The following is a 57,671-nucleotide window of genomic DNA, read 5'->3' as shown; positions in this document are numbered from 1 at the left end:
TGGGCCAGCATGTCAGGCTCAGCAACGCCGCCCTGGTGGACTCGCGCCCCGACGCCTTCTACCAGGGCAAGACGCGCGCGCCGGCCGCCAAGCTCTCGGGCACCCTGCCCGGCGCGCAGCAGCTGGACTTCAACCAGTGGTTCGTGCCCGGCACCTCCACCTTTGTCGATACCGCAACGGCCAAGCAGATCGCGGCCAAGGTCAAGCGCGAGCAGGGCCAGGACATGGTGGCCTTCTGCAACACCGGCCACTGGGCGGCCACCGACTGGTTCGGCCTGTCCGAAGTCGCGGGCCTGCCGGGCGTCAAGCTGTATGCGGGCTCCATGGTGGACTGGACGCAGCAGGCCGATGCGCCGCCCATGGCCAACCAGCCCGGCCGCGCCGAATCCCTGGCCTACGACGCCAAGCAGTGGTGGGAAAAAAAGTTCAAATAAACACTCCCTGAGGCGCTTGCGCGCCTTTCCCCCGTGGCACGGCGACTCTCTACCCGCTTCGCGGGGGAGGGCGACTGCATGGAGAAAAATGATATGAAACGACTTCCTCTTGCGGCCATCCTGGCCGTTTTCTTTGGCTGGCTGCTGTGGAGCGTCTCGGTGCGCCAGGCCGCGCTGTTCGCCGTGGGCCTGGGCCTGGGCGCGGTGCTGGCCGGCAAGCGCTTCGGCTTCACCACGGGCTGGCGCATGCTGATCGAGGACAAGGACGCCAGCGGCGTCTTCGGCCAGTTGCTGCTGCTGGCGCTGGCCGCCGCGCTGGCCATGCCGCTGCTGGGCCACTATCCCGAACTCACGGCTGCCCTGGGCCCGCCCAGCATCAGCCTGCTGGTGGGTGCCTTCGTCTTCGGCCTGTGCATGCAGATCGCGGACGGCTGCGGCAGCGGCACGCTGTACAAGGCCGGCATGGGCATTCCCATGAATGCGGCCATCCTGCCCGTGTTTGCCATCGGCAGCTTCCTGGGCAGCCTGCACCTGGGCTGGTGGCTGGACCTGGGCAACACCCAGCCCGTGGGCCTGGTCACGGCCTGGGGCTGGGCCCCTGCCCTGCTGGCCACGCTGGCTGCGCTGGCCGTGGTCGCGCTGGGCGTGGCCTGGTATGTGCGTGGCGCCAACGTGGCACTCAAGCGCCCCGCCAAGCCGCTGTTCGTGCGCAAGTGGGTGGTGGGCGCCGTGCTGCTGGCCGTGCTGGCCACGCTCAACCTCATCATTGCGGGCCAGCCCTGGGGCGTGGTCTACGGCTTCGGCCTGTGGGCCGCCAAGATCGCCAACGCCACAGGCGCCGTGGACCTGGCCGGCAACTGGTTCTGGAGCCAGCCCGGCAACGCCGCGCGCCTGCACGAGACCGTGCTGCTGGACGTGACCAGCATCACCAACATCGGCATCCTGGGCGGCGCCCTGTGGGTGGCTGCCGCCAAGCCCGTCAATGCCAAGCCGCTCACTGGCACGCAATGGATGGTGGCCCTGGTGGCAGGCCTGGTGCTGGGCTACAGCTCGCGCCTGGCTTTCGGCTGCAATGTGGGCGCCATGCTCTCGGGCATCTCCACGGGCAGCATCCACGGCTGGATCTGGGTGCCGCTGGCCTTTGCCGGCACCATCTTCGGCCTGCGCATCCGCCGCCACTTCAACTTCTGAAAGGACCCGCCATGACACAACAGAACAGCCTGCGCGCGGTCTTCTGGGCCGTGCTCGTCCTCTTCCTGGCCTGGGACCACCTGCACTCGCCCCCCGTGGACCTGCGCTTCGAGGCACCGCTGATCGCGGCCGGATCGGGCAAGGCCACGCAAGGCGGGCATTGCTCGATGCCGGCGGGCAAATAGACCAAGACCAAGGCCAAGGTCAGGGGACGCTGGGCGCCGGCCCCTCATCCGCGCCAGCCGTCACGGGCAGCGGCGCGGTTTCCACATCGAAGCCGGCCGCCTGCCAGGCCTTGAGGCCGCCCACCAGCGGGCGCACGTTGGCGAAGCCCGCGCGCTGCAGCTGGCGCGCCAGCCGCGCGGCCGAGATTTCATTGGGACAGTCGCAATAGACCACCACCCCGTGGGGATGGTCGTGCTGGGGCAGCAGGTGCGCATGCGACTCGCCGCCATCGCGCGGGCGCAGCTCCCAGGACTGTGCACCCGGGATATGGCCCTGGCGGTACTGCGGCAGGGCGCGCACATCGATCACCGTGGGCTGCATGCCCTGGGCATGCAGGCCCGCCAGCTCGCGCACCGACATGCGCGGCATGCGCAGGGACCGCACCATGCGATGGCGCTGCCACCACTTGCGCACGATGAACAGCCCCAGCGCCACGGCCAGCAGCAACAGGCCCCAGTGGCCCAGCGCGGTGAGCACGCCCAGCAGGTCTTCCACCGTGGAGCTGAACAGCGAGCCCAGGTACACGGCCGACCCTACCCAGATCAGCGCACCCAGCCCGTCATACAGCACGAAGCTGCGCAGCGGCGTGCCCATCACGCCGGCCAGCGCGCTGGCGATGGAGGCGAAGCCCGGCACGAACTTGGCCACCAGCAGCGACCTTGCGCCCCAGCGGCCGTAGACGGTCTCGGTCTGGCGGATGCAGGCATCGGGTGACAGCGAGATGCGGCAGATGCGTCCCAGCACACGGTGGCCGTAGGCCTTGCCGGCCTGGTACCAGAACAGGTCGGCAATCAGCGCCGCGCTCACGGCCACGGCCACCAGCCACAGCAGGCGCACCCAGTCGGCGCCTTCCAGCGCACCGGTCACGACCAGCACCGGGTAGGCCGGAATCGGCGCGCCCAATTGCTCGACGAACACATTGAGAAAGACGATGCCGAAGCCGTACTCGCGGATCAGCTCCACCAGAAAACCCATGTCAGGCCTCTCTTGCCCAGACGGTGCCCGCACCCGAAAAAGAAGGCGAGGCTGCACCCGTCGCAAATGCTAGCGCGGCTGCAACATCCGCGCCCGGCCCGGGTTGATGCTCAGCCGCGCTGCAGATGCTCCAGCACCCATTGCCAGTGCGCGGGCACGTTCAGCGCCGGCGCATGGCCGCAGCCGGGCACCTCCTGCCAGTGCAGCAGGCCGCGCGCGCCGGGGCCGCGCGTGGTCATTTCCCTGGCCACCTCGGGCAGCACCAGGTCCGAGTCCACGCCCCGCAGCAGCAGCACGGGGATCTCCAGCGCGTCGTAGTGCGGCCAGATGCCGTAGTCGTCGTCATGGGCCGTGAACTGCTCGATCATGGCCGGGTCGTAGTGCGGCGTGACGCGCCCATCGGGCAGGCGGCGCACGCTGGTTTCGGTGAGCTTGCGCCACTCGGCCTCGCCGAGCCAGCCATAGGGCCGGTAGGCCTGGCGAAAAAAGGCCTCCAGCTCGCCCACGGTGTCGAAGGCCGGCGGCTCACCCGCATAGGCCTTGATGCGCGCCAGCGCTGACTCGGCCAGTTGCGGCGCATTGTCGTTGAGCACCAGCGTCGCAATGCGGGCGCGCAGCGAAGGCTCGAACAGGCCCGAGGCGCAGACCGTGCCGATGGCCCCGCCCATGGACGTGCCCACCCAATGCGCGCGCTCCAGCCCCAGCGCATCGAACAGCCCGCGCGCAATGCGGGCGTAGAAGCCCAGCCGGTATTCCTCGCGCGGCGCGCGGCTCCACTGGCTCAGGCCCCGGCCCAGCGTGTCGGGGCAGACCACGCGCCAGCCCTGCCCCGCCAGGAACTGCGCCAGCGCATCCATGTCGCGCCCCGTGCGTGCCAGCCCGTGCCAGGCGATGACCGTACCCGCAGGCTCCGCGCCGGGCGCAGGCTGCCAGTCCATGTAGTGGATCTCATAGCCCGAGCAGTGCGCGTAGCGGGAATCCGGCACGGCAACAAAAGGGGATGCGGACGAGGGTGATGCTGTGGAAGCCATGGAAGAAATCTCTGTGCAGGAGCGGCCGGCCGCCGTGGCAGCCGGCCGCCCCGGGGCCTGGCTCACTCAGGGATGCGGATCAGCCCGTCGCTGACCTCGATGGTGTTGGCCGTTGCGGGCCGCGTCACGAAGGGCGGCACCTGGGCCGCCGTGATGGCAGGCGCCGCGCCCGGCTGGCCGCCGCGCGGCGTGGTGCGCACCACCTGGCTGGCCGGCAGTGCCGTGCTGCTGCGCAGGTTGGCCCACACGGCATCCATGGCCTGGTTGAAGTACGGGTGCAGCGGCACGAAGCGCGTGTCGAAGCCCGAGAACGGCAGGAAGGCATCGAAGTGCTGGGCATTCACCACCTCGATATAGCGCAGCCGCGTGCTGGAGCCATCCAGGCCACGGTTGAGCACCGTGTAGGCGCGCGCATTGTGGTTGACCGGCACCAGCGCATCGCTGCGGCCCGCCACGATGATGGTGGGCTTGCCGCGCAGCCTGCCGGTATGCAGCACCTCGTTGATGCCGGCGCGCACGGCGTCGCTCTGGGCGCGCGTGGGCACGCTGCTCTCGGACAGGTTGAAGCCGGTCACCGGATCGAAGCCCGTCACCAGCGCGTGCTGGCACAGCGCGTTGTCCAGCCCGAAGTCGGCCACGCGCGTGGAGGGCGACACGGCAAACTGCCAGGCCTTGGCCCCGCCCACCGAGTCGTTGTAGACCACCGTGGCGGGCGTGCCGTTGGCCGTGCCATTGGCCGTGGCAAAGCTCTGGGCCAGCGCGGCCCCCGTGGCGGGCACCACGTCGCCCGTGGCATTGACGGCCGCAAAGCTGGTGCGGCACAGGTTGGCATCCACGCCAAACCGGCCATAGGCCATGGTGTACATGGCCGACAGGATGGGGCCGTTGCCCAGCGCGTAGTGGGCGTTGTGCATGCGGTCGTGGTCGCGCGTCCAGCCGTACAGGCGCAGCTTGCTCAGCGCATTGGCGGCGCGGTCGGCCGTGGTGGCGCCGATGACCAGGCCCTTGGCGGCCAGGCTGGTGCAGCGTGCCTCGGCACGCGCCGTCATGGCGGTGAGGCCTATGTAGTTGAAGATCGAGGTCTCGGTCAGCGCCGCATCGGGAGCCAGCGCCGCGCAGGGCTGGTAGATGTTGCCGTAGGTGGTGTACTCGGCCAGCGTGCGGCCCGGGTTGGGCATGGTCGCATTGCCCACGGCAATGGTGTAGCCCTGGCGCGTGGGCATCTCGGTCACGGGTTCGGAGGCCACCACGCCGTCGATCAGGCCGTCCGTATCCAGCTCGGCCGCACGCAGCACGGCCGCGCCGCCGTTGGAGGCCGAGCCCGCCAGCACCAGCGTGTTGTCCTTGCCGAAGGGCACGGGGTCCTGCGTGGTGCCATAGCGGGCATTGAGCACGTACAGCGCATAGCGGGCCGCGGCCAGCGTGTCGTTGCCCCAGTCCTTTTCAGGGTTCTGCTGGGAATGCGCGTGCTTGATGGCAATGCGGTTGGGAAACGCCGCGTTGTAGGCGGCGCGCGCCGCATCGGTCAGCCGTGCGGCAAAGAAGGACAGGCTGCCCGCATCCGTGCGCGTGGCGCGCGTGCCGTCCAGCTTGTTGACGGTGTCGTCGCTCAGGTTGTGCAGGCCCACGCCCTTGCCCGCATCGGTCAGCGCCACGGCGCAGCCCTTTTTCAGGCCCCACTCGCCCGCCGTGCCGATGGCGCCATACACGCCGCGCGAGCCAGAGGACGGGCCCAGCACGATGCACGGCCGGTTGCGGTCAAAACTGTCCGGCACCTGCACGGCCACCATGGTCTGCTTGCGGCCCGTGCCGTCGTCCAGCACGGCCAGGTACTCGCGCCCGGGGATCAGCCCTTCGCCCGCAGTCACCTGCCCGTCTGCCGTGATGTTGGGGCCGTACAGCGTGCCGTAGCCGCCGCCCGCCGTGGGGTCCAGGATGCCCCGGTAGTTGGAGTACAGCGCATTGCGCCGAAGCTCCGCCGCCGTGGGATTGGCCGGGTCCGCGTACAGGGGCGCGGCTGCGGCGCCCAGGCCCGTCTTGCCCAGGCCGCCCGTCAGCAAGTCCTGCGTGGCTGCCGTGGCGCCCGTGCCGGTGGCCGTGGCCGGATACACCGTGGCGCCCAGCTCGGTAAAGCCCTTGGGCAGGTCGTTGCTGGGCTCACGCTCGCCGCTGCCGCAGGCCGCCAGCGCGGCCGCCGCCAGCGCCGTGACGGCCCAGCGCCACGGGGTTGCAGGAATCGACGACACCATCTCTTCACGCTTCAACATGCCCATCTCCTTGTGGTAGTTCTCTGATGCACGAATGCGCCAGGGGCCCTGGTCAGGCTCCGGCGCGGGAAGAACGCAGACGCCCCACGACGCCCGTGGGGAAATAGTAGACCGACAACACGAACAGCACGCCCAGCCACAGCAGCCAGCGGTCGGGCGACAGCAGCGCGGCCAGCCAGGGCAGGCTGTGCGCGGCCTCGCTGGCCACGCGCAGCAGGTCCTGCAGATAGCTCTGGGCGATGAGGAACAGCACCGAGCCGATCGCCGCGCCATAGATGGTGCCCATGCCGCCGATCACCACGATCAGCAGGCAGTCCATCATGATCTCGAACGACAGCGAGGTATCGGGCCCGTTATAGCGCAGCCACAGCGCCAGCATGGCCCCGGCCACACAGGCGAACAGGGCCGACAGCACGCTGGACAGGGTGCGGTACACCACCACCCGGTAGCCGATGGCCTCGGCACGGAACTCGTTCTCGCGGATGGCCTGCAGCACGCGGCCGAACGGGGAATTGACGATGCGCAGCAGCGCCAGCACCAGCGCCATGGCCAGCACGAACAGCAGGTAGTAAGTGATGATGCGCCCGTCGATCAGCACGCCCAGCACCTCGTTCTCGAAGGGCTCGAAGCTGGGCGACAGCCACTCGGGCAGCTTGAAGCTCAGCCCGTCCTCCCCGCCCGTCCATTCCGACAGTTGGGAGGCCAGCGTCTGGAACGCCGCCGCCACGGCCAGCGTGATCATGGCAAAGAAGATGGCCCGCACGCGCAGCGAGAACAGGCCGATGGCCAGCGACAGCAGCAGCGACACCAGCAGCGCCGCGCCCACTCCCAGCGCCAGCGCGCCCCAGCCCGCGCCCAGGCGCGACGATGCAATCGCCACGCCATAGGCGCCAATGCCGAAGAACATGGTGTGCGCAAAGCTCACGATGCCGGTATAGCCCAGCAGCAGATCGAAGCTGGCCACCAGCACCACGAAGATCAGCACCTTGGCCGCCACGTTCAGCGCCTTCACGCCAGGGAACAAGAAGGGCGCCGCCGCCAGCCCCAGGAAGATCAACAGCAGCAGCACCGCCAGCACGCGGCTGCGCGGCAGGTCGCCGGAAAGCAATCGGTTGAGCATGTCGATCACTCCTTCAGCGGTTCGCCACGGGATAGACGCCCTGCGGGCGCCATAGCAGGATGGCCACCATCAGCGCGATGTTGGAGAACAGCGCCACCTTGGGCACCAGGAACCCCGTGTAGTTGGCCATCAGCCCCACCAGCAGCGCGCCGATCAGCGCCCCGCCCGTGCTGCCCAGCCCGCCGATGATGATCACGATGAAGATCAGCACATTGACCTGCGCCCCCATCTGCGGCACCACGCTCTGCTGGTACATGCCCCACATCACCCCGCCCAGCCCCGCAAGCGCCGAGCCCGCCACGAACACGCCCACGAACAGGCGGCGCACGCGGTAGCCCAGGGCCTCCACCATCTCGCGGTCCTGCACGCCCGCGCGGATCAGCAGGCCGATCTTGGTGCGCGACAGCGTCCAGGCCAGCAGGGCAAACACCGCCAGCCCCACCAGCACGGCCACCACGCGGTACTTTTCCACGGCGGCATCGCCCAGCAGCCAGGCGCCCTTCATGCCCTGGGGCAGCGGCAGCGGAATCTGCTGCGGGCCCCAGATGAGCTTGATCAGCTCCTCGCCGATGATCATGCCGCCCATGGTGATCAGGATCTGCTTGAGATGCTGGCCGTACACGGGCCGCACGATGAAGCGCTCGAACGCCAGCCCGATGGCGCCCGCCACCAGCATGGCCACCACCATGGCCGGCAGCACGGCCAGCAGGTTGCGCCACAGCTGGTCCGACCCCGTCCAGTCGCCCATGGCACCCAGCACGCTGGTGGCCACGAAGGCACCCAGCGCGATGAACACGCCGTGGCCGAAGTTCAGCACGTCCATCAGCCCGAACACCAGCGTCAGCCCCGAGGCGATGATGAACACGATCATCCCCATGGCCAGCCCCGCCACCGTCAGCGTCAGCCAGGTCGAGCCCGAGCCCACCAGCGGCAGCGCCGCCAGGGCCAGCACGGGCACCAGCAGCAGCGGCTTGAAATCCACATCCAGCCTGTTCAGCTTGTTCATAGCGAAAGCCCCAGCAGCGACTGCTGCAACGCCGCGTCTGCCGAGAACTCGGCCATGCCGCCCGCGTGCACCACGCGGCCGTTGTCCATCACCGCCACGCGGTCGCCCAGGCGGCGCGCAAAGCCCAGGTTCTGCTCCACCAGCACAATCGTCGTGCCGCCCGCCTTGAGCTGGGCGAAGGCCGCGATCATGTTCTCGATGATGGCCGGTGCCAGGCCCTTGCTGGGCTCGTCCACGATCAGCAGGTCGCGCGGCTCCACGATGGCGCGCGCCACCGCCACCATCTGCTTTTGCCCGCCCGACAGCTTGCCGGCCGGGTGGTTCCAGAACTTCTCCACCGCCGGGAACATGCCGAAGATCCACTGCAGCCGCTGCGCGTCCATGCGGTCAGCGCGCGAGGCGCCGCGCGCGGCCAGCAGCAGGTTTTCCTGCACCGTCAGGTCCGCGAAGATGCCCATGTTCTCGGGCACATAGGCAATGTTCAGCCGAGCGATCGCGGGCGTGGGCAGGGCCGTGATGTCGGCCCCGCCAAAGGCGATGCGCCCCTGGCTGGCCCGCCACAGGCCCATGATGGTGCGCAGCGTGGTCGTCTTGCCCGCGCCGTTGCGCCCCAGCAGCATGGTCAGCTGCCCGCGCGGCACGGCCAGGTCCACGCCATGCAGGATGTGATAGGCCCCGATATGCGTGTGCACGCCCGACAGTTCGAGCAGGTTGGGGTTTGGGTTGAGGTTGGCGGCAGCGCTCATGCGGCCTCCTTCACGGCGCCCTGCTCCGGCACCACACCCAGGTAGGCCTGCTGCACCACAGGCGAGGCAATGACCTCGGCCGGCGGCCCATCGGCCACCAGCGTGCCATTGGTCAGCACGATGATGCGGTCGGCCAGCTCGCGCACCACATCCATCTTGTGCTCCACCAACAGGATGATCTTGCTGCGGTCCTGCTTGAGCCTGCGTATCAGGTCCAGGATCACCGGCGCCTCGTCATGGCTCATGCCCGCCGTGGGCTCGTCGAACATATAGACCTGGGGTTCCAGCGCCATCAGCAAGGCCACCTCCAGCTTGCGCTGGTCGCCATGCGGCAGCGCGGCCACGGCCTCGTCGCGCCGGGCGGACAGGGCCACCTGGTCGAGGATGTGCAGCGCCCGCTGCGTGAGCGCGCGGTGGTCGCTCCAGATGCTCCACAGGTTCAGGCCGCGCCGGTGCGGCCCCTCGTCGCGCGCCTGCACGGCCAGGCGCACGTTCTCCAGCACGCTCAGGTGCGGGAACAGATTGGTGAGCTGGAACGCCCGCCCCAGCCCGGCCCGCGTGCGCGCCGAAGGGGCCAGCCCCGTCAGCTCGCGCCCGCCCAGCAGCACGCGCCCGGCCGTGGCCTTGAGCTGCCCCGAGATCAGGTTGAAATACGTGGTCTTGCCCGCCCCGTTGGGCCCCACGATGGCCGTCAGCGTGCCCGGCTCGAAAGCGCAGCTCACGCCGTTGACGGCCACATGGCCCCCGAAGCGGATGGTCAGATCCTCTGTGCGCAACATTGCTCAGCGGCCGTTGCGGATAGGAACCTGCATCTCCTCGGGCTTGATCTCGCGCACCAGCTCGGGCACGCCCCAGGCCAGCACCGGGTCCACGCGGATCTTGAAGTGGTACATGCTCTGCAGGGCCTGGTGGTCTTCCTTGCGGAAGGTCATCTGGCCCTTGGGCGTGTCGAAGCTCATGCCCTCCATGGCCTTGATCAGACCGTTGGTCTTGGTGTCTCCACCTGTCTTCTTGAGCGCCGTCACGATGGCCATGGCCGCAGAGAAGCCGCCGGCCGTGAAGAAATCCGGCGGCGTCTTGTACTGCTTGTAGTGCATGGACACCAGCGCCTCGTTCACCGGATTCTTGGGAATGCCGTAGTAGTAGTACGTGGCGCCCTCCATGCCCGGCAGATTCTTGTAGGCCGCCATGGCGGGCAGGATGTTGCCGCCCGTGGCGATCTCGATCCCGTAGCGCTTGAGATCCATGTCCGCGATCTTGAACGGATTGCCCGCCCCGGCCCACACGATCCAGATGATCTTCCTGCCCGGCTGGTCCTTGAGCTTGTCGATCAGCCGCTGCGCCCCTGCCGTGAAATCCGTGGTGGCGGCAGGCAGGTACTCCTCATGCGCCAGCTTGCCCTTCTTGATGGCGTCCTTGAAGGCCTTCACCCCGTCGCGGCCGAAGGCGTTGTCCTGGGCCAGCGTGGCAATCGTCACGCCCGCCCTGTCGATGGCCACCGCATTGCTGATGGCGTCCTGGCTGGAGTTGCGGCCCGTGCGGAAGATGTACTTGTTCCACTTGTCGCCCGTGATCGAATCGGCCACGGCCGGCTCCACCAGCAAAATCTTCTTGTACTCCTCGGCCACCGGCAGCATGGCCAGCGCCACGCCGGACGACGTGGGCCCCACGGCCAGATCGGCCTTGTCATCGGAATACGCCGTGGCCAGCAGGCTCTTGCCCAGGTCGGGCTTGCCCTGGTCGTCCTTCTCGATCACCACCAGCTTTTTGCCATTCACCGCCATGCTGCCGCCCGTGGCGTACTCCAGCCCCATCAGCAGCCCGGCCTGGGTCTGCTTGCCATAGGCCTCCAGCGCGCCGGTCTTGCTGTAGACGTGGGCAATGCGGATCTCGCCCTGCTGGGCCAGTGCAGCAGGAGCTGCAGCGGCCATGGCGGCGAGTGCGATGGCGCAATGGAGGAAGGGGCGGCGGTGCATGGTTTGTCTCCTTTGGGGTTTGCGGCTTGATGGCCTGGCTGGGCCTGCCGTTTTGCAAGGGGACCATGCATGCTTTGTGCCAGGCACGCCCAGACGGCACCCAGGCGGCACCAAGACAGGGACGGCCTTGCGCCCCCCGGGGCCAGGCAGCCCGTGCCAGGGCCGAAAGTGTCTGGCCATTGGACAGATTCAGTGTCTTTTTCCAAGACAGCTGCCTGAATCCGATACAGGGCAAACCATGAATTCCTGGGATGTTCCCCTGCGCCTGGCCCACCATCACGTCCTGGCCGGCCAGCAGCTTCATAAGTTCAGGAGGCCCATGGGCGTGGGGAGAAAACCGTTGTTTTCTTCAGGCAACAGCCGCTGATTCGGCCAGATGGGGCATGGTGCGCTGCCTCAGCTCGACCAGCGGCAATGCCCGCTGAACCGCCAGCGCGGCCCGCTGTAGCAGTGCCTCGTCGTGCAGGCGGTAGTCCACGAAATCCTTGTCGGTCGCGTAGACACCCAGTGGCAGGGTGCGCGCCTGGAAGAAGCTGAACAGCGGCCGCAACTGGTGGTCTATCACCAGGGCATGGCGCTCGCTTCCACCGGTGGCCGCCAGCAGCACGGGTTTGTCGATCAAGGCGTCCTGGTGGACGAAGTCGAAGAAGTGCTTGAACAGTCCGGTGTAGGCGCCGCGAAAGACCGGTGTGGCCACCACCAGCACATCCGCCTGCTCCACCGCCGCAAGCTCCCGCTCCACCGTCTCGGGCAACTGCGAGCGCCACACCGCGCCGGCAAGCTGCGGCGCGAGCTGGCCCAGTTCCACCAGGCGTTGTTCGCACGGAACTTCGTCGGCGATCAGATCAGACAGATGCTCTGCCAGGGCGGCAGACTTGGAGGGGCGCTGCAGTCCGCCGGATACGGCGACCAGACGAAGTGGACCTGTCATTGCTGCTCTCACGCAAGATGGCCGGGGTTCAACGCGGGAGCCGGTTGTGGCGACCATGCGGTCCGAGGTGAAGTGATGGCCATGACTGCTTCCCAAAATGCAAACGAACAATGGGAGCGGATGATATGGAGCCAAATCAATGAAGTAAAATGGTTTTATCTCACAATTACATGACTAAAACTCATATAAAGCCTTAAACCTGCCCCGTCGGTGCTGTTCGGGGGAGCATCCGGGTCACAAGCGAGGCGGGCATCTGCATCGCGCACAAGCGGGCCGTTGCCGAACCGGCATTCCCGCTCAGCGGCCCGCTTCCTGGGCCTGCACCAGACACTCCCGCAACGCCTGCGCCACAGGCCCGAGCATGCGATCGCGCCGCTGCAGCAGGCCCAGCGTGCGCCACACATCGGGTGCGGTCAGGGGTACGCCGCAGACCTGGGCGTGGTCCTGGCGCAGGGCCAGCTGGGGCACGGCGGCCAGGCCCAGGCCCGCTTCCACCAGGGCCAGGGCGCCTGTGACGTGGTTGCACTCGTGCCAGGCCACGGGCTGCTCGGGCAGGCCAGCCATCACCTGGTCCAGCAGCAGCCGATTGCCGCTCTTGTGGGAGACGGAGACCAGGCGCTTGCCCGCCAGCTCGGCCCATTCCACCTGGCTGCGCCCGGCCCAGGCGTGGCTGCGCGGCATGGCCAGCACATAGCGCTCGCGCGTGAGCGCCTCAAAGCGCAGCGACGGCTCCTGGCTGCCCGTGAAGCTCAGGCCAAAGTCCGCATCCCCGCGCAGCACGGCCTCCACCACCTGCTGCGCGCTCTCGTCGATGACGTGCACCTGCACATCGGGCTGCTCCACGGCAAAGGACTTCAGCACGGGAGGCAGCAGATTGGTGGCCACCGAAGGCACGCAGGCAACCGTCACCCGGCCACGGCGCAGCTTCAGCTGGTCATCCACGCGCTGCACGGCCTCGTCCAAGCCGGCCAGGGCCCTGCGCGCCTCCTGCAGGAATTCATGGCCCACCTCGGTCAGTTCCACACGCCGCGTGGTGCGCTCCAGCAGCCGCGCGCCCAGCACGGACTCCAGCCGCTCCACCCGCCGGCTCAAGGCAGGCGGCGACAGGAAAAGCGCTTCTGCGGCCAGGCGAAAGCTGGCTTTCTCGGCCGTGGTCACGAAGGCGATCAGTTCCCCCATGTCGAATTTGATGCGCTGCACGCAACAGTCCTTCCAAAAGTTGCAATTCACAGAATAACACCCGCTGCATAGGATGGCGCCCTTGATAACGCTGCCCCCTGCGGGCAGGCAAGACCAACAAACGGAGACGACATGCACCAACGCAGACTGATCGCAGGCGGCGCCCTGGCCGCCCTTCTTTCCCTGGCCGTGGGCACTGCCCAGGCCCAGGACTTCCCCCCCAAGAAACCCGTGGTCATGGTGGTCGGCTTCGCCGCAGGCGGCTCGGCCGACATTGCCGCGCGCATCATCGCCAAGAAGCTGGGCGAGAACATCGGCCAGAGCGTGGTCGTGGAAAACAAGCCAGGCGCGGGCGGCAACCTGGCCCACACGCAGGTGGCCAATGGCCCGTCCGATGGCTCGGTGCTGCTCTTCGGCTCCATCGGCCCGCTGGCCATTGCGCCGCACTTCATGAAGATCGGCTACGACCCGCTCAAGGACCTGGCCCCCATCACCATGGGCGTGAACTTTCCCAACGTGCTCGTCGTGCCCGCCGCCACCGGCATCAAGACCCTGGGCGAATACGTGGCCAAGGCCAAGCGCGAACCCGGCAAGCTGGACTTCGCCTCCACCGGCCCCGGCTCCGCATCGCACCTGGCCGGTGAACTGCTCAACGATGTCGCCAAGATCGACACCCTGCACGTGCCCTACAAGGGCGGCGCGCCCGCCCTGCAGGACGTGCTGGGCAACCGCGTGACCTCTTTCTACGCAGCCCCGCCCACGGCCCTGCCCCACATCGAATCGGGCAAGCTGATCCCGCTGGCCACCACGGGCCTCACGCGCCCGGCCTACCTGCCCAACGTGCCCACCGTGGCCGAAAGCTTCCCCGGCTTCAACGCCACCAATTGGTACGCCTTCGTGGCATCCGCCAAGACGCCCAAGCCCTTGCTGGACCGCTGGAACACAGAGCTGGTCAAGGTGCTGAACACCCCCGAAGTGCGCGACAACCTGCTCAAGCACGGCCAGACCGCCGCCCCGGGCACCCGCGAGGAACTGGGCCAGTTCATCGCCGCCGAGCACGCCAAGTGGGGCCGCATCATCCGCGAGCGAAAAATCACCGCCGATTGATTCCCTCGGCAGCCGTTAGCCGTTCCCCAACCATAAAAAACCAGGAGACAAACCATGACCGCCATCCGTTCCACCCCCCTGCCTCCCTCTGTGCAGTCCTCCGTGCCATCCACCCTGCGCCGCCGCACCCTGGGCGCGCTGCTGGGCGGCGCACTCAGCCTGGGCATGGCCCTGGGCGCTGCCACGCCTTCCACCGCCGCCGCAGATGAAATCCGCGTGGTCACCTCGGGCGGCTTCTCTGCCGCCTACGACCAGCTGATACCCCTGTACGAGCAGGCCACGGGCCACAAGGTCGTCACCTCGCGCGGTGCCTCCATGGGCAATGCGCAGGACTCCATTCCCAGCCGCCTGGCGCGGGGCGAGCAGTTCGATATCGTCATCCTCGCGGATGGAGCCTTGGACAATCTGGCCGCCCAAGGCAAGGTGGAAGCGGGCAGCCGCGTGGACCTGGCGCGCTCCATGATCGGCATGAGTGTGCGCAAGGGCACACCCAAGCCCGACATCAGCACCGTGGACGCGCTCAAGCAGACCCTGCTGGATGCCAAGACCATTGCCTACTCGGCCAGCGCCAGCGGCACCTATCTGGCCAACGAACTGTTCCCCCGCCTGGGCGTGGCCGAGCAGATGAAGGGCAAGGCCACCCGCATCCTCAGCGAGCGCGTGGGCGCCGTGGTGCTGCGTGGCGATGCGGACATCGGCTTCCAGCAGGTCAGCGAACTGCTGCCGTTCAAGGAACTGGAATTCGTCGGCCCCCTGCCCGATGAAGTGCAGCAGCGCGTGTTCTTCTCCGCAGGCGTGGCCACCGGCGCCAAGAGCCCTGACACGGCGCGCCACCTGATCCGCTTCCTGGCAGCCCCCGCCGCCGCGCCCATCGTGCGCAGCACGGGCATGGAGCCGGCGGCCAAGCCCTGACGGCAGGCGCCCGAGCCCTCAAGGCTCTCTAGGCTCTCTAGGCTCTCTAGGCACTCAAGGCCCTCTAGGCCCTCTAGGCCCTCGACACACAGGGGGCCTTCACCCCTCCCCGGTTCGACCTCCATTCAGCGGCGCTGCAACGGCACTGCTGCGGCATGCCGCTGCCCAGCCCTATCACCCTCGCCACACCCATGAACACCAAAACCCTGGTGCTGATCACCCTCGCCGCTGCACCGCTGTCGGCCCTTGCGCAATCCAGCATCACGCTCTACGGCATTGCCGATACCGGCGTGCGCTACACCAGCGGCCTTACCGCCGCCAACGCGGCCAGCAACACCTCGGGCGCCGCGCTGTCCAGCGGCGTCAACACCACCAGCCGCTTCGGGTTTCGCGGGCGCGAAGACCTGGGCGGCGGCATGTACGCCCTGTTCAACCTGGAAACCGGCCTGAACCTGGACACCGGCACCACCGCCAACTCCAGCAAATTCTTCGACCGCGCAGCCATCGTGGGCCTGGGCGGCGGCTGGGGCCAGGTCACGGCCGGCCGCCAGACCAACCTGCTGGCAGATGCAATCAGCCCCGTGGACCCCGTGGGCATGCGCTTCGCCGCCTTCAACCCCAACATCGCCACAGCGGCCCTGAGCAGCCACGGCCTGGGCGTGGAATACGGCAGCGCGGGCGCCACCACCGGCTCCTACCGGCTGGACAACTCGGTCAAGTACACCGGCCGCTTTGGCGGCCTCACCGCCCGTGCCATGTACAGCTTTGGCGAGACGGCGCAAGGCGGCTCCGCCCGCTCATCGGCCGGCGCGGGCCTGGCCTATGGCACGCAGACATGGACCGTCTCCGGCGCCTACCAGCGCTTCAAGACCGCAGACCAGTGGGAGCTGAAAGCCGCCACCCTGGGCGCCAGCTACAAATGGGACAACCTGCGCCTTGCGCTGAACACCGCGCGCAGCGACGGCCAGACCAACGCCACCACCAGCCGCACCGTGCAGCGCGTGCACTCGCTGGGCGCCACCTGGTCCGCCCGCAGCACGCTGGACCTGACCGCCGCCCTGTACCGCGTGGAACGCGAACGCAGCGGCCGCGCCGCAGACGGCTACACCCGCGCCCTGCTGTTTGCGGAATACAAGCTCTCGCGCCGCAGCAAGCTGTATGCGGAACTGGACCGCACGCATTGGAGCGGAGGGTTTCAGGGCGGGCAGAACAAGGATGTGGCTACGGGGGTGACTGCGGGGTTGATGCATAGCTTCTGAGGGGCACTGCGAGCACTCGCCCCATTGCCAACTCAGCCGCTCAGCTTTTTGAATGGCGTGTCGGAAGTGATCCAGCCCTTGCCTTGGGGGCAGATCACTTCCTTGTAACGCAGCTCTTTTTCAAAGCTCCACTGCTGGCCGAATGCGCAAACGTCCCCTGCGTTGAGGACAAATGCCACTGTCTGCGGGTGGCCATTTTTCAGCAGAACATCGACGCTTTGCGTCGCTTCCCACCGGCCATTTGGCGGCTGGCTGCAACCCAGAGTTGCCAGCAACGCCGTGATCGCCGTCCTTCGCAGTAGGTTTTTCATCGACTGGCAGCAAATACACATCAATCCCTCAATTCAACGTAGTCCCGCTTGGACCTATTGATGCTCGATGCAACGCTGTTTTCCGGGTAGCTTTCAATATATCTGTCAATGTAGTACAGATATCTTTCACGGGAAGCATCATCAATATTGACAAGGAATTTATCATCCTTGAAAGTGGATTGAAGTGCAATCATCTCCCTCGGATCCAGCATGCGCCTTTGAATAAGATCCTCCAGATTTCGATAGAAATATGATTCATTGGGTGCGTAGGCCTTCAGTGTGTTTATCCAGTTCTCATATCTAAAGACATCTGTGAATCCAAGCTGATGAATACCTCCTCCGATTTTCTGTTTACTTTCGCTTATTATTTCAAAAATTTCCTTCTTTTCAGATATAGAAATGGTATTCGGTAGTGTTATGTTGCTACAAAGATTTGCCAGCATTACATCGCGGCCATATTCGTTTCCAGACTCCAGTATTTCCTTGACAATACTGACAGGTTTATCGACCGTAATGGATAGCATGTGTCCAAGTTCACCATAGTACTCATCGGCATTCAATATACCTTCATCATGCGCCTGCTTCAAACGCGGCTTGGTGTCTTGAAAATTCCCTGCCCTGGAATAAGAAAACAATTCCAGCTTCTTCTTTTCGAAGTCCTCCTCCGCGCTGATTGACGGCGCACCATGATTCAGGATGGGGAAAACCTGATTTATGAAGATGTCACTATTTTTTGAGGATACACCTAAATTTCCAGATATTTCCCCAGGGATGGCGATGCCTTCACGCCCAGATGCTTGCTCTCCCCCTATTGCGCTATTCTGCGAAGTGTGATGTTCTGGAGATGCAACAGCACGATAGACCAGCACCACACATCCGGAGACAATCGTTATACCCATGAATACTATTATCATCACATTCTTCTTCATGGCCATCGCTCACCACCGCCTCTCTTGAAGGTTGCTATACACACTCACAGGAGTAATAACTCTCGCCCAAGAAGTTTGATAAGAAATTTGTCGCCCCCAGATCTCAGCTGCCGCTTCCGAATTTCTCCCACCCACTACTTTTTGGCTCCTAAGCGGATTGCCATATATTGAAGTGGCCGCCCAAACATCCAGAACAAAAGTCTCGCAACGGTACACACCTCGGGCAGGCTTGGTTTCAACCAACTTTTCAGTACATTTGTTTGAAAATGGGCTGCAGACATTCTTTGTCCAGTAAGTCATTCCTTGCATGCTTGGCGTATATTGAGCAGCTTTTGCATAGGAAGCTCCAATCGTATACTTTATAAATGCAGCTCTTGCAGCCATTTGTCTAATATAGTGATTGAATGTATGCGGGCCGGTCAGCACAAGTCGCCCACTTTCCAATTGAAAGTAATGACAAGAGATTACTCCGCAATACTCCTGCCTAAAATCTTGCGGTATCACAGGAGAAATTGTCTTCCATAGGTCGGTGGCGCTAGAAAAAACATCCCATGTCGCCGGTCTTATCGTGTTTTTTGGATCTATTGTGCCCACTGCTTCAAGCACGTTGTAGCCATCCCAAAGTCCAATATGCCCGAAGTAATTCAGTGGACCTCCCCAGGAATATGCCAAATCTCTTCCCACTACATCTCCAAAATTGGCGGGCTTTTCCCTACCAGGTATGGCATCGAATTTTATTCTCATGGGTGTATTCTGAAGCTTCTCAGAAGTATTGTCCTCGTAAATGGCGTACACATCCACATTGCGTACCGCACCGTTCAGCAGCCCGATGGGAACGTCCACTTGAATATCAAACCCATGATTGGATGTCGTACTGTTGCATGCAGCTTGCACAGCAAATTCCCTGACAATGGCGGCGTTTCCGCCGCCGATGTACTGGCCATCCGCATAAATATGAATTCCTGAGGGAACAGACGATCCAGCTTTACATGCCCATCCCATATAGCGCTTATAGGTGGTTCCTGCATCCAGCCATCCTTTGGCCTGCGCCATGCAAGGAAGCAGCGTCATCAAGGCAATCGCAAAAATATTAGTGAATATTTTCATACCCGCGTCACTTCGTAGTTTTTCCTCATCAATATTAACAATCAATTGAAAATAGCTATCGAATCACCATGCCACCCCCAGGGGAATCAGACTATTCCTAAGAGTTAGGCTGACGCAATTGGAAATGAGAGCTACGGTTGTTCACCAGAACTACAAAATCTCAAAAAAGTGAGCAAGGTTTCTTGGAAATTCAGGGCAGATGCGGCCACATGGCAGGTGTGGTCTGTCGAAATGAGTGCAGGACTTGGCCGCAAAATCAAGCCGAAAAACTTTTTCAATCGCCAACGAGGGGATTCCATCAATAAAACGACTTCCGCCTCCTTTCACCTCATGAGGTCTGCCGATCAAAGGCAACAGACAGACGCTCCAGGCCGCGCATGGCCTCCCCGGCGTCGTATCGCACCATGGAGCTCTTATCGGGGCTGTGATCTTCAAAGACAGGCGGGCCTGCCTACACTGGCACGGCAGGTGCTCATCAGAGGCCGCCTTCCGGGAAGTGCAGGAACAGCAACACCCTGTGGTTGGCTCAACCGGCCGACCGGCTCTTATGTATTTTTTTGTGATCAAAACCCGGAGGCTCGGATGCCAGGCGCAAAGGTAGTTGTTCAGTTCGTGGATGCGAAGGTTGGCGGGCGGCAGAGACCTGCGCTCCTCGACAAGGCCTATCGGCCGCACTTTCTCGTTGAAGATGGAGACTATTTGGGTGTGGCTTTCTGCGGGGATGATTCCAGCAGACAGATGCAGCCCAGCACCTGTGTGAGCGCCCAAGTGGCCTTCGTCTATGCCCCCGAAATCGACTACTCGGCGTTGAGTGCTGGTGTCCAGTTTCGAATTCTTGAAGGAGCAATGACTGCAGGAATCGGTGTGATCATCGAGTTGATCCCGTGATGTGCATGCGACTGCCAGGAACGAGCGGGCACTACACCCGTCAGGCTGCCCCGGAAGCCGACATCCCGCTGCAGAACATGGGCTGATGCCGCCCAATCTACGGAACTTGGCGCGAGTGAATCGCAAGAGCCCACTTGAACTGGCTGCACTCAACGAAGTCGCCACACAGAGGGTTTCGGAGTTTTGCGGCATCGAAACCAGCACATGCCGGCTGCTGCATATGCAGGCCCGCCCCGAACCACAGACTCAGAGCTTGGCCCACACCCATATTTCAAGACCGGACAGCAGTCTCGACCAAGACACTCGGCGCCATGCGTCCCCGCCAGGTTAAAGCCGCCCCTCCAGATGCTCAGGCGCCGAGATGGTGCGCATCCACTTCACCGACTCCACCTTCCAGCCTGGCTCACGCTGCATGATTTCCATCACGCCTGGCAGATGCGCAGCGCCATACGTGACGTAGATTTTCGGGCGCTTGTCATCCAGCAATTGCCTTGCAAGGTGGCGATTGCGGAAGTCGAGCACCACCGGGTCCAGGTCACCGCCGCCGCCCTGGCCGGAACGGCGCATCACATAGGTCATGAACCCGCGGCACAGTGTGCCGGCGAGCGTGACCTGCCGCTCATCGCCAGACTTCTGCCATTCGATCACACGCGCCACGACGTCCGATGAATCGTCTTCAGCGTCGGTGGCTTGCTGCTTTTCACGTTGGCGCATCGCTGCCGCGAAGGCTGGGTCGCTCTGCACCAATCTGTCGTATTCCTGCTTCATCGCTCGCGTGTCCACGTCCATGGTCACGTGCCGTTCGGGGTGGGCCTTGGCATCAGCCACCACCGGCCCGAAGTAGTCGATCTGGTAGGCGAGACCGCAGTTCTGGCCAAGCTCTCGGTAGCTGTCGCCAAGGTCTTTACCCTGGGTCAGGACCTTCTTGAACCAGGCGTCGGCTTCCGGATCGCTGTTGGCCACGCCTTCGTAGGCCAACACATAACCGTCGGCTAATGCCTTCTCAAGGTCGTAGACGATGGTCTTGAAGAAACGCTCGGCACCCACGTGCTGCATGCCTTGCAGCACGACGGTGCGGGGTCCGTTGGACATGGTGACGGTGGGCACGATGGCTGGACGTGTCTCGGTCATGACGGCAAGGACATACACCGGTGCTGCCGCCAATCCACACAACAAAAACCACAATCCGACGCTGCCATGCAGCCAACTTGCAGCCCAGGACCGTGCCCTGGACGAACGCGAGATCCGCCGCCAAGTCCAGACCAGCGGAACCGCGATCAGCGCGGCCGCCAGTAGCAAGGCAGGCAGCGAGAGCCAACTCGCACCGAGAAGGATCGGCAGGCCCGCCACGAAACAAAGCACAAGCACTGCCCACAGCAATGTGGTCAAGCGGATTGACAGCGTGCTGCGCACAGGGCCGCTGTCGGTTGTAGGGGTGGAGGCCTCCATCTTCAGAACTTGCGGCCCGCACCCCAGTCTCCCTGGTCGCATTTGCCGACAAAGCGGGGCTTGTCCTTGATCTCGACCATGCCGGTACGCCGGTCGATGTTCACGCTGAGCCTGTTGAGGCCGTTGACCTGATAGCGCGCCGTGATGCGGTCGGGCGACATCTGCACATCCTCCAGCTGCCACCAACCGTCGACGCCGCCGGAATTCAGGGGCGGAATCATCTTGTCGCTCAGGTGGATGCGTCCCCGGCCATCGCGGAACTCGAACTGCACGCCGGTCTGGAACTGCTCGTTCGCAGACTCCACGCGCTGCGTGGGCTCGTAGTGCTTGCGCCTGTCGTTCCACTCGTAGCCCGAGTGGCTGGAGAACACTGCATGCTCGCCCTGACCGTAACAGATGAGTGTGAGCGCGTCCGGCTGGTGCGGGCGCGGCGGTATGTCGCCTGCCACGCCTCCAGGACGACAGTTCTGCTCAGGGATGCGGTTGATCGACGCGTAGCGGCCATCGTCGGTGGAAATCGCCACGCAGGCACGCTGCGCGTCGCTCCACCAGAAGGTCCAGGATTGTTCCCGCACGCGGGTGGCGCGCACCTGCTGGTAGCCACGCGCCTGCATCTGGGTTTCCCCGCCGGCGCCGCGCGCGCCGACAAGATCGGCAAGGTCCGGCGGGGTCTGTGCCTGTGCTGTCGCAACGCACAGCGTCGCAAGAAGTCCAACCGTCAATATCCGGCTTGTCATATGTCACTCCGTTCTGTCGGCATGATGGCATGCTGACGCGCCATCGGCTGGCGAAGTGCCGCGCACATGTGATGTTGCCCCCGTATCGCCGACCCCCGCCCTTTTCGCAATAAAGCATCTGGTCAGCCGCTGCAGCCTGTTGCTGCCTGAACCCCCGAGGCGACCGCATTTTCAGCGAAGAATGCGGATGCACCTCGTTGAAGTGCTCGAAGGCAGCTGGCTGTTGTGCCACTACCGTCACCAAGCCACAGGCACGTCGGTAGCCATAGCTGGGCAAGTCGGCAATTTCCTGGCGCAGTTCGGCGAGCAGCCCTGCATCGTCGCTGGGTGTGCGATGGCTGCGGCCATCGGCCCAGTCTTCACCGCGCCCAATCAGGTCGGGCACATGCGAGTGCGCCAGCCCCGTCATCCGCAGACCAGTTTTCACTGGTCGTCCCCGGGCAACAAGGGCGAGCGCGCAATCCACTTTTTTCTGCGACGTACTCCACGGCTTCCTTGAGGATTTCGTTTTCCAAGGTCTTCTTGCCGAGCACGCGCTGCAGCTTGGCGATTTCTGCGCGTGCAGCCGCCAGCTCGGATGCGGGCACGACTGCCTCGCCAGCGGAGACGGCGGTCAAAGCACCCTGGCGTTCGAGCTTGCGCCACTGGAACAGCAGTCCAGCCGAAACGCCTTCCTGCCGAGCGACCAATGACACGCTCATGCCTGGTTCGTAGGTTCGGCGCACCAGCGCCGCCTTCTCTGCGAGAGACCAGCGCCTGCGGCGCTGGTCCTTCACGACTACTTCTACTGACTCCGTATGCCTAGTCATATGCACAGTCCTGCTCCTATCTTCAAAGATACGCGATAGAACGGGGCCGGGGAATCAGGTGGCTATCTCACTGAGGTGTTCAGTGAAGGGCGCACGGGCGCAAGCTTGGTTCGGCCGCGCTGAACGGCGGCTAGCTGGTACCGGGCGACCTGGAGATCGCGACCAGGAGCAGTCGGCCGCTGCCGACTTCCAAACGACAGCCTCAGACTGAGTGCTACCGTTGACGGCAGGCCTGTTGGCAGGCTGCTTTTTGGCCCGTAGTAGTCCGTCGACCATCCCAAGTGGCCAGCCGCAAAGCGACCGATCGACGCAATCCGGACCGAACCACTAGCAGAAGTCACTTGCGAGGTAGGTTTGTCGGTACTCATGATCAGGGAGAGAGCCGACTCCGAGTACGTGATATCGGAAGTCGATATACCACGCGCCGTATCTGTCCGACCCACCTCATCTTGACCGCAGCGCCCGCGGGGACAGCGGACTGCACCCAACTTAACTAAGAGCGGCCAACAGTTGGAGAAATCGAGAGCTGCGCATGCTGGGTGACCATCCGCAGGGTTGAGGGCGCGAGCGGCTTGGAGCTCCTGACCAAGTCGTCAAAGGCTGCCTTGGCATCGAGGCCGTGCATGCCCTTCAGATGCGAACTCATCATGGGGACTGCACGCGTCAGCATGTCGTCCAGTGCACGGTTGCTAGCAGCCTTAGCAGCCATCTCCTCAGCATCAAGCACTCGCGCTGCGCGGAGTTTGCCCACCCGTCTGGCGAAGTCCCAGACACGCTGATGCGAGTTGGTCGGGATGGCGTCCCAAAGCTTGAAGAGGAAAGTCTCGACGCGACCGATGTTTGACCGGTCCGTTGTCCTGAACCGTTTGAGAAGGAAATCCTCCAACATGTGCCGGCCATCCCAGTGGGCGGCGCTGGGTTTGACCAGCGTATCAGCCGCCGGCTTGACCGGCTGAACCGGAATCCCAAGAGACTGCAGGAAGGCGCACGACAAATACTCTGAGACCTCTCGGCCGGTCGAGCCTGGGTAGGTACCGGCGACGTCGCCATGCGAGAGTCCTGCGAGCATGACCTCAGTGAGTCGACTGAAGGAGCCATCGGCAGCGCCGACGTGGAACACTTTGCTTGCCCGGGCCGCCTCAAGCACCTCCTTCTCAGCCAAGCTATGGAACTTGAAGTGGCCACGGGTCTCCCCGCCGGCGCCGAGGTGAAGGAAGGGCCAAGGCTGCGGCGGCAGAATCAATTTCGCCCGCTTAACGGGGCATTCAAAGTTGCACAGGACATTGACGACGTTGCCAGCCATGGTTCCCACGTTTGTGATAACCGCATCAAGGAGCAAGCCAGAGCCAGTGATGGGCTCGGTATGACTCAGCTTGGACAGCCGGTTGGCAAGGATGAGAGCGGACGCACAGCCTCTGGAGAACGCGTTGATATGGACATGAAACCGAGCGTCCGTGTCGATGCGGCGGCACTTGTCCATGAATTCTTTGAACGTGCGAAATGCTACGGCGCTCCGTTTGAAGACCCCCGAACCCATCCATCCCTCGACAACAAACTTGCGGATGCCCTTCTGGGTATTGACGCCAAGTTCGTAATGCGAATGCAGCCGACTGTCCGGGTACTTGCGCAGATGCTCATGCAGGCGGAAGACGAGCGTGTCGTGTTCGTTGTCCGGAGCCTTCTCTCCCTCATTGGAGGTTCCGTCGAAATTCGCGACGAAAACGAACAGGTGCGGATCGGCACCGAGCAATGCCATGGCGGGCGCTGTGACGGGGTTGTCCACGGCATGCCTAAGGCTGGCAGCCGCTGGCTCGGGAATGGGGAAGTAGACAGGAGTACGAGATATGTGGGCTGGAGGTGAGCGCATAGTGGCAAACGTGGCAGAACAATCAACCTATTGGGGTTGAGACCGCACAAGAAGCGAATGGATTAGGGGGCGGCAGTCGTTCCAAAGAGGTCGAATTCCGATTCTGGCGGGCTGTTAAAGGCTGGAAGCAGGCATCAACGCATGGGAGCTTTCGGGCTGTCTGTTGATGCTCCATGATGCCGCTGGACTTCTACCGTCCTGTACGAACACAAAGCCCAACTAATAATTAGGACGGTTATTTGGCACTGCCGAATTCGCCGAAAACCTCGTCGCTGACGATGACTATGTTCTCCGGCCGTCCAAATTGTCCAAACAGCATTGTTTCAACAAATTGATACCGCGCTGCCCAGATCTTGCGGACATCTCCTAGTGCCATTCCCGTAGAATCAACGACCCCTTGCTGCAAATTTTCCAGCCAATTAGAGGCATTCGCGTTGATTGCCATGTTCGCTTCCTCATGCAATTTGCGATACTGGGCCTCGTTGATTGCCTTGCGTACCTCGAGGAGGTCTCTCAGCACGTCGGTGACGTATGACATTCGAAAGAATGTTCCAACGATTTCGCGCCAAGTCACCGGCCTATGCTTCGTAATCGCGGGCAAGAAAGCCGCAATCCGAAAAAGCAAGCGCCCGACGAAGATTGCCGCGTGTGGCGAGTTTACAGGAGCGTAGGTCCCCAATACCGTCTGAACGCCGTTCGCGAGGAATCCATTGGCCACAGAAGCGTGCGAGCCATCAACAGGGTGGGTGCTGCAGGCCGCAAGCACTACGATGGGAGTCATGCGCGCTGCATGCTTGAGATCCCACACGTTTATCTTCTCTTTGCCGATCTCCAGCCATGCATGTTCCATCTTGCCGCCATGGCTGCCATGGCAGTCGAAGATCAGCATACCCCCTTGGTAGGCGTTCATCGCGTTGACCAGTTCGTCTCGCGTGGACACATCGACAATTTCGACCTTCATTCCACCCAAGTCGTAGCGACCGATGGCCAACTCTAAGTGGCCACGAATGGGATCGTCGGCAGCGAATGACCGGATCACCAGGATGTGATCTAGTGCCATCCTCGGCACAGGAATCCTAGGGTGAGCCAGGGCCACGTTGGCTGTTACATTTCCTGGTGTGGAGGGGATGCGCGACATTTCGTAGCGGAACATTGCCGGTAAACCGTCAATGGACAACCACTCGATAGGAAAGTCACAGATGGCCAGCAGGCGTTGGCGTCCGTCGAAGGCAGACTTCCACAGCTTCTCGCCTACTTCGCCTCGGACTGTGGCGCTGTACTCCGCCAAGAGGCGGTTTAAGTCCGCTTCCCTGGTCGGCTTGCTTGAGCTCACTAGCGAGCAAATCTCACTGAGAGTGTTGTGATGGAGCATTACGGCGTTGGGCAGCCGGAAGGCAGGTACGAACTGATTGGCAGCCAGGACAGCGATGATGGTTGCAAAAAATCTATGCTCGAATTGCCTATCCATCAAGAGTCTGCCGACCACTGGATCATCATATGGGTTGAATTGCTCTTCAATTTTTCCTTTGAACTCAATCGGACCGTTGCCGTACGCTCTATTGCGTATCAGTATGGCCTTAACGAAGTTCCGCTTGTCGCGGTCAAGATCGCGAAGAATTGGATTCCAAATCTTGTTGTCGACCTTATAAAGCATTGCGAAGACTGACGGGCAGAAGATGATGGCGTCGTTCTTGCGCAATGGATAAACTTCATTCCCCTGCCGCAACCGGTCGATCATCTCGGCAAATTCGACCATAGCATTGGCGTGTGCTTCTATGCCAAGCGCTGGCTTGAGATCCTCGCTGTTTTCGAGGCTGAAGCCATACAGTCGTAGTACTTCAGCCGACGGTATCGTGCAGTTGTGCATCTGTGGGACGAATGGCAGCAGCCCTTGTTCTCTCTTGGCAGGAGGGTGCGCCTTCATGAACTCAACGAGGACACTGAAGGTGTCGTCGTGGGCCGCAGTTCGTTCCGCAAGCGCCAACAGATGGGTATAAATCGCCTCGGTGCTGAGATCAGCCATAGACACCGCGCCGAAAAAGCTGTTGAGGGTTACATGTAATGGCCGCACCACAAAGCCGTGAAGCCGTGCTTCCACGTCAGCGGCGGACTCGTCCGTGCTCCAGATGACCGTTGGCATTCCACTGACCTCGACATAGTCCGCTGTGAGTAAATCCGCCCTGATCATGCCAATGCATAGGGCCGAGCCTGCCATCTTGGAAGCTACGAATTGGCTCCCCGCAAGCCCTATCTCCACCATGTCGTGAGGGAACCTCACAAGCATTTCCATGATTTTCAAGTAGTTGGGAATCAGCGCCGACGAAAACCCTTGAAAGAAGGTTTGGCCCGAAGCCGCGATGTCCGTTGGCATCGCGATGATGTGTTGGATGGTGCTAGTACTCATAAGCAGATTCTCCCCACAATACTAGGAACAAGGACTGAAAGTTGAACGACTGCCCTCGGGCGTTGAGATCAGTGAGTCGATGGTCGGCACCTACTGCATAGCCGGTATCGAAGAAGTCGGCTCGAACGACTGCTTCGGGTCGCCAGCAGGCCGCTGTGAGGAGCTGTTGTAGGCTGGTTGCGGCCGCCTATCAGGGACAGCTTTGCGGGAACTGAGAGCCAAGCGCACCCAATAATGGGTGAACCTTGCCACCCTACCTGGAGCAGATGCGCGTCCAGACGGAATAAACGGCCCTCAGATATCTGCGAGAGCAAGGTCAGAGCCAAGCCGTGCGGCGTTGCGCTGGATTCCGTCAGTCCAGTTGCATGCACAACTTGTCTTTGTAGACGCGCAGCCGGGCTTCGGCCCTGCCAATGAAATGCTGGTAAAGCAGCACCTCGGTGTACAGCTCTCCGTAAACCATGCTGTTCGCAAAGTTCCTCAACTGCTGGCTCTTGAAGAATCCCCTGCCGTCAGGGAATTGCGTGTAATCGCCATCCATTCGGGTTTCATCAATCGTGCAGCCGATCAGGTAGCCATAGAACTTCTTGATTCGCCCGTTAGATTTGGCTGCCAAAAGCCGCGCGTACTGCACCAAGTCTGGAATGTGCTCCTGTAGGCCAACGTCCGGCGCTTTGAACTCAATAATTATCGCGGCGCCTTCTTTTGTAAAAAGCGCAATATCCGGGCGCTTTGCCTCGTGATTTTTATTATTTCGAGCAAACAACTCTTCGAGACTATCATCAATATCGGGGTCGAAAACATTTTCGGTGGCAGACCACTTAATTGATTTCAGAGGCTTATCTGAGGCAATGTACTCGAAGTATTGATATTCCTCATTGAGTAGCCAGATGTCGTGTTCCGTGGTCTCCGTAGAATCCTTCCCCATGGGGAAGAAAATATTGTGAATTATCCGTTCGTTCTCGTTCCTCTTCCCATTTTCCGGAGTTTGGCATTTTAGTAGTCCATCGACGGCCATACCCAGCACCTCAATCATTGCGCTGCGACGGACCACCAGTTGCGACAGGTTGGTCATGTCCATCTTCTTGATGGAACTCGTGTACTTCCATGCTAGTTCTGAGATCTTTTTCCTAAAGTCATCGGAACGCGGATCTATTTTTAGTAACTCATCTTTTATTCGAAATAGAGTCGAAGTGTCGCCGACAATTTCCTCCTGAAGCTTCTTCAGGACTCGGCGCGCGATGTTCTCCTCGCTATCCCCATAGTGAATTTTTATATTCGTCCCCTCCATCATCTGACGGGTAATACCGAAGCGTTTTTCGGTGGAACGAACCAAAACGTCCTTATCAAAATCTGGTGGGGTGATGATTTGAAAGACGTAGTCTTCGAGCGAATTGACCACATCTTCCAGCGAAAACTCATATTTTAGCGTATCGCTCTCGGTACAAGTTGTCGGAATGTTGAAACCATCCCGCTGCTGGTTCACCGTCTCTTCGAAAAGTTCGCTTTCGACAATTAGCAACTCGAAATGGCCTGCCGTTGGGTGCTTACGGTCGATCGCGTTCCGCAGGTAGCGCTTGGTAATTTGTTGGACAACCGCTGAATTGGCACAGAGAGCCACTTCGTGCTGAAAATTCGGAAAAATATCCTGTGCGAACGAGTACCTGGTAACCCGCAGTGTGGGACCATTTCGCAACTCCTTGCCGTGGCTGCACAACAGCGGAATGTGCGCGACTTCTCCAACGGGGTTCGGTAACTCTTTGTCGTCGATGAATTCCTTATCGAAAACATCCCCGTGACAGGATTCCACTTCGATCCTGAAGTCGCCGATGAGCTTCTTAAGAATGATAAGGCGCTGAAGAAAGGTGGTGTAAAGATGACCCGCAATCGCCTTTGCCGAGAAAATCTGAGGTATTGAGGCTTCGTCTGCCTTCTGTTCCTGAGTCAATGCACTCGGCCGGCGGCCCTTCAAGGTGAACGTGGTCTCGATCTGGCTTCCATCAGCTGGCGTAGCAACAAAGGACTGCTCTGAAACTAAGCGCGTGGACTCATCGACTTGGAGTTGCCTGCGTTGAATTTTCCCATCACGTTCGAACACGCTGTCGATGGCCATTCGCTCATAGTGGTGGAAAAACTGAATGCGTCCGGCCCCCTTGCACTTGCCGATGCCCGGAATTTGCAGCAAGTCCTTATAGGTGGAATCTTTCGTAACGAAAGCTTTAACCTCGTCTTCGCCAAAGCCTGCACCGTTGTCAGTGCAGGAAATCTCGACATCGAACTTCGGGTCGAAAAAGTCAGTTTGTAAAATTTTTACACCTACGCTCATCCAGAATGGGGATGCAGTCGCCAGACGACTCCGACGAATTAGGTAAGAGTCGATGGCATTTGAGAGCATTTCCTCAAACACTACGTAGTGGCTGTGATTAACGGCCGTGTTTTTTCGACCACCTAAAACGTCGAGTGCCATAGATAAAGTCCGTTTAAAAAGTACGGCTCACGTTTTAGCGCGGCCCCCATCCCTCTCGGTAGCGCATCCAGCGTTTACTATCAGGCGCCACCTCGATCATCGCTGATTTTTGGTTCGCGAACATCAGCAAGTAACGGCATTGTTGGAACCAGGGGAGTGGCTCGAGGGGTGGAGAATACTTGACTACGTGCCTCGAACCTTGGGGCCCGCCTTACAGGCGGAGAGGCCTGAGTAGCCTCGTTGTGGGTGTGACACAGCCACCGATAAGCTGGCACAAACCTTCCTGGTTCTGGTCGTGGTTCGATGATGTGCTCGCTGGTCAACCGCAGGAAGCGGCAGTGAATCGCGCCGAATTTCGTAGAGATCAGTTGGTGTGAGGGAGGCCTTGTCTAAGTCGTTGAGCGACCGTTTCCGGACGCCAACCGCGGAGATACCAAGGGCAGTAACCGCTGCAAAGCCGACACCCACAACCCACAGATCAGCATCACCAAATGGGTCGATATCAGACCAGAAGCTAGACGACCGGCCAAGCCGGTTCATCAGTTCCGAGGGAGAGCCCAATTGCTTGGCTCTGCGACTGCCCCATCCCAAGCGTATGCACAAAGCATTCAAGTTCCCACGACGGATGAAAGAGTCAGCCACCAAGCAACGCCAGACTCAGAGCTTGGCCCCCACCCATATGGCTCGCCCTTGCACTAGACCCTCCGCCTTCCCAGCAATGACGACATCCGGGTGCTCGCTTTTATCAGCGTTGTCGGCTACGGCATGCCAAACATCGCCCACCCGCTGAAAGCGCCGCACAAGCATCTGCCCTTCCCACGCGAATGCATAGACGCTGCCACGGCGCGGCGTTCGATCCGCACGATTGAGCAAGAGCACGGCCCCGTCCCGAATCGTGGGCTCCATGCTGGTTCCGGTGACATGGACGATGCCCGCGTTCACCGGGCTGACGCCGATAGCACGCAGAAAATCGCGTCGGAACTGGAGGGCTCCGAGTTCCTCGACAAGATTGGTTTTTCGAGAGCGTTCGGGCGCGGCTTCAACATCCAGGCGGACGAGCTGGATGAAGTCCTCACCTTCCGCGACACGGCCTCGCAGCAAGGTATCGACGTCCACACTGAAGTAGTCAGCAAACTTTTGCAGTGACTCCATTCGCACGCCGGTTTCCCCGGCAACGATGCGCTGCAAAGTGCCCTGCCCGATGTCGAATCCAGCATTCTTCATGTCACTACGCAGACGCCCGATCGCCTTGCCCTTGATCATCAGGGCAACGTTTTCGGCCAATGTTGCGTTCACGAAGCTGCGCATGGGCAGCATTCTTTGATCTTGCTATACCGATTTCGGTACGGTAGAGTTAGTGCAAATTCACTTGAATTCGCCAGTTTTGAAGAGCCAGCCTATGGCTCAACTTAAAACTTCTCATACCGCTTTCGGTGAAGCTGTCCAAACTCTGGATCAACTTGGCCGCACAAGCTTCAACTAGACGCAGACGCCTACATCCATGCACATCACCCACCACTTCACCCCTGGCCTGCGCTTCGCTGCGCGCTGGAAGTACGCCGCCCGCGCGCCATCGGGGCGGGCCTGTTGGTCGCGGCTGCCGCTGGGGCAGCCGGATGCGGGCAGGGCTGATCCGCATGGCGCCTGGTGGTGCGTTCGGCGCTGCGCTGCCGTGCTGCGGCGGGAGATGTGGCAGTCGGTGGATCTGCCTTCAGACATACCCTTGCGGCCGGGGCCGGAAGATGTGGCGCTGGCTCTGCACGCGCTGATGCCGCGTTGGCAGGTGCAGCTCAGCGCCGGGGCCGGGCACAGTCCGCTGCAGTCCTGCACCCGGGCGCTGTTGGCGGGCGGCGGGGCCGTGCTGCAACTGCAGTCAGAGGCGCTGAACCGGCGCCCGCAGAGCACATTCTGGGCATGGGTGATTGGTGTGGAGATGCATCAGAGAATGCTGCCCGCGCCGGTGAAGCCATGGCCGTCATGCCGCGCGCCCCGCCCCGTCGCGCTACTCGCCATTCCCTTTGGCTGGAGCATGCCCTGGGCCTGTGGCTATGCGGCGCGGGTGCAAGTGAACCGCGACGGGCATTGCGATGTGGATGGCATTGACGGGCAGTGGCGCGAGTGCCGCTGCCTGGCCGCAATCACGCTGTCGCCCGCGCAACGCGGCAATGCAAAGCCATTGGCGGGGCACGCACCGTGTTGAAGTCCACCACGACAAGGTCCCACATGGATGAGACCACGCACCTCACCCACCGCTTCACCCGAGGGCTTCGCTTTGACGGACTGTGGACCTACTCGGCGCTCACGCCTTCAGGCCGAGCCTACTGGGCACGACTGCCGGCAACCCGGGCAGGCGGCATGGCTGCAGCAGATCCACAGCGGGCCTGGTGGCGCGTGCGCCAGTGCGTTGCAGTGCTCAATCGCAGGCCCTGGCGTTCCGCGCATCTGCCCTCGGGCCTGCCTGCGCAGCCGGAATGTGGCTGGCGTGCATCACGCTGGAGCAGTTGGGCGCGGGTTGAGCTGTGGTCGCGGCAGCCAGGCGCCCTGCGCAGCACGCCTCAGGTGGGCGTGTCCACGTCATCCCAGTCATTGCCCTCGAAGCGCACCAGCCAGTTCAGGGCGTGGTGGCGCTCCATGAGCACGTCGGCGTTCAGCCCTGCGGGCGCGGGCTGCTGCTGCACCTGGGCCTGGCGCACGATCCAGTGCAGGCGGTAGTGCTGGTCCAGGGCGTCGAGGATTTCGCTGTCGGGCCGCATGCGCGCGGCATGCAGGGCGCCTTGCAGGTCGCCGGCCTGCAGCAGGACGCGCGAGGTGAGCGGCACGTCGCAGATGGCGTCGGGGAACGGCAGCGCATCGACCAGGCCCAGCGCCCATTCCAGCAAATACGCGGCTTCGTAGCGCCAGCCGAACTTGGCGATGGCCTCTTCGGAGGGCTGGGCAGTGGCCATGAAGTCGCGCTCGTTGGGGGTGAGCGCGGCCTGGGCGGCTGGCAGGCGCTGGAACAGCTCGTCGGGCGTGAGTGGTTCGCCACTGTTCATTGCTTCGTTCAGCGATTCGGCGCGCACGGCCACGGCCAGCAGGGCGAAGGCGCGTGCGGCGATCTCGTCGGGCGCGCGCATGCGCAGTTCAGGCTCGGAGATCAGCGGCGGTAGGCTGGCCGATGGCATGAAGCCGCGCTGCGCCAGCGCCTGCTCGCTGCGCTGCTTGCGCTGCCAGGCCTGCTGCGGATAGGGCAGCGCGGCCTGTTCATCGGGCTCGGCGCCGTTGGCGGCCAGCAGGATGCGGCCCTGCGGGTCGCGGATGCTGCCGTCCGTCAGAAATGCGATGGCGTTGGCGCGCTGCGCCCAGCCGGCAAAGGCATCGAGCTGCTCCGGCGCAATGCCCAGGCTCAGGTGCTGCTGCACGCGCTGGATATGGCGCATGGCGTGGTAGCGGTTGCGCGTCATCTGCCCATCGCCGCGCCCCAGCACATAGCCGACAAAGCCGGAAAGATGCGGTGCCAGCTCGGGGTCCGACAGATCGCGGCGCCCGGCCAGCGTGTGCGGAAAGTCAATCGCAGGAAGGTCCCAGAGGGTGCAGTAGGCGTTGATGAGTACTTCGTCCTTTGCAGCATCCGCCTGGGGTTCTTGCAGCTGGCGCTGGTGTTGCTGGTGTTCCTGTGGGCGAGCGGGCTCGGGTGCAGGCTTGCTGAATGCGGTCTTGAGGCGGGTAAGGAGGTTTCTCATGTTCACGGACTGGGTTCCGGGATGGGCTCCGGGATGGGGAACAGCAGGAATCGCCCTGCCTCTTGGCCACGGTACGGCCTGCAGATGGCGGGTGACTCAGCCCCCCAGCTCCAGCACCGCCATGCGGTCATACAGCGTGGCCCGCGAGATGCCCAGCTGGCGCGCCGTGGCCAGCTTGTTGCCGCTGTTGGCGGCCAGGGTGGCGGTGATGGCCTTGCGTTCCAGCTCGGCCACCTGCTGGGCCAGGGGGCGCAGCAGGTCGGTGTCGGCGGGGCTGTTGTGGGCAGGGGACGGGGCGGGTGCAGTCTCGGGGCCCGGCGCGGGGGCGGCAGGTTCCACGCCGGATGAGCGCAGCACTTCGCGCAGTTGTTCTGCGTTGATGGCGGTGTCTTCGCTGCGCATGGCGGCCTGCTCCAGCACGTTGCGCAGCTCGCGGATGTTGCCGCGCCAGGCCTGGCCGGCCAGCAGGGCCAGGGCGTCGGGCAGCAGTTCGGGCGGGGGCATGTCGTTGCGCAGGGCCAGTTCTTCGGAGAGGACTTCGACCAGGGCCGGGATGTCGCGCCTGCGTTCGCGCAGCGGCGGCACGCGGATGGGCAGCACGTGCAGGCGGTAGAAGAGGTCTTCCCTGAAGCGGCCGTCCCGCACCATCTGCGGCAGGTCGCGCGAGGTGGCGGCGACCACGCGCACGTCAAAGCGCACGAGCTGGTTGGAGCCCAGCGGTTCGATCTCGCCTTCCTGCAGCGCGCGCAGCAGCTTGGCCTGCAGGTTCAGGGGCATGTCGCCGATTTCGTCGAGGAACAGCGTGCCGCCGTCGGCCAGCCTGAATTTGCCGTCGCGCGGCTTGCGGTCGGCGCCGGTGTAGGCGCCGGGGGTGACGCCGAAGAATTCGGCCTCCAGCAAGGCGTCCGGCACGGCGGCGATGTTGACGGTGACGAAGGGGCCGCCGCTGCGGGCCGATGCGGCGTGGATGGCATGGGCCAGCAGCTCCTTGCCTGTGCCGGTCTCGCCCAGCAGCAGCACGGGGCTGAGCGACTGGGCCGCGCGGCGCGCCTGGCGCTTGACCTCCACGGCGGCCGGGCTGCTGCCTACAAAGCTGGCAAAGCTGTACTTGGCGCGGCGCTCGCCCTGCACGGCCACGCGCAGGCTGCGGTTGCGCTGGGCCGCCAGCTCGCGCCGGGCCTCGTCCAGGTCGCGCTGCAGAACGGCGAACTTGCTGATCAGGGGCTGCAGCGTGGTCTCCGGCTGGTCGAAGAGCACGATGCCGATGGCGCCGATGACCGCGCCCGCATCGTCCTTGAGCGGGATGCGGCTGACCACGAAGGTGCCGGCGCGGTTGGTGAGCAGGTCGATGAGCACGGGCTCGCCGGTTTCCAGCACGCGGCGCATGCGGGTGTTGGGGATGACGTCCTCGACCATGTGGCCCAGGAACTCATCCACCGAGGCCACGCCCAGGTCGGGCAGGAAGCGCTGGTAGCCCTCGTTGACCCAGACGATGCGCCCCGCCCTGTCGGCCAGGAACATGCCCTGGCTCATGGTGGAGAACAGCTGGAACATGGAGCGCGCTGCCAGCGCGAGGATGCCGTCGGCATCGAGCGGCAGGGGCTGGACCAGGGTGGGTGTGGGCGGCATGGATGGCATCCTAGCCGAGTCGCCCCTGCCAGGCTGCGGCACTCAGCCCTGCTCGAGGGCGACCTGGGTGCAGATGGCGCAGCACATCTGCGCAGCCTGCTCGTTGGCGATGAAGTAGTAGATGCTGACGCCTTCGCGGCGCCGGCCCAGCACGCCGGCCTGGTACAGCGTGTTCAGGTGCTGGGACATGTTGGGCTGCGTGGTGGCGATGCTGGCGAGCAGCTCGGTCACGTTCTTCTCGCCATTGCACAACACGCTGATGATCTTCAGGCGCACGGGCGCCGCCATGGCACGGAACAACTCCGCAGCGCTCTCGAAAACGCTGTCGTCGCTCAGGTCCATGCTGTCATTGCGGCTGTCCATAGGCGTCTGTCATCCTGGTATACGGCGGGAGGGCAAGGGGGCTGGCACGCTTTGCCGCCCGACCGGGCTAGTTTATAGCCCGCAGGGCGGCAGCGCAGGCTCGGTGCGGCTTGATGGAAGGCAAGCCGCCCTGTCATCGCTCAGAAATCAACCGTGGCCGACAGCATGAAGGTGCGCGGTGCGCCCAGCCCGAGGCTGGTCCACAGCGGCGTGGCCCAGTAGGCCTTGTTGGCCACGTTGGTGATGCTGCCGCGCAGCGTGAGCGGATGGCCGGCCGCCGTGGTCACGTAGCGCGCGCCGATGTCGAACACGGTTCGGCCCGGCACGGACAGCGAGTTGTCGGCATTGATGTACTGCCTGGAAGCCGTGGTGGCGTTGGCCGTCAGCGTCAGGCCCTGCACGGCGGGCAGGTCCCACTCCACGCCCAGCTTGCCCTGCAGCCTGGGCACACCCGCCGCCAGCTTGCCCTGGTTCACGCCGCCTGCCGTGCGGGTGAGCTTGGGCTGTACGTAGGCAATGCCGCCCATCAGGCGCACGCCCGTGGCCACGTTGCCGAAGAAGCCCCATTCCACGCCCCGGTTGCGCTGCTCGCCGCCGAAGGAGAAGACGTTGGAGACGGGATCGGTGTAGCCGTTGGGCCGCTGGATCTCATAGAGGCTGAAGGTGTGGGCGAAGTCGCCCAGGTCCAGCTTCAGGCCCAGCTCCTTTTGCCGGGACTTGTAGGGCGCGAACACTTCGCCCGCGTTGGCCGCCGTCATGGGGGCGGTGGCGCCCTGGCTCAAGCCTTCGATGTAGTTGGCGTAGACCGAGACACGCTCGCTGGCCTTCACCAGCAGCGCGGCGGCCGGCGTGGTGGCGCCTTCGTCATAGCGCGAGGTGCGCGCGCCCGTGGCCACGTTGAAGGTGTCGCTGAGCACCTGCTGGCGGCGCAGGCCCAGGGTGAGCTGCACGCGGTCCTGCGCGAAGGACAGGGTGTCGGCCACGCCGATGCTGGTCAGCCGCAGTTCGGTGCGCGAGATCGGGGGCGCGTTGAAGCTGGTGGCCGGGCCCCAGATGGGGTGGTAGATGTTGGTGATCCAGTCCTGGGCCAGCACGTTGCGGCGGCCGAACTGCTTGTCGGTATGCGTGTAGTAGGTGGCGTTGAGCGCCCACTGGTGGCCCACGCCGGCCGTGTTGAACTTGCCCTTGAGGCCGGCCTCGGCCGACTTCTTGTCCATCTCGAAGCCCAGGTCGGCCAGGTTGGTGCGGTAGTCGCCGGCCGTGTTGAAGACCTGGATCAGGTAGGCCCCCGTGGAACGGTACCGGGTCTTGCTGGTGCCCACGGCGGCATAGGCCGTGACGCGGTCGCCCAGGTCGAGTTCGCCGCGCACCATGGCGCCCTTGTCCTTGGTGTCGTAGAAGGCCCAGCTGGGGTTGAGCAGGGTGTCGGCCTTGGGCGGCCTGGGCACGGGCAGGCCTGCGGCCAGGTTGATGCCGCGGTTCAGGCCGTCGGTGCGGTCCTCGCTGCTGTACAGGTCGGCCGACAGGCGGGCACGGTCGCCGCGCCAGTCCAGGCCCAGCGAGGCCAGCCGGGTCTCTTTTTCCTGGTGGTTCACGGCGCCGTCGCCGTCACGCAGCACGCCGTTGAAGCGGATGCCGAACTGCTTGCGATCGCCGAACCGCCGGCCCAGGTCGATGTGGGCGCCCAGCTGCGCATCCGACATGAAGGAGGTGGTCAGCCGCGTCAGCGGCTCGTCGCCCGCGCGCTTGGGCACGAGGTTGACCGTGCCGCCCACCGAGCCGCCGGGCGGCATGCCGTTGAGCAGGGCCGAGGGGCCCTTGAGCACGTCCACGCGCTCGAACATTTCTGGCGATGCGCGGTAGAACGGCGCCACGCCGAACAGCCCGCCAAACGTGACATCGCCGATGCTGGAGCTGAAGCCGCGAATGGAGTAGTTCTCGCTGATGATGCCGGTCATGCCCGTGCTGAACACGGTGGGGTCGGCGGCGGAGATCACGTCGGTGATGTCGCGGGCCTGGCGGTCGGCGATGAATTTCTCGGTGTAGCTGATGGTGTTGAAGGGCGTCTCCATGAAGTCCTTGTCGCCCAGCAGGCCCATGCGGCCGCCCGTGGAGACCTGGCCGCCGGCATAGGCTTCCGGCGCCTGCTGAGCCTGTGCGCGCACGGTGACGGCAGGCATGAGCACGCCGCCGTCCACGGGCGCTGCCGCGTTGCGGTCGCGGCCCAGGGTGTAGCTTCCGTTGGCTTCGCGCAGGGCGCGCAGGCCCTGGCCGCGCAGCAGCTCGGCAAAGCCTTCGGCCACGCTGTAGCTGCCCGACAGGCCTGCGCTGCTGCGGCCTTGCAGCAGGCTGGAATCCACCGTCAGCTCCACGCCGGCCGCTGCGGCAAAGGCGTTGAGCGCCTGGCCCAGCGGGCCGGCCGGGATGCTGAAGGCGCGGCGGGCCTCGCCGGGTGCCGCCCCGGAGGCGGCTCCAGATGCGGCCCCCTGGGCAGCCGCCTGCGCCAGCGCGGACGGCATGGCCACGGCCAAGCCCCCCAGTGCCAGGCCCGCCATGCAGAGCATGTGCACGGCGATGGCCGTGTGCCTGCAGGCAAAGGCCGGGTGCGGCAGGGGGCGCGATGCGCCGTTGTGCGCGGGGCGGGATGGATGGCGTAGTGCCATGCGGGACTCCTTTCGATTCGGGTAGGCGTTGGGTCTTTCACCTTGTCTTCCGAACGAGAACGCCAAACCCTCAATCGAGAATGCGATCAATTTGCAACCGCAGCGGCCACCGGGCCCGCGCCCGCTGCCGGCGCATCGCCGTAGCCCTTGAGCACGTCATCGACCATGAGCTTCACCGAGGTCACGCTGGCCGCCGTGACGTACCAGGCCTCGGAATCGACGAAGACCACGCGGTTGTTCTTCCAGGCGCTGGTCTGGCGCAGCAGCGGGTTGTCCATGCCGGCAGCATCCATGCCCGGGCGGCGCTGCATGATGGCCGTGCGGTCGATCACGTAGAGGATGTCCGGGTTGGCCTGCTGGATGAATTCGCTGGAGATGGGCTGGCCGTGCAGGTCGGCCTCGGCCGCCGTGCTGGCGGGCCTGACGCCCAGCGCGTTGAAGACAAAGCCGTAGCGCGACTGCGGCCCGAACGAGGTGAAGGCGCCGTTGTTGTGCATGACGATGAGGGCCGTCTCCTTGCGCCCTTCGGTGGCGCGCCGGGCCTGGGCCACCTTGTCGTCCATCTCGGCGGCCTTGGCGCGCGCCAGGTCCTGCTTGCCGAAGATGCGGCCCAAGGTCAGCAGGTGATCGCGCACGGTGTCCAGGTGCCGGGTGCCGCTGTTCCTGAAGTCCACGTCGAAATGCACCGTGGGCGCAAAGCCCGAAAGCTCCTGGTAGGCGCTGGCCTGGATGGGCGAGATCAGCACCAGGTCGGGCTTGAGCGCATGCACGCGCTCCAGGTTGGGTTGGACGATGGAGCCCAGGTCCTGCACGTTGGCATCGTCCTTGTACCGGGCCAGGAAGTGGGGCACGAAGTCCTTGGGCATGCCGGCAATGGGCACGCCGAGCTGGTCGAGGAAGTCGGCCTCGTTCATGTCCAGCGCGGCCACGCGCTGCGGCGGGCGCTCCACCACCGTCGTGCCCAGCTGGTGCTGCACGGTGACGGGCTTGAACTCGCCGGCGCCCGCCGCCTGCGGCGCTGCGGCCTGTGCCGACGGGTTGGCGGGCCGGTCGCAGGCCGACAGGGCCAGGGCAGCAGCCAGGGCCAACATGGGAGCGTGATGGGGAACGCGGAACAGACGGGTCACGGGCTTTCTCTCCTGAAAAATGGGATGCATTGCGTTGGGTGTTTTTGGGAGGCCGGGGCCGGCTCAGGCCCGCCCGCGCCCGCGCACCATGAGCGCGAGGAAGTAGCTGCCGCATACCAGGTTGACCAGGATGCCCACCGAGGTGCGGTAGTTGAAGACATGCTCCACCGCCAGCTGCGCCGCGAGGAAGATGGCCACGGCCACGGCGCAGCCCAGCGGCAGCGTGACCCGGTGGCGCGCCGTGCCCGCCAGCGCATAGCTGATGTGGGCCACGAAGATGCCCATGAAGGCCGTGGGCCCCAGCAGGCTGGTGGACACCGCCACCAGCGCGGCAATCAGCGCCAGCTGCAGGCGCAGCTGGCGCTGGTAGTGCACGCCCAGCGAGATGGCCTGCTCGCGCCCCAGGGCCAGCACGTCCAGCACGGGCAGGCTGCGCCGCACGATCACGCAGGCCACGGCCACGATCAGCGCCGACCACAGCAGCTGCGCGGGCCGGGCGCGGTTGAACGAGGTGTAGCTGTAGCCCTGCAGCACCGAGAATTCGCCCGGGCTGATGCGCAGCTGCACGAACTGCGTGAAGGTGCCTATCACCATGCCCAGCACCAGGCCCAGCAGCAGCAGGAAGTACACGTTGTCGCGCCCCCCGCCCAGCAGCCAGCGGTGCAGGGCCCAGGAGTAGCCCAGCATGCAGGCCACCGACAGCCAGAAGTTGCCGCTGGGGCCCAGCACCACCAGGCTTTGCACGCCCATGGCCAGCACCAGCAGCGCCTGCAGCAGCAGGTAGACCGCCTCATAACCCATGATGGCGGGGGTGAGGATGCGGTTGCCCGCAAGCGTCTGGAAGACGATGGACGACAGCGCAATGCAGATGCCGCCGATGACGATGGCCGACAGCCGCGTCAGCCGCCGTGCAATGACGTAGCCGAAGTCCAGCCCCGAGCCCAGCAGCACGAAGCAGGCCGCCAGCGCGACGGCAACCACGGCAACCACGGCAGCCGCAATCCATGCGGTGGTGTGAGGCAAGGCCTTGCGCATCACGGCCTTCTGCGCAGGATGAGCACGAGGAAAAGCAAGCCGCCCACGCTACCCGCCGTCAGGCCGATCGGCACCTCGAAGGGGTGCATGATCAGCCGGCCCACGATGTCGCAGGCCAGCAGCAGCGAGGCGCCGCTGAGCGCGACGATGGGCAGGGTGCGGCCCAGGTTCTCGCCGCATCGCATGGCCACCAGGTTGGGAATGACCAGGCCCACGAAGGGAATGGCGCCCACGGTGATGACCGTGGCCGAGACGGTGACCGCCACCAGCACCAGACCCAGCGTGGCCAGCGCCGGATAGCTCAGCCCCAGGCTGGTGGCCATGCCCTCGCCCATGCCCAGCACGGTGAAGCGGTGCGCAAACGCATAGGTCAGCACCACGATGGGCACGATGAGGTAGATGATCTCGTAGTGGCCCTGCACAATGCGCGAGAAGTCGCCCAGCAGCCAGCCCTGCATGCTTTGCAGCAGGTTGTGGCGAAAGGCATGGAACTCGGCAATGGCGCTGAGCACGCTGCCGTACATCAGGCCGACCACGGGCACCAGCACCAGGTTGCGCAGGCGCATGCGGCGGATGATGGCCACGTACAGCAGGCTGGCGCCCAGGCAGAACACCAGCGCGAACACCATGCGCCAGGCCACGCCCCACGCGCCCGAGGTGAAGGCCGAGGCGGGCGCCACCGTCAGCGACACCAGAATGCCCAGCTTGGCCGCGTCCAGCCCGCCGCAGGTGGCAGGCTCCACAAATCGGTTCTGCACGATCTGCTGCAGCACGACGCCGCACACCGACAGCCCCACCCCCGTGAGCACCAGCGCTGCCAGGCGCGGCAGGCGGCTGGCCGTGAGGGTGAGCCAGGCATCGCCCGACAGCGACAGCAGTTGCCCCCATTCCACCTGCCGCGTGCCGGTGAGCACGGAGGCGCAGCACAGCGCGGCAAACGGCAGCAGCCACGGCGCCAGGCGCGGGACCTGCGTCCCTGTCGTTGGCTTCGCAGGCTCGCTCAACGGAGGTCCTCACCCGTGCCCGTGCCCGTGCCCGTGCCCGTGCCCGTGCCCGTGCCCGCTACCGTGTCCGTGCCCGCAATGCGCCAGCCCTTGGCGGCGTGCCGCCGCGCCAGAAAGCGCGCATACAGGCCTTGCGCCTGTGCCAGCTGCTGCGGCGTGCCCTGCTCGCTGACGCGGCCCTGGTCCAGCACGATGATCTGGTCGGCCATGGCGACGGTGGACAGCTGGTGGGCAATCACGATCAGCGTGCGCCGGCCGCGCAGCCGCGCCAGCGCCTGGGCGATGGCGGCCTGGTTTTCGGCATCCAGCGCGGCCGTGGCCTCGTCGATCAGCAAAATGGGCGCATCCTTGATGAGCGCACGCGCGATGGCGATGCGCTGGCGCTCGCCGCCCGACAGGCGCGCCCCGCCCTCGCCCACCGGCGTGTCCAGGCCCTGCGGCAGGCGCTCGATGATTTCGGCCACCCCAGCCTGGCGGGCGGCTTCCATCACCTCGGCATCGCTGGCCTGCGGGCGGCCCATGCGGATGTTGTCGGCAATGGAGCCCTGGAAAAGGTAGCTGTCCTGGAAGATCTGGCTGATCTGCCCGGACAGCCGCTCGCCCGCGATCTGGCGCACGTCGATGCCGCCCACCAGAACGCTGCCCTGCTGCACATCGAAAAAGCGTGCGATCAGCCGCAGCACGGACGACTTGCCAGAGCCCGAGGCCCCCACCAGCGCCGTCATCGAGCCCGGCTCCACGCGCAGGCTCAGGCCGCGCAGCACCTCGGGCTGGCCCGGCGCGTAGCGGAACACCACATCGCGCAGCTCCACCGAGGCATCGCGCGGCGCCTGGGGCACGGCAGGCTCGGGCAGCGGCTGGACCGCGAGGATGTCGCGCACGGCATCGAGCTGCACGCGCGCGGCGCGCAGCGAGTCGGCGTAGCCGGCCACCTCCAGCAGCGGATCGACATGGCGGCAGGCCAGCAGCAGGGCCACGATCACGGGGATGGCGGCTTCCATTCCCATGCCCATGCCCTGTGCTGCAACGCCGCCCAGGCGCTCGTCCAGCCACAGCGCGCCGGCCACCAGCAGGGCCGCAAACACGGCCTGCACGGCCCAGCCGTTGAGCACGCCCGACAGCGCCGCCAGGCGAATGGACTGCGCGCCGGATGCGCGCTGCCGGCCCAGTGCCTGCTCCAGCCAGCGCGTGCCGCCGCCTTCGCCATTGAAGGCGCGCAGCACGGACTGCGCCTGCGCAAACTCCACCATGCGCTGGCTGGCGCCGGCCATGCTGCGCTGCAGGCGCTCGTCGGCACGGCGGCCCAGGTACGCGGTGACCAGCAGCACGCCGGCCAGCAGCGGCAGCGCCAGCAGCGCAATCAGGCCCATGCGCCAGTCCATGGCACACAGCGCGGCCACCACGGCAACGGGCGCCACGGCGCCGCTGAACACGGGCGTGAACACATGGGCCGGCAGCTGGGCCACCTCCATCATTCCCTGCGAGACAACGTGGTTGAGCCGGGCCGTGTTCTCGGGCGTGAACCATCCCACGGGCAGGCGGGCCACATGGTCCCCAAGCCGATGGCGCGCCACGCGCAGAACGGCGGCGCCCAGGCCCAGGCCGGCCTTTTCCACCTGGCGCTGCCAGGCCCAGCACAGCACCACGCCCGCCAGCAGCACGGCCAGCCAGGCTGCGGCGCCGCGCGTATCGCCTGCCAGCAGGCTCGACAGCACGGGCACAAGAGCGGTGACAACCAGGCCGCTGAGCAGGCCATGCAGCACGGCCATGCAGGCATAGCGGCGGAAAAGCCGGGCGTCGTCGCCCAGCAGTTGCATCAGGGTCTTCAGCATGGGGGCAGCTCCGGGGCCAGGGCGGGGGTGGAAGGCAGGGATTGGGAGGGCTGTGATTCGTACCCGCCCAGCGCCCACAACCGTGCGTAGCGTCCGCCCAGCGCCAGCAGCTCGGCATGGCGGCCACGCTCGCGGATGGCTCCGCCTTCCACCACCAGGATCTGGTCCGCATGCATGACGGTATCCAGCCGGTGAGCGATGACCAGCAGGGTGCGTCCGGCGGCCAGGCGCGACAGGGCTTCCTGAATGGCGGCCTCGCTCTCGGCATCGGCGGCGGCCGTGGGCTCGTCCAGCACCAGCACGGGCGCATCCAGCAGCACGGCGCGCGCAATGCTCAGGCGCTGCTGTTCGCCCCCGGACAGCTGGGCGTCTTCGCCGATCACCGAGTCATAGCCGCGCGGCAGCGCCAGGATGCGTTCATGGATGTGGGCGGCGCGCGCCGCTTCTTCCACCTCCTGCGCGCTGGCCGAGGGCCGGCCCAGTGCGATGTTCTCGCGCACGCTGGCGTGCACCAGGCGCACGTCCTGCAGCACAAAGGCCAGGTGGCGATACAGCTGTGCGGTCTCGATCTGCCGCAGGTCCACCCCGCCCAGCGTGATGCGCCCTTCGTTCGGGTCGAAGAAGCGCAGCAGCAGCCGGGCGAGCGTGGACTTGCCCGCGCCCGAGGCACCGACCACGGCGGTCACCGTGCCGGGCCTGAGCGTGAAATCCATGCCCTTGAGCACGTCATGCCCCGCCTCGTAGGCATGGCCCACGCCTTCGAAGCGGACTTCGCAGCCTTGGGGCAGCCTGCATTGATGGGCGGCCGGTTGCTCCAGCACGGGCGTGCGCAGCAGCGCCTGCACGCGCTGGGCAGCGCCCGTGGCGTGATTGAGCGCATGCAGGTTGAAGCTGAGCAGCTGCAGCGGCGCGCTGATGCCCGGCGCCACCAGGGCAAAGGGCAGCACGTCCACGGGCGCCATCCAGCCCAGGGCCGTGAACAGCGTGCCAAAGGCCAGCACCACCCCCAGCACGGCCACGGGCGCGATCAGCGCATTGGCATTGGCGCGCGCCGACACCAGCGGACGCGCAAAGCCGAGGAAGGCGTCGGTAAAGCCATCGACGGCCTCGCGGTAGCTGCCATGTGCTCGGCCGCTGGCGCCAAAGGCCTTGACCACGGGAATGCCGTGCACGAACTCCACCACCGCGTTGTTGATGCGCGCCAGTCCCGCGCCAAAGGCCGGCATGTGGGCGCCGCTGGCCTGCATGGCATGGCGCATCACCAGAAAGAAGATGCCGAACGGCAGCGCCGAGACCAGGGCCATGCGCCAGTCCATGGCCACCAGGTAGACCGCAGAAGCGGCCACCGTGCCCGCGCCGCGCCCCACCGTGGTGTAGAAGTGCGCGGTCAGCTCGTGCAGGGTGGCCACGTCGTCCTGCATGGCCTGCTTGACCTGGCCCGAGGCCCGCTCGGTGAACCAGCCCAGCGGCACACGCGCCAGCCGCTGCATGGCCGACAGGCGCAGCCCGTGGGTGAGGCGGTTGTCGGCCAGATGGGCGACCAGCTCGCCCGCCGACACCAGGGCCATGCCCGCGAACAGGCAGACAAGGCACAGCGCGATGACGCGCCAGGCATCTGCCGCCACCATGCCGCCATCGGCCAGCGCCAGCCGCGCGATATGGGCGATGCCGGCCAGCGGCGCCAGCGCCAGCACGGCGCCCGCAAACGACAGCAGCGCGGCAAGAACAAGCTGCGCGCGGATGGGCTGCAGCGTCTGCGCAATGGGGCCGGGGCCGGCCTGGGCGTCATCGGCCTCGGGTGAGTGCATGGGTTCTCCTGGAAGGCATGGCGGAACAGAAAAGAACAGAAAACATGGGCTCTTGCCTGTCTTCCGAACGAGAACGCCAAACCCTCAATCCCCAGGGGCAGAAAGTTGAATCAGCCGGTAACGAGTTCCGAGAGACGGGGAAGGCGCCGCGATGAAAGAAGCCTCAGCCCGCCGCCTGCACCGTGACCCAGTAGCGCGTGCGCGAGACCACCTGCACGGGCAGGCCCAGGGCCAGGTTGTGCAGGGCGCGGTCGGTGTCGCGCAACGAGAACACGCCCGTGACGCGCAGGCCGGCCACCTGCGGGTCGCAGCGCAGCAGGCCCGTGCGGTAGCGCGCCAGTTCGGCCACCAGCTCGCCCAGCGGCATGTTGTCGGCCACCAGCACGCCGCGCGCCCAGGCGGCGGCACTTTCCTGCGCAGGCACCGGAGCCCGGGCCTGCTCGCCAGTGAAGACGGCGCCCTGCCCCGCATCCACGCGCACCACCTGGCCCGGCGCCCTGGCAGGACGCACCTCCACCGCGCCCTCGAACACGGCCACGCGTGAATGCTCTTCTTCCTGGCGCAGCGTGAAGCGCGTGCCCAGGGCCTGCACCGTGCCGTGGCGCGAGCGCACGCGCAGCGGGCGGGGTGTGCTTTGCGGATCGGGCGCGGTGGTGACGAGGATTTCGCCGGCGCGCAGCAGGATCAGGCGCTCGGCCTCGTCAAAGCGCAGGTCGATGGCCGAGGCCGAGGCCAGCACCACCTGCGTGCCATCCGGCAGGGTGATCTCTCGGACTTCACCGCGCGCCGTACCATGGCTGGCGGCGGCGACCTGCCATGCATCGGTGCCGCGCACCACATGGGCAATGCCTCCGGCCGTGGCCATGAGGCCCAGCAACTGCATGGCACGGCGGCGGCCCCGGGGCGCCGGCGACGCAGCGGAGGTGTCCGCCAGCGTATGCCGTGCAATGCCGCCGGGCACGCTGCGCAGCTTGTCGTCAAAGGCCTGCAGCCGGCTCCAGGCCAGCTCGTGCCGCGGATGCTCGGCACGCCAGCGGGCGCAGGCGGCGCGGTCTTCGTCGTTGGCGTCGTCAGCCCACAGGCGTGCCATCCATTCGGCGGCGCGCTGGACGATGGCCGGCTCCAGCGGCTCGCTGGCGGACGCAGTTGCGCAGGCGTCAGTGGATGCGGCTGACGCGGCCGATGCCGGAGATGAAGACATGCCGGCCACTCAGCACACGGCGCCGTGCAGCGCCTGGTAGCAGGCCAGCAGGCCGGCAGCGATGTATTTCTCCACCGAGGACACGGACACGCCCAGCTCGGCCGCGATATCTCGGTAGGCCATGCCGTCGAGCTTGCACAGCAGCAGGGCCTTGCGCGCCTTGGGCGGCAGGCCGTTCAGCGCGGCATCGATCTCCACCAGCGCCTCCAGCGCCAGGGCGCGGGCTTCCTCGGAGGGAGCCATCTGCTCGGGCAGCAGGGCCAGGGCTTCAAGGTAGGCCGCCTCCACGCGGCGGCGCCGGTACAGGTCGATCACCAGGCCATTGGCGATCTGGGTGAGATGGCGGCGGCGCTCATCGGCCGGGGGAACGCGGCCCGTGCGCAGCAACTGCAGGTAGACGTCGTGCGCCAGATCGGCCGCATCAAAGGCATTGCCCAGCTTGCGGCGCAGCAGGCCGCGCAGCCAGCCGTGGTGATCGGTGTAGAGAATTTCGACTTGTTGCTGAAGCGCAAACTCGGCGGCGGCCACAGTACCCCTCCCTGTGCCCCAGGGCGCAGGCACGCCGGGGACGTATGACAAATGAGAACCATTTGCATTTTATATGGAAGCCAGCCCCCGCCGCCGCGACGCACTAGCGCTGCGGCAGGCCGGGCAGTATGGCGTTCAGGTCTACCGCATTGGCCATGGCACGGTTGCCTTCGTCGCCAGGATGCAGGTGGTCGCCCGAGTCGAAGCGCGCCGCCATGCGTGCCGGGTGGGCGCTGTCGCGCAACACGGCGTCGAAGTCGATGACGGCATCGAAGGCGCCGCCCAACCGTATCCATGCATTCACCTGCCGCCGCAGGTCGTCCTTGCCGTCCTGGTAGTAGTCGTCCAGCGGCGTGCCTGGCAAGGCGCCCTCGAAAGGCGGCAAGGTGGCGCCGATCACGCGCAGGCCGTGGCTGCGCGCCCTGGCAACCAGCTGGCGATAGCCCTCTGCCATGTCCTGCAGCGTGGGACGCTGCGCCCGCCGCGCAAAGGCCGTGCCGGGCCAGGAAATATCGTTGATGCCCAGCAGCACGATGAGGCTGCGCACACCGGGCTGGGCCAGCACATCACGCTCCAGCCGCGCCAAGGCATGCGCGCCCATGCCGTCGGACAGCAGGCGCGCCCCCGAGATGCCGGCATTGACCACCGCCGCGCCGTGCGGCGCAAGGCGCGCGGCCAGGAAATCCGGCCAACGGCTGTCCCTGTCCAGGCTGGCCGTGGCACCGTCGGTGATGGAGTCGCCCATCACCGCTACCACGGGCGCCGCAGCTTCTGCCTCGACCTCTATGCCCGCCAACAGCGGGCGGGCCGTGCTGCTGATTGCGCCAGGGTCCGAAGTCCGCAGCGCCGCAGCCGCGGACTGGTCGCCCGCCACGATCCAGCCGGTCTGACGCCCATCCCAGTGAAAACTCTGCACAGGCGTGGCACCGGGCAGGTACAGGCTCACGGCCACCTGCGACAGCGAGGCCAGCGGCAAGGCCACAGGGTCGCTGACCAGGGATGCGCCTGCGGCAATGGTGGCTTGCGCGCTGCCGCCAAAGGTCACGGCCTGCAGGCTGCCGGACTCGACGGCGCCTGCCGGCAACAGCTTTGCCACGGTCGCCCTGCCCACGGTCACAGGCTGGCCGCCGTAGGCGTTGGACAGCACGATGCGCAGGCGCGGCCCGCCCAGGCTGATGCGTGCCACCTGGCGCACGGTCTGGTCCTGCAGCACAGCGGGCAGGTTGGTGGGAAAGAGGAAATCCGCCCCCCAGACCGGCTGGGGGCTGGCCTGCCACGTGGCAGCCCAGTGGGAGACTTCAGCCGAACCCGCCGGCGCCGTTGAATCCGCCATGGCTGGCGTGGAAATCACAAGCGCCAGAAGGGCCGCGCCCGAGGCCGTGGAAAGCGATGGAAAGGGTTGCCGCATGCAAGGAATCCGATGTCTGTGGATGGCAGGATCATGGATTCAAGGGCGGCGCGGGACTAGACGGTCTGCTGGAACACCATCTGTGAATGGAAGGCATCAACCAGCTGACGAAAAAAGCCCCTGCCTCGGAAGGCAGGGGCTGTCAGGGGCCCGTGGACGCCATGCGTAGCATCGACGGGCCGGCTAGCAACGGGTTGGCGTCAGCCGGCAGTGGCCTGCGGCGAGGGCTTGGGCTGCAGGCGCTTGAGCACGCGCGGCACGATGAGCACGCAGGCCACGATGATGATCAGCGTCAGCGACATGGGCCGCTGCAGGAAGATCCACCAGCTGCCTTCGCCGATGGACACGGCGTTGCGCATCTGCGCCTCGGCCAGGGGGCCCAGGATCATGCCCACCACCACGGGCGCGGTGGGGAAGTCGAAGCGGCGCATGATCACGCCCAGTACGCCGATGCCGTACAGCAGGAACAGGTCGAACGCGCTCTGGCGCATGCCGTAGGCACCCACGGTGGCGAAGATCAGGATGCCGGCGTACAGCTGGGGACGCGGAATCTTGAGCAGCTTGACCCACAGGCCCACCATGGGCAGGTTGAGCACCAGCAGCATCAGGTTGCCGATGTACAGCGAGGCGATCAGCGCCCAGACCAGGGCCGCGGACGAGCTGAACAGCTGCGGGCCGGGGTTGATGCCGTAGTTCTGGAAGGCGCCCAGCAGCACGGCCGTGGTGTTGCTGGTGGGAATGCCCAGGGTCAGCAGCGGGATCAGCGCGGCGGTCACGGTGGCGTTGTTGGCCGCCTCTGGGCCGGCCACGCCTTCGATGGCGCCCTTGTTGCCGAACTCCGCACGGTCCTCGCCCTTGGCCAGTTTCTTCTCGGTGGCATAGCTCAGGAAGGTCGGAATCTCGGTGCCGCCGGCGGGAATGCAGCCGAAGGGCGTGCCGATGACGGTGCCGCGCAGCCACGCGGGCCACGAACGCTTCCAGTCACGGCCGGTCATGTGCACGCGGCCCATCTTGTTTTGCGTATCGACGACCTTGCCTTCGTACATGGCGGCGTACAGCACTTCGGCCACGGCGAACAGGCCCACGGCCACGAGCACGATGTCCACGCCGTCCAGCAGTTCCATCTTGCCCATGGTGTAGCGCGCAGCGCCCGAGATCTGGTCCATGCCGATGCAGCCCAGCGCCAGCCCCAGGAACAGGGCCGTCATGCCGCGCAGCGCGCTCTGGCCCAGCACGGCGCTCACGGTGGTGAACGCCAGCACCATCAGCATGAAGTACTCGGGCGGGCCCAGCTTGACGGCAAAGTCGGCCACCGAAGGCGCGAACAGCGTGACGACCACGGTGGCCACGGTGCCGGCCACGAAGGAGCCGATGGCGGAGGTGGCCAGCGCGGCGCCCGCGCGGCCGCTCTTGGCCATCTTGTTGCCCTCCATGGCCGTGACCATGCTCGCGGTCTCCCCGGGCGTGTTCAGCAGGATGGAGGTGGTGGAGCCGCCGTACATGGCGCCGTAGTAGATGCCCGCGAAGAAGATCATCGAGGCGGTGACATCGACCTTGGCGGTGATGGGCAGCAGCATGGCCACGGCCACGGCCGGTCCGATGCCGGGCAGCACGCCCACGGCCGTGCCCAGGGCGCAGCCGACCAGGGCCCACAGCAGGTTGGCCGGTGTGATGGCGGTGGCAAAGCCCGCCAGCAGTGCGTCAAAGATTTCCATTACAGCCACCCCGTCTCAGTCAGGCCCGGCAGGTTGATCGCCAGGAATTGCGTGAAGGCCCAGAACACAGGCGCCGAGATCAGCAGCCCGGTGACCACGTCCTTGGCCCAGGTGATGGGCTTGCCCGCCTGGGACTGGCCGCCGGCACGGCGCAGGCCCTGCACGGCCAGCACGTAGCAGACGGTGCAGCTGACGATGAAGCCTACCGTGCCGATCAGCACGGCATTGACCAGCAGGCCCGTCGACACCCAGACGAAGGCGCCGATGTCGGCTCGTGGGTGGCCGCCCCCGCAAGAGGCTTCGCGAAAGCCGCCCGTGCGTGCCTCCCAGACCAGCCAGGCACCGCAGACTGCGAGCACAAAGGCACACAGCCAGGGCAGGAAATTGGGGCCGACGCCGCCGTAGCCGGCATCGCCAGGGATTTGCAGCGCGCCGAAGGCCAGGCCTGCGGCGACAAGCAGCACGCCGGAGCCGACGATGGTCTGCGCGCGTACCGAGGGAAAGCCGCTGGGCTCATCGGCCTGGGCGGCATCCGTGGCAAGTGGATTGGGTTGTGAGGACTCGGACATGGTCAGTTCCTGGCCGCAGCGGGACCGGCGACCGGGCCGGCCACCGCTGCAGACGTGGGGAAAAAATTAAGCCGCCGGGGCCTGCGAGCCGCTGGCGCGGCGCGCGGGCATCTTCCGCTTCTTGAAGCAGGCGCTGCGACTGGCGCCTGCCGTGGCCCGCAGGAGTGCGGGCCTGTTGCTGCACCGACCCCGCAAGAGGCCGGTGCAGCAGCTCGATCACACCATGCCGGACTTGACCATGGTGGCGCGCAGGCTCGCGAACTCCTGGTCCACGAACTCGCCAAAGGCATCGCCGGCCAGCCATGCAGGCGTCCAGTCGTTCTTCTGCAGCGCCTCGGCCCAGGCCTTGCTCTTGGTGGCCTTCTCGATCATGGCGACCAGCGCATCGCGCTGTGCCTTGGTGATGCCGGGCGCGCCGTACACGCCGCGCCAGTTGCCGATCTCCACGTTGATGCCCTGCTCTTTGAGCGTGGGCACGTCCACGCCCTTCAGGCGCTGGCCCGAGGTCACGCCGATGGGCTTCATCTTGCCGGTGCCGATGTACTCGGCGAACTCGCTGTAGCCGCTGCCGCCCACGGTGACGTTGCCGCCCAGGATGGCGGAGATGGCCTCGCCGCCTCCACGGAATGCCACGTAGTTGATCTTGGAGGGATCGACGCCGACTTCACGCGCAATCATGGCCGCCGCGATGTGCTCGGTAGAGCCGCGCGAGCCGCCGCCCCACTTGACGGAGCCCGGGTCCTTCTTGAGCTGGGCGATCACCTCGGCCATGTTCTTGAAGGGCGAGTTGGCGGGCAGCACGAAGACGTTGTACTCGCTGGTCAGGCGGGCCAGCGGCGTGGCCTGCGTGAGGTTCACGGGCGGCTTGCCCGTGATGATGCCGCCCAGCATGACGGCGCCCATGACCATCATGGCGTTGGGATCGCCCTTGCTGCCGTTGACGAACTGCGCAAGGCCGATGGCGCCGGCGGCGCCGCCCTTGTTGTCATAGGTGACGGAAGCAGCCTGACCAGCGTCCTGCAAAGCCTTGCCCAGGGCACGGCCCGTGGTGTCCCAGCCGCCGCCGGGGTTGGCCGGCAGCATCATCTTGACGGCTGCCGCAGCCTGCGCAGACAGCGGCAGGCTGCCTGCGGCGGCCAGTGCGGCCAGCGACTTCAGAAAAGTATCACGACGCATGGTTTGACTCCTTGTGTTGTAAGGCTGTCGATGATCGGTTCGCTACCTGTCAAATGGCTGTCCAAACCCCTAGGGGAATCCCTAGATCGCTCTCGCCACGATGGCCTGCATCGCGCCCGGTGCTAACGTCCGGCCCATGCAATTGCTGCTCGTAGAAGATGACAACGCCATGCGCACCACGCTGCAGCGCACGCTGATCCGGCGCGGCATCCAGGTGGAGACGGCGGCCGACGGCCCCTCGGCCCTGGCGCAGTGGCTGGTGCGCGAGCCCGACGCCGTGGTGCTGGACCTGAGCCTGCCCGGCCTGGACGGCCTGCAGGTGCTGGAGCGTGCGCGCGGCCAGGGCCTGCGCACGCCCGTGCTCATCCTGACTGCGCGCGGCACCGTGGGCGACCGCGTGCTGGGCCTGAACGCCGGTGCCGACGACTACCTGGCCAAGCCCTTCGACCTCGACGAGCTGGAGGCCCGGCTGCGCGCCCTGCTGCGCCGCAGCAGCGACAGCTTCACGCCCAAGCCGCCGCCCGAGACCATCGCCATGGGTGCGCTGCGCTACGACAAGGCCAGCGGCGCCATCCACCGCGATGGCGAGATCATGGAGCTGACGCCGCGCGAGCTGGCCCTGATGCACGCCCTGCTGGCACGCCCCGGCCATGCCGTGGCCAAGGAGCGCCTGTTCGCGCTGGTGTTTCCCGGCGAGTCGGACGTGCAGTACGAAGCCGTGGAAGTCGTCGCCTACCGGTTGCGCAAGAAGCTGTCGGGCACGGGCGTGCAGCTGGTCACGCTGCGCGGCCTGGGCTATCTGCTCAAGGCCGAGTCGGCCTGAGGCACTCCACCACTCACCGCAGCCCATGCGCGACCCCGGTCTTCCCCTTCCCGCCCCCGCGCGCACGCGCCAGCCCTGGTCGCTGCGCCGCCAGCTGCTGACGGGCATTCTCGTGCCCGTCATTCTGTTCATTGGCTTCAATACCTGGAGCCTGTACCACCAGACGCTGGCTGCGCTGAACACCGCCTATGACCGCACGCTGCTGGCCTCGGCCAAGAGCATCAGCGAGCAGCTGGATGTGACGGGCTATGACGAGTCCGCCCAGCTGCATGCCATCGTTCCCTACTCGGCGCTGGAGATCTTCGAGGCCGACAACCAGAGCCGCATGTTCTACCGCGTCTCCACGCTGGAGGGGGAAATGGTGTCGGGCTTTGGCGAGCTGCCCATGTGGCACGGCGTCATTCCCCAGCGCCCGCCCTACGCGGCCCTGGTCGACTTCTACGACGCGCAGTTCCGGGGCCGGCCCGTGCGCATGGCCGTGCTGCTGCAGCCCGTGGCCAGCGCCAAGGGGCGCGGCATGGCCGTGATCCAGGTGGCCGAGACGCTGGAGCTGCGTGAAGCGCTGGCCCTGCAGATCCTGCGCACCACGCTGGCGCGGCAGGCCCTGCTGGTGGCCGCCGTGGCGCTGATCGTGATCTTCGTCGTCCAGCGCGCCACACAGCCCGTGCGCCGGCTCAGCAGCGACCTGCGATCGCGCCCGCGCGGCGATCTGAGCCCGCTGTCGGCACCCTCAGCACCGCGCGAGTTGCAGCCGCTGCTGGAGGCCATCAACCAGCTCATGCTGCGGCTGCGCCAGCTGCTGTCGGACCAGAAGCGCTTTGTGCGCGACGCGTCGCACCAGCTGCGCACGCCGCTGGCCGTGCTCAAGGCACAGCTGCAGTCGGCCCAGCGCGGCGATGTGCCAGCCGAGCAGGCCTTTGAGGAAATCGGCGCCACCGTGGACCGCGCCACGCGCCTGGCCAACCAGATGCTGGCGCTGGCCAAGGTCGAGCAGCTGCGCCAGGAAGACAGCGCCGAGCCCGCATCGCCCGCGCCCAGCCTGCTGGACGAAGTGGTGCGCGACGTGGCCATCGAACTGTCGCCGCTGATTGCGGAGCAGGACATCGACTTTTCCATAGACACGGAGCCCTGCCCCGTTCCTGCCCACGAATGGATGCTGCGCGAGCTCACGCGCAACCTGCTGCACAACGCCATACGCCACATGCCTGCGGCCGGCAGCCTGCACATCAGCGTGCACCAGGCCGGCAGCCAGGCCGTGCTCAGCCTGCGCGACAGCGGGCCGGGCATAGACAGCGAGCTGGCGCAGAGGCTGTTCCAGCCATTTTCGGCCGGCAATGCGCGCAGCGGCTCGGGCCTGGGGCTGGCCATCTGCCACGAGATCGTGCAGACGCTGGGCGGCGCCATCGAGCTGCGCAACATCTACCGGCAAGGCCTGGTCTGCGGATTGCATGCGCACGTGGCGATTCCGCTGCAGCCGACCACTGGCAGGCACCCCGCGCCGCGCGCACAATAACGCCATGACCGATATCGAATCCATGCGTCTGGACAAATGGCTGTGGTGCGCGCGCTTCTACAAGACGCGCAGCCTGGCGACGGAGGAAATCGGCAAGGGCCGCGTCACCGTCAACGGAGCCCTGGTCAAGCCCGCGCGCGAGGTGCGCTGCGGCGACACCGTGGCCCTGCGCCAGGGCCAGGTCCCGCGCACCGTGGTCATCCGCGGCCTCTCAGGCATGCGGGGCCCCGCCCCCGTGGCCCAGGCCCTGTACGAGGAAACCGCCGAAAGCCTGGCCGAGCGCGAACGGCTGGCAGAGCAGCGCCGGCTGGCTCCGGAGCCCGCCAGCAGCATCGCCAGCCAGCACGAAGGCCGCCCCACCAAGCGCGACCGCCGCCAGATCGACCAGGTGCGCGAGCGCGGCAGCTGGGACAGCCGCTGGAGCGCCTCCATCGACGATCTGGACCGGCGCTGAATCGCACGGCCCTGCCCGCCTCTTCCAGCAAAAAAGGCCATGCGCAACAACTGCGCATGGCCTTTTTGCATGGATTTGCGGGAAGCAGGCCCTGCGGCGTTCAGACCACCTGGTCCCTGGCCGGGGCGTCGTCATCCTGCGCGCGCGGCAGGATGAGGTTCATCACCATGGCGGCCATGGCGCCCACGGTCACGGCCGAGCCCAGCAGGTACTGCAGCATGTCCGGCAGGGTCTGCACCCAGTCCTTGGGGGCCAGAGTGGCAAAGAAGGAGCAGATGATGGGCACGCCCACCACCAGCATGGCACGCTCGTCCAGGCGCACATGGCGCAGGATGCGGATGCCCGCCATGGCAATGGTCACGCAGACCACGGCGAACATGCCGCCGATCACGGGCGAGGGAATGGCCGCGATCAGTGCGGAGAACTTGCCCAGGAAGCCCAGGCAGGCCAGCACCAGGCCGGCTGCAATGAAAACCATGCGGCTGGCCACGCCGGTGATGGAGATCACGCCGGCGTTGGTGGAGTAGCCAGTGACCGGCGTGGCACCTATCAGGGCGGCCACGCTGCAGCTCAGGCCTTCGCCCACGGCGCCACGGTCCAGCTGGCGGCTAGTGATGGGCTGGTTGATCACGGCCGAGACCGCGAACCACGTGCCCGTGGTTTCCGCCATGACCACGAGGTAGATCACGACGAAGGTGAGCACGGCGGGCAGCGAGAACTGCAGCGGATAGTCGATGCCCGCCAGCTTGGGCAGCGTGAGCCAGGGCGCATCGGCAATGGGCTGCCAGGCAAACAGCCCCATGCCCCAGGCGACGGCCGTGCCGCCAGCCAGCGCGATGATCACCGACGACAGGCGCATCCAGCGGCCCAGCCGGTTGTCGAAGCGCAGGCCCAGCATCATGGCCGCAATCAGCAGCGCCGCCGATACCGATGCCAGCGCGATGGACTGGTTGACCGTCATGCCGCCGTGGACCGCGAACACGTTGGCGCTCAGCGCAATCGGCAGCAGCGACAGCCCCACCACGAGGATGATGGTGCCGCCGACGATGGGAGGCACCAGCCAGCGGATCACGCGGTGAAACCAGCCCAGCGCACCCAGCGCGATGACGATGAGCGCGCCCGGAATCAGCGCGCCATAGACCGCTCCCATGCCGCCGAAGCCGCCGCCCGCGCCAAAGGCCACGGCCAGGATGGCACCCAGGGGAATGTAGGAAGGCCCTTGTGCCACGGGCATGCGCATGCACCAGGCGGTCTGGATCAGCGTGCCCACGCCTGCGGCAAGAAAGGTGGACTGGATCATGGACGCCGCGTCGGCCTGCGACAGCGCCAGGGCCGAGGCAATGATGAAGGGCACGACATACACGTCCATGGCCATCACATGCTGCAGGCCCAGCAACAGGGCCTGGGAGAGCGTGGCGCGGTCGTCAGGGCGGGCGATCAGGCGCCCTTCGTAGGAGGAGGTCGGTTCGGTCATGGAGCGGAAAACGCGGGAAACAGCCAGTGCGCAAACGCAGCCGGTCTTCAGGCGGGGCTGGCCGCCTGGCGCCGGTGCACGCACGCGCCCTGCACCCAGGTGCAGGCCACATTGGCACGCGTGGCATGGTGGATGATCTTCTGCAGGATGTCGGCCGGGCCGTCCTGCTCGGGCCAGATCTGCACATTGGAGTCCGGCGCCAGGCAGTCGACGGCCAGGGCATCCATGGCATGGCCGGGCTCGATGCGGCCAATGGGAAGGTCCAGCGCATCGCCACCCGCCGCCGTGGCCAGCCACAGTGCAAAGACGTGGTCGATGCGGGCCTGCACGCCCTGCCCCGCCCTGCCTCGCCGGGCGGCCGTCTGCGCCGGATCCACGCCTTCGTGCAAGGCCAGCGAGGCTGTCATGGCATGGCGGCAGGCGTCGAACATGCTGGGGCTGTAGCCCCCCGAAATGTCCGTGGCCAGTCCCATGCCCAGCCCCTGCTCGCGGCCGCTGCGCGCGGGGAAAACGCTGTTGGCGAAATAGAAGTTGGACAGCGGGCAATGCGCCACCGAGGCGCCCGTACGCGCCATCAGCGCCACGTCATCGGCCGTGAGGAAGTTGGCATGGGCCACCACCGTGCGGCGCGTGAGCAGGCCGAACTCATGCAACGCATGCGCATCGGTACGTCCCTGCCGCTCCAGCACATGGGCGTGGGCCCAGTCGCTCTCGGAGCAATGGGTTTGCACATGGGCGCCGGTGCGTCCAGCCAGGTCACCCAGGCCGCGCAGCAACTCGTCGGTACACGAAGGAATGAAACGCGGCGTGATCGCCGGCAGCACGCGCTGCTGCGCGTTGTCCGGATGCTGGCGCAGCCAGTCGATGAAGCGCGCTGTCTCGGCAATGCCTTCGGCGGCACTGGCGTCCTTGTAGAACGAAGGGCATTGCGACGGCTCGTCCATGGCCACCTTGCCGACCAGGGCGCGCTGGCCCAGGGCCAGGCAGCGTTCGGCCAGCACCTGGTTGCCCACGGCGTGGATGGTGCCGAAGTACATGGCCGTCGTCGTGCCATTGGCCAGCAGCGTACGCACCGCGCTGTCGTAGACCGATGTGGCAAAGCCGGCATCGCCGTAGCGCGCTTCCAGGGGAAAGGTGTACTCCTGCAGCCAGGTTTCCAGCGGCACATCCAGGGCCTTGCCGCTTTGCGGCCACTGCGGCGCATGCACATGCAGGTCCACCATGCCGGGCAAAAGGTACTGGCCCTCGGGCAGGCGCTGCAGCGTGCCCGCGGCCGCATGCGCGGCCTCCAGAGCGGCGCGGCGGGGATCACCGCGCTCCAGCACGGCATCGATCATGCCGCGGCCATCCACCACGATCAGCACGTCCCGCCGGATGCGCAGCGCGTGCGGCGTGGGGGCATCGAAGGCCGTGCACAGCAGGGCCCAGCCTGGGCGCGGCTCAGAGGAATTCATCATGGGAAACGACAAGAAAGCTTCACTTGGCCTTGAGCTTGGCCAGGTCCTCGGCCGACAGCCAGCGCCACTGGCCCGGCTGCAGGTCCTCGGTGAGCTCCAGCTCGCCAATCTTCCAGCGGTGCAGGCCTTCAACGCGGTTGCCAACGGCGGCGATCATGCGCTTGACCTGGTGGTACTTGCCCTCGGTCAGCGTGAGGTCCAGCACATGCTCGCTCACCTGCTCGCAGGCAGCCGCCTTGACGGGCTTGGGGTCGTCATCGAGCACCACGCCCTCCAGCAGGCGCTGCACCTGCCGCGCATCCACGGCATGCTTGGTGGTCACACGGTAGACCTTGGGCACGTGCTTCTTGGGCGAACTCATGCGGTGGATGAACTGGCCATCATCGCTGAGCAGCAGCAGGCCCGTCGTGTCCTGGTCCAGCCGGCCCACGGCCTGCACGCCCTGCACGGCACCCTTGTTCGGGCGCTGGCGCAGCGGCATGGGCAAAAGCGAGTAAATGCTCGGATAGGTTGAAGGCTTTTGCGAGCACTCCGTGCCCGCCGGCTTGTGCAGCAGCACATAGCCCAGCGCGTGATAGGCCCACTCCACGCCCTGTACGCGATAGCGCAGGCCTTCAGGATCGATGTCCTGCGTGGAGTCGAGGCAACGCACCCAGTCGTTGGCCTCGGTGTCCCACAGTTCCACCCAGCCCTGCTGGACCAGGCCCGAGCACACGCGGCGGATACCGAAGCCTTGGGAATACAGAATGTCTTGCAGTTGCATGTTGGTCTTTCAAGCCGGCGCACCCACCATGGCGCACGCACATCGCGCAGGGCCGGAACAGGTATTCTGCGCAAACAAGC

At 65.3% G+C, this 57,671-nt stretch carries 48 protein-coding genes and 1 pseudogene (1 of these 49 running past the window's edge); 11 read left to right on the top strand and 38 right to left on the bottom strand.

The window, feature by feature from the left end; all coding sequences use genetic code 11:
* The 3 genes from ACF8NF_RS19625 to ACF8NF_RS19615 all read left to right on the top strand — a co-directional run.
* Positions 1-434, top strand: the 3' portion of a protein-coding gene (locus ACF8NF_RS19625) for a sulfurtransferase (protein WP_017404609.1). Its footprint begins 541 nt before the window's first position; only the last 434 of its 975 coding nucleotides appear in the window; its start codon lies beyond the left edge, outside the window; it ends in the stop codon at positions 432-434.
* Positions 435-527: 93 nt separating this feature from the next.
* On the top strand, positions 528-1,625 hold the full coding sequence (locus ACF8NF_RS19620; protein WP_016454056.1) for a YeeE/YedE thiosulfate transporter family protein: 1,098 nt from the start codon (positions 528-530) through the stop codon (positions 1,623-1,625).
* 11 nt (positions 1,626-1,636) lie between these two features.
* A complete protein-coding gene (locus tag ACF8NF_RS19615) occupies positions 1,637-1,810 on the top strand; it encodes a hypothetical protein (protein WP_016449605.1) in 174 nt (57 codons plus the stop codon).
* 19 nt (positions 1,811-1,829) lie between these two features.
* Here ACF8NF_RS19615 and ACF8NF_RS19610 read toward each other — a convergent pair whose 3' ends face one another.
* From ACF8NF_RS19610 to ACF8NF_RS19565, 10 genes are all read right to left on the bottom strand, one after another.
* Positions 1,830-2,825, bottom strand: a complete 996-nt coding sequence (locus ACF8NF_RS19610) for a rhodanese-like domain-containing protein (protein WP_392451089.1) — start codon at positions 2,823-2,825, stop codon at positions 1,830-1,832.
* Between the two features lie 110 nt (positions 2,826-2,935).
* Positions 2,936-3,856 carry an alpha/beta fold hydrolase gene (locus tag ACF8NF_RS19605; protein WP_026062925.1) on the bottom strand — a complete coding sequence of 307 codons (921 nt, stop codon included), beginning with the start codon at positions 3,854-3,856 and terminating at the stop codon, positions 2,936-2,938.
* Positions 3,857-3,918: 62 nt separating this feature from the next.
* Positions 3,919-6,123, bottom strand: coding sequence for a 3-hydroxybutyrate oligomer hydrolase family protein (locus ACF8NF_RS19600; protein WP_392451088.1), 2,205 nt, complete (start codon positions 6,121-6,123; stop codon positions 3,919-3,921).
* A gap of 52 nt (positions 6,124-6,175) precedes the next feature.
* Positions 6,176-7,243, bottom strand: coding sequence for a branched-chain amino acid ABC transporter permease (locus ACF8NF_RS19595; protein ID WP_392451087.1), 1,068 nt, complete (start codon positions 7,241-7,243; stop codon positions 6,176-6,178).
* Between the two features lie 13 nt (positions 7,244-7,256).
* On the bottom strand, positions 7,257-8,249 hold the full coding sequence (locus tag ACF8NF_RS19590; RefSeq protein ID WP_016449610.1) for a branched-chain amino acid ABC transporter permease: 993 nt from the start codon (positions 8,247-8,249) through the stop codon (positions 7,257-7,259).
* Positions 8,246-8,995, bottom strand: a complete 750-nt coding sequence (locus ACF8NF_RS19585; RefSeq protein ID WP_016454051.1) for an ABC transporter ATP-binding protein — start codon at positions 8,993-8,995, stop codon at positions 8,246-8,248. Before ACF8NF_RS19585 ends, ACF8NF_RS19590 begins: the two co-directional genes overlap by 4 nt.
* Positions 8,992-9,774 carry an ABC transporter ATP-binding protein gene (locus tag ACF8NF_RS19580; RefSeq protein WP_392451086.1) on the bottom strand — a complete coding sequence of 261 codons (783 nt, stop codon included), beginning with the start codon at positions 9,772-9,774 and terminating at the stop codon, positions 8,992-8,994. The genes ACF8NF_RS19585 and ACF8NF_RS19580 overlap by 4 nt, the downstream gene beginning before the upstream one ends.
* Positions 9,775-9,777: 3 nt before the next feature.
* Positions 9,778-10,971: a substrate-binding domain-containing protein gene (locus tag ACF8NF_RS19575; protein ID WP_392451085.1), complete on the bottom strand. Its 1,194-nt coding sequence runs from the start codon at positions 10,969-10,971 to the stop codon at positions 9,778-9,780.
* A gap of 349 nt (positions 10,972-11,320) precedes the next feature.
* Positions 11,321-11,902, bottom strand: coding sequence for an FMN reductase (gene msuE, locus ACF8NF_RS19570; RefSeq protein WP_061289067.1), 582 nt, complete (start codon positions 11,900-11,902; stop codon positions 11,321-11,323).
* A gap of 297 nt (positions 11,903-12,199) precedes the next feature.
* Complete coding sequence (locus ACF8NF_RS19565; RefSeq protein ID WP_392451084.1) at positions 12,200-13,102, bottom strand: LysR substrate-binding domain-containing protein; 903 nt, start codon at positions 13,100-13,102, stop codon at positions 12,200-12,202.
* 111 nt (positions 13,103-13,213) lie between these two features.
* Between ACF8NF_RS19565 and ACF8NF_RS19560 the strand changes: the two genes are divergently transcribed.
* The 3 genes from ACF8NF_RS19560 to ACF8NF_RS19550 all read left to right on the top strand — a co-directional run bounded on the left by ACF8NF_RS19560 (position 13,214) and on the right by ACF8NF_RS19550 (position 16,359).
* Entirely contained in the window at positions 13,214-14,188 is a 975-nt protein-coding gene (locus ACF8NF_RS19560; RefSeq protein WP_034391632.1) for a tripartite tricarboxylate transporter substrate binding protein, read from the top strand.
* A gap of 54 nt (positions 14,189-14,242) precedes the next feature.
* Complete coding sequence (locus ACF8NF_RS19555; protein ID WP_392451083.1) at positions 14,243-15,100, top strand: substrate-binding domain-containing protein; 858 nt, start codon at positions 14,243-14,245, stop codon at positions 15,098-15,100.
* Positions 15,101-15,255: 155 nt separating this feature from the next.
* Complete coding sequence (locus ACF8NF_RS19550; RefSeq protein WP_043823833.1) at positions 15,256-16,359, top strand: porin; 1,104 nt, start codon at positions 15,256-15,258, stop codon at positions 16,357-16,359.
* 32 nt (positions 16,360-16,391) lie between these two features.
* Here ACF8NF_RS19550 and ACF8NF_RS19545 read toward each other — a convergent pair whose 3' ends face one another.
* From ACF8NF_RS19545 to ACF8NF_RS19535, 3 genes are read right to left on the bottom strand one after another with little or no spacing between them, the layout of a single operon-like run.
* Entirely contained in the window at positions 16,392-16,670 is a 279-nt protein-coding gene (locus ACF8NF_RS19545) for a hypothetical protein (RefSeq protein ID WP_392451082.1), read from the bottom strand.
* A gap of 20 nt (positions 16,671-16,690) precedes the next feature.
* A complete protein-coding gene (locus tag ACF8NF_RS19540) occupies positions 16,691-17,599 on the bottom strand; it encodes a hypothetical protein (RefSeq protein ID WP_392451081.1) in 909 nt (302 codons plus the stop codon).
* A 9-nt stretch (positions 17,600-17,608) separates the two neighbouring features.
* On the bottom strand, positions 17,609-18,706 hold the full coding sequence (locus tag ACF8NF_RS19535) for a hypothetical protein (RefSeq protein ID WP_392451080.1): 1,098 nt from the start codon (positions 18,704-18,706) through the stop codon (positions 17,609-17,611).
* A 168-nt stretch (positions 18,707-18,874) separates the two neighbouring features.
* Between ACF8NF_RS19535 and ACF8NF_RS19530 the strand changes: the two genes are divergently transcribed.
* Positions 18,875-19,594 (top strand): hypothetical protein, encoded by a 720-nt coding sequence (locus tag ACF8NF_RS19530; RefSeq protein ID WP_392451079.1) that lies wholly within the window; start codon positions 18,875-18,877, stop codon positions 19,592-19,594.
* 327 nt (positions 19,595-19,921) lie between these two features.
* Here the strand turns inward: ACF8NF_RS19530 and ACF8NF_RS19525 are convergent, their stop codons facing one another.
* The 7 genes and pseudogenes from ACF8NF_RS19525 to ACF8NF_RS19495 all read right to left on the bottom strand — a co-directional run bounded on the left by ACF8NF_RS19525 (position 19,922) and on the right by ACF8NF_RS19495 (position 30,635).
* Positions 19,922-21,043, bottom strand: a complete 1,122-nt coding sequence (locus ACF8NF_RS19525; protein ID WP_235434618.1) for a hypothetical protein — start codon at positions 21,041-21,043, stop codon at positions 19,922-19,924.
* Positions 21,044-21,045: 2 nt separating this feature from the next.
* A complete protein-coding gene (locus ACF8NF_RS19520) occupies positions 21,046-21,765 on the bottom strand; it encodes a hypothetical protein (protein WP_392451078.1) in 720 nt (239 codons plus the stop codon).
* 253 nt (positions 21,766-22,018) lie between these two features.
* Positions 22,019-22,589 (bottom strand): annotated as a pseudogene (locus tag ACF8NF_RS19515) (transposase); the annotation flags it as partial.
* 493 nt (positions 22,590-23,082) lie between these two features.
* A complete protein-coding gene (locus tag ACF8NF_RS19510; RefSeq protein ID WP_392451077.1) occupies positions 23,083-24,372 on the bottom strand; it encodes a hypothetical protein in 1,290 nt (429 codons plus the stop codon).
* Between the two features lie 319 nt (positions 24,373-24,691).
* The gene (locus ACF8NF_RS19505) at positions 24,692-26,860 is read right to left on the bottom strand and encodes a hypothetical protein (RefSeq protein ID WP_392451076.1); all 2,169 of its coding nucleotides are present in this window, start codon (positions 26,858-26,860) and stop codon (positions 24,692-24,694) included.
* Positions 26,861-27,212: 352 nt separating this feature from the next.
* Entirely contained in the window at positions 27,213-29,327 is a 2,115-nt protein-coding gene (locus ACF8NF_RS19500) for a hypothetical protein (RefSeq protein ID WP_392451075.1), read from the bottom strand.
* A gap of 657 nt (positions 29,328-29,984) precedes the next feature.
* Positions 29,985-30,635 carry a S24 family peptidase gene (locus ACF8NF_RS19495; RefSeq protein WP_223275241.1) on the bottom strand — a complete coding sequence of 217 codons (651 nt, stop codon included), beginning with the start codon at positions 30,633-30,635 and terminating at the stop codon, positions 29,985-29,987.
* Between the two features lie 193 nt (positions 30,636-30,828).
* Here ACF8NF_RS19495 and ACF8NF_RS19490 point away from each other — a divergent pair, with 193 nt between their 5' ends.
* The gene (locus tag ACF8NF_RS19490; RefSeq protein ID WP_392451074.1) at positions 30,829-31,527 is read left to right on the top strand and encodes a hypothetical protein; all 699 of its coding nucleotides are present in this window, start codon (positions 30,829-30,831) and stop codon (positions 31,525-31,527) included.
* A 355-nt stretch (positions 31,528-31,882) separates the two neighbouring features.
* Here the strand turns inward: ACF8NF_RS19490 and ACF8NF_RS19485 are convergent, their stop codons facing one another.
* The 15 genes from ACF8NF_RS19485 to ACF8NF_RS19415 all read right to left on the bottom strand — a co-directional run bounded on the left by ACF8NF_RS19485 (position 31,883) and on the right by ACF8NF_RS19415 (position 51,107).
* The gene (locus ACF8NF_RS19485; RefSeq protein ID WP_392451073.1) at positions 31,883-33,049 is read right to left on the bottom strand and encodes a DUF4272 domain-containing protein; all 1,167 of its coding nucleotides are present in this window, start codon (positions 33,047-33,049) and stop codon (positions 31,883-31,885) included.
* A 96-nt stretch (positions 33,050-33,145) separates the two neighbouring features.
* Positions 33,146-34,678: a sigma-54 interaction domain-containing protein gene (locus ACF8NF_RS19480; RefSeq protein ID WP_392451072.1), complete on the bottom strand. Its 1,533-nt coding sequence runs from the start codon at positions 34,676-34,678 to the stop codon at positions 33,146-33,148.
* Positions 34,679-34,720: 42 nt separating this feature from the next.
* Positions 34,721-35,041 (bottom strand): ArsR/SmtB family transcription factor, encoded by a 321-nt coding sequence (locus tag ACF8NF_RS19475; protein WP_392451071.1) that lies wholly within the window; start codon positions 35,039-35,041, stop codon positions 34,721-34,723.
* A gap of 140 nt (positions 35,042-35,181) precedes the next feature.
* The gene (locus ACF8NF_RS19470; protein ID WP_392451070.1) at positions 35,182-37,704 is read right to left on the bottom strand and encodes a TonB-dependent siderophore receptor; all 2,523 of its coding nucleotides are present in this window, start codon (positions 37,702-37,704) and stop codon (positions 35,182-35,184) included.
* Positions 37,705-37,790: 86 nt separating this feature from the next.
* Positions 37,791-38,831: a siderophore ABC transporter substrate-binding protein gene (locus ACF8NF_RS19465; protein WP_154834836.1), complete on the bottom strand. Its 1,041-nt coding sequence runs from the start codon at positions 38,829-38,831 to the stop codon at positions 37,791-37,793.
* Between the two features lie 63 nt (positions 38,832-38,894).
* A complete protein-coding gene (locus ACF8NF_RS19460; protein WP_392451069.1) occupies positions 38,895-39,866 on the bottom strand; it encodes an iron chelate uptake ABC transporter family permease subunit in 972 nt (323 codons plus the stop codon).
* Positions 39,866-40,870: an ABC transporter permease gene (locus ACF8NF_RS19455; RefSeq protein ID WP_392451068.1), complete on the bottom strand. Its 1,005-nt coding sequence runs from the start codon at positions 40,868-40,870 to the stop codon at positions 39,866-39,868. Before ACF8NF_RS19455 ends, ACF8NF_RS19460 begins: the two co-directional genes overlap by 1 nt.
* Entirely contained in the window at positions 40,867-42,702 is a 1,836-nt protein-coding gene (locus tag ACF8NF_RS19450) for an ABC transporter ATP-binding protein (protein WP_392451067.1), read from the bottom strand. Before ACF8NF_RS19450 ends, ACF8NF_RS19455 begins: the two co-directional genes overlap by 4 nt.
* Positions 42,696-44,510, bottom strand: coding sequence for an ABC transporter ATP-binding protein (locus tag ACF8NF_RS19445; protein ID WP_392451066.1), 1,815 nt, complete (start codon positions 44,508-44,510; stop codon positions 42,696-42,698). The genes ACF8NF_RS19450 and ACF8NF_RS19445 overlap by 7 nt, the downstream gene beginning before the upstream one ends.
* 163 nt (positions 44,511-44,673) lie before the next feature.
* Entirely contained in the window at positions 44,674-45,711 is a 1,038-nt protein-coding gene (locus ACF8NF_RS19440; RefSeq protein WP_310039240.1) for a FecR domain-containing protein, read from the bottom strand.
* Positions 45,712-45,720: 9 nt separating this feature from the next.
* Complete coding sequence (locus ACF8NF_RS19435; protein WP_016449637.1) at positions 45,721-46,239, bottom strand: sigma-70 family RNA polymerase sigma factor; 519 nt, start codon at positions 46,237-46,239, stop codon at positions 45,721-45,723.
* 103 nt (positions 46,240-46,342) lie between these two features.
* Positions 46,343-47,647 (bottom strand): SGNH/GDSL hydrolase family protein, encoded by a 1,305-nt coding sequence (locus ACF8NF_RS19430; protein ID WP_392451065.1) that lies wholly within the window; start codon positions 47,645-47,647, stop codon positions 46,343-46,345.
* Positions 47,648-47,847: 200 nt separating this feature from the next.
* Positions 47,848-49,362 (bottom strand): tripartite tricarboxylate transporter permease, encoded by a 1,515-nt coding sequence (locus ACF8NF_RS19425; RefSeq protein WP_212646074.1) that lies wholly within the window; start codon positions 49,360-49,362, stop codon positions 47,848-47,850.
* Complete coding sequence (locus tag ACF8NF_RS19420; protein WP_392451064.1) at positions 49,362-49,931, bottom strand: tripartite tricarboxylate transporter TctB family protein; 570 nt, start codon at positions 49,929-49,931, stop codon at positions 49,362-49,364. The genes ACF8NF_RS19425 and ACF8NF_RS19420 overlap by 1 nt, the downstream gene beginning before the upstream one ends.
* A 216-nt stretch (positions 49,932-50,147) precedes the next feature.
* On the bottom strand, positions 50,148-51,107 hold the full coding sequence (locus ACF8NF_RS19415) for a tripartite tricarboxylate transporter substrate binding protein (protein ID WP_016449641.1): 960 nt from the start codon (positions 51,105-51,107) through the stop codon (positions 50,148-50,150).
* Positions 51,108-51,207: 100 nt separating this feature from the next.
* Between ACF8NF_RS19415 and ACF8NF_RS19410 the strand changes: the two genes are divergently transcribed.
* Genes ACF8NF_RS19410 through ACF8NF_RS19400 form a run of 3 tightly spaced genes read left to right on the top strand, consistent with a single transcriptional unit; the run spans position 51,208 to position 53,897 of the window.
* Complete coding sequence (locus ACF8NF_RS19410; RefSeq protein WP_016449642.1) at positions 51,208-51,930, top strand: response regulator transcription factor; 723 nt, start codon at positions 51,208-51,210, stop codon at positions 51,928-51,930.
* Between the two features lie 25 nt (positions 51,931-51,955).
* Positions 51,956-53,443 carry a sensor histidine kinase gene (locus ACF8NF_RS19405; protein WP_016449643.1) on the top strand — a complete coding sequence of 496 codons (1,488 nt, stop codon included), beginning with the start codon at positions 51,956-51,958 and terminating at the stop codon, positions 53,441-53,443.
* Between the two features lie 4 nt (positions 53,444-53,447).
* Complete coding sequence (locus ACF8NF_RS19400; protein ID WP_016449644.1) at positions 53,448-53,897, top strand: RNA-binding S4 domain-containing protein; 450 nt, start codon at positions 53,448-53,450, stop codon at positions 53,895-53,897.
* A gap of 100 nt (positions 53,898-53,997) precedes the next feature.
* Here the strand turns inward: ACF8NF_RS19400 and ACF8NF_RS19395 are convergent, their stop codons facing one another.
* The 3 genes from ACF8NF_RS19395 to ACF8NF_RS19385 are packed head-to-tail and all read right to left on the bottom strand — an operon-like array spanning position 53,998 to position 57,591.
* Positions 53,998-55,371 carry a uracil-xanthine permease family protein gene (locus tag ACF8NF_RS19395; RefSeq protein ID WP_392451063.1) on the bottom strand — a complete coding sequence of 458 codons (1,374 nt, stop codon included), beginning with the start codon at positions 55,369-55,371 and terminating at the stop codon, positions 53,998-54,000.
* A 47-nt stretch (positions 55,372-55,418) separates the two neighbouring features.
* Entirely contained in the window at positions 55,419-56,828 is a 1,410-nt protein-coding gene (guaD, locus tag ACF8NF_RS19390; protein WP_392451062.1) for a guanine deaminase, read from the bottom strand.
* Between the two features lie 19 nt (positions 56,829-56,847).
* Positions 56,848-57,591 carry a 16S rRNA pseudouridine(516) synthase gene (locus ACF8NF_RS19385; protein WP_016449647.1) on the bottom strand — a complete coding sequence of 248 codons (744 nt, stop codon included), beginning with the start codon at positions 57,589-57,591 and terminating at the stop codon, positions 56,848-56,850.
* Positions 57,592-57,671 lie beyond the last annotated feature (80 nt).

This window comes from Delftia sp. WSY_22, from assembly GCF_043104185.1.
In the GTDB taxonomy this organism is placed as follows: Bacteria; Pseudomonadota; Gammaproteobacteria; order Burkholderiales; family Burkholderiaceae_C; genus Comamonas; species Comamonas tsuruhatensis.
Note: the sequence above shows the minus strand (reverse complement) of the source record. Positions and strands in the feature narration are given on the sequence as shown.

Bases quoted from the DNA above. Each gene is read 5' to 3' on its own strand.
- ACF8NF_RS19560 (WP_034391632.1), top strand. From the start codon at position 13,214: ATGCACCAACGCAGACTGATCGCAGGCGGCGCCCTGGCCGCCCTTCTT.
- ACF8NF_RS19495 (WP_223275241.1), bottom strand. From the start codon at position 30,635: ATGCGCAGCTTCGTGAACGCAACATTGGCCGAAAACGTTGCCCTGATG.
- ACF8NF_RS19480 (WP_392451072.1), bottom strand. From the start codon at position 34,678: ATGCCGCCCACACCCACCCTGGTCCAGCCCCTGCCGCTCGATGCCGAC.
- ACF8NF_RS19555 (WP_392451083.1), top strand. From the start codon at position 14,243: ATGACCGCCATCCGTTCCACCCCCCTGCCTCCCTCTGTGCAGTCCTCC.
- ACF8NF_RS19615 (WP_016449605.1), top strand. From the start codon at position 1,637: ATGACACAACAGAACAGCCTGCGCGCGGTCTTCTGGGCCGTGCTCGTC.
- ACF8NF_RS19540 (WP_392451081.1), bottom strand. From the start codon at position 17,599: ATGAAGAAGAATGTGATGATAATAGTATTCATGGGTATAACGATTGTC.
- ACF8NF_RS19475 (WP_392451071.1), bottom strand. From the start codon at position 35,041: ATGGACAGCCGCAATGACAGCATGGACCTGAGCGACGACAGCGTTTTC.
- ACF8NF_RS19460 (WP_392451069.1), bottom strand. From the start codon at position 39,866: ATGCGCAAGGCCTTGCCTCACACCACCGCATGGATTGCGGCTGCCGTG.
- ACF8NF_RS19450 (WP_392451067.1), bottom strand. From the start codon at position 42,702: ATGCTGAAGACCCTGATGCAACTGCTGGGCGACGACGCCCGGCTTTTC.
- ACF8NF_RS19430 (WP_392451065.1), bottom strand. From the start codon at position 47,647: ATGCGGCAACCCTTTCCATCGCTTTCCACGGCCTCGGGCGCGGCCCTT.
- ACF8NF_RS19425 (WP_212646074.1), bottom strand. From the start codon at position 49,362: ATGGAAATCTTTGACGCACTGCTGGCGGGCTTTGCCACCGCCATCACA.
- ACF8NF_RS19545 (WP_392451082.1), bottom strand. From the start codon at position 16,670: ATGAAAAACCTACTGCGAAGGACGGCGATCACGGCGTTGCTGGCAACT.
- ACF8NF_RS19590 (WP_016449610.1), bottom strand. From the start codon at position 8,249: ATGAACAAGCTGAACAGGCTGGATGTGGATTTCAAGCCGCTGCTGCTG.
- msuE (WP_061289067.1), bottom strand. From the start codon at position 11,902: ATGACAGGTCCACTTCGTCTGGTCGCCGTATCCGGCGGACTGCAGCGC.
- ACF8NF_RS19550 (WP_043823833.1), top strand. From the start codon at position 15,256: ATGCCGCTGCCCAGCCCTATCACCCTCGCCACACCCATGAACACCAAA.
- ACF8NF_RS19470 (WP_392451070.1), bottom strand. From the start codon at position 37,704: ATGGCACTACGCCATCCATCCCGCCCCGCGCACAACGGCGCATCGCGC.
- ACF8NF_RS19440 (WP_310039240.1), bottom strand. From the start codon at position 45,711: ATGTCTTCATCTCCGGCATCGGCCGCGTCAGCCGCATCCACTGACGCC.
- ACF8NF_RS19445 (WP_392451066.1), bottom strand. From the start codon at position 44,510: ATGCACTCACCCGAGGCCGATGACGCCCAGGCCGGCCCCGGCCCCATT.
- ACF8NF_RS19490 (WP_392451074.1), top strand. From the start codon at position 30,829: ATGCACATCACCCACCACTTCACCCCTGGCCTGCGCTTCGCTGCGCGC.
- ACF8NF_RS19505 (WP_392451076.1), bottom strand. From the start codon at position 26,860: ATGAGTACTAGCACCATCCAACACATCATCGCGATGCCAACGGACATC.
- ACF8NF_RS19385 (WP_016449647.1), bottom strand. From the start codon at position 57,591: ATGCAACTGCAAGACATTCTGTATTCCCAAGGCTTCGGTATCCGCCGC.
- ACF8NF_RS19620 (WP_016454056.1), top strand. From the start codon at position 528: ATGAAACGACTTCCTCTTGCGGCCATCCTGGCCGTTTTCTTTGGCTGG.
- ACF8NF_RS19525 (WP_235434618.1), bottom strand. From the start codon at position 21,043: ATGGAGGCCTCCACCCCTACAACCGACAGCGGCCCTGTGCGCAGCACG.
- ACF8NF_RS19585 (WP_016454051.1), bottom strand. From the start codon at position 8,995: ATGAGCGCTGCCGCCAACCTCAACCCAAACCCCAACCTGCTCGAACTG.
- ACF8NF_RS19420 (WP_392451064.1), bottom strand. From the start codon at position 49,931: ATGTCCGAGTCCTCACAACCCAATCCACTTGCCACGGATGCCGCCCAG.
- ACF8NF_RS19610 (WP_392451089.1), bottom strand. From the start codon at position 2,825: ATGGGTTTTCTGGTGGAGCTGATCCGCGAGTACGGCTTCGGCATCGTC.
- ACF8NF_RS19575 (WP_392451085.1), bottom strand. From the start codon at position 10,971: ATGCACCGCCGCCCCTTCCTCCATTGCGCCATCGCACTCGCCGCCATG.
- ACF8NF_RS19580 (WP_392451086.1), bottom strand. From the start codon at position 9,774: ATGTTGCGCACAGAGGATCTGACCATCCGCTTCGGGGGCCATGTGGCC.
- ACF8NF_RS19605 (WP_026062925.1), bottom strand. From the start codon at position 3,856: ATGGCTTCCACAGCATCACCCTCGTCCGCATCCCCTTTTGTTGCCGTG.
- guaD (WP_392451062.1), bottom strand. From the start codon at position 56,828: ATGATGAATTCCTCTGAGCCGCGCCCAGGCTGGGCCCTGCTGTGCACG.
- ACF8NF_RS19485 (WP_392451073.1), bottom strand. From the start codon at position 33,049: ATGAGAAACCTCCTTACCCGCCTCAAGACCGCATTCAGCAAGCCTGCA.
- ACF8NF_RS19405 (WP_016449643.1), top strand. From the start codon at position 51,956: ATGCGCGACCCCGGTCTTCCCCTTCCCGCCCCCGCGCGCACGCGCCAG.
- ACF8NF_RS19595 (WP_392451087.1), bottom strand. From the start codon at position 7,243: ATGCTCAACCGATTGCTTTCCGGCGACCTGCCGCGCAGCCGCGTGCTG.
- ACF8NF_RS19415 (WP_016449641.1), bottom strand. From the start codon at position 51,107: ATGCGTCGTGATACTTTTCTGAAGTCGCTGGCCGCACTGGCCGCCGCA.
- ACF8NF_RS19410 (WP_016449642.1), top strand. From the start codon at position 51,208: ATGGCCTGCATCGCGCCCGGTGCTAACGTCCGGCCCATGCAATTGCTG.
- ACF8NF_RS19395 (WP_392451063.1), bottom strand. From the start codon at position 55,371: ATGACCGAACCGACCTCCTCCTACGAAGGGCGCCTGATCGCCCGCCCT.
- ACF8NF_RS19500 (WP_392451075.1), bottom strand. From the start codon at position 29,327: ATGGCACTCGACGTTTTAGGTGGTCGAAAAAACACGGCCGTTAATCAC.
- ACF8NF_RS19535 (WP_392451080.1), bottom strand. From the start codon at position 18,706: ATGAAAATATTCACTAATATTTTTGCGATTGCCTTGATGACGCTGCTT.
- ACF8NF_RS19400 (WP_016449644.1), top strand. From the start codon at position 53,448: ATGACCGATATCGAATCCATGCGTCTGGACAAATGGCTGTGGTGCGCG.
- ACF8NF_RS19600 (WP_392451088.1), bottom strand. From the start codon at position 6,123: ATGTTGAAGCGTGAAGAGATGGTGTCGTCGATTCCTGCAACCCCGTGG.